33 protein-coding genes, 2 rRNA genes and 1 riboswitch (1 of these 36 only partly in view) are annotated in these 44,297 nt (G+C 67.9%); of the genes, 15 read left to right on the forward strand and 20 right to left on the reverse strand.

The window, feature by feature from the left end; translation table 11 throughout:
* From Uis4E_RS02200 to Uis4E_RS02215, 4 genes are all read right to left on the reverse strand, one after another.
* Nucleotides 1–342, reverse strand: partial view of an energy-coupling factor transporter transmembrane component T family protein gene (locus Uis4E_RS02200; RefSeq protein WP_243394275.1) — the 5' end (the start) only. 486 nt of this gene lie to the left of the window's left edge; only the first 342 of its 828 coding nucleotides appear in the window; it begins with the start codon at nt 340–342; the stop codon falls past the left edge of the window.
* Between the two features lie 238 nt (nt 343–580).
* On the reverse strand, nt 581–2,125 hold the full coding sequence (locus Uis4E_RS02205; RefSeq protein ID WP_165784808.1) for an ABC transporter ATP-binding protein: 1,545 nt from the start codon (nt 2,123–2,125) through the stop codon (nt 581–583).
* Complete coding sequence (locus tag Uis4E_RS02210) at nt 2,125–2,724, reverse strand: ECF transporter S component (RefSeq protein WP_034526515.1); 600 nt, start codon at nt 2,722–2,724, stop codon at nt 2,125–2,127. Before Uis4E_RS02210 ends, Uis4E_RS02205 begins: the two co-directional genes overlap by 1 nt.
* 177 nt (nt 2,725–2,901) lie before the next feature.
* Nucleotides 2,902–4,269: a dipeptidase gene (locus Uis4E_RS02215; protein WP_101621651.1), complete on the reverse strand. Its 1,368-nt coding sequence runs from the start codon at nt 4,267–4,269 to the stop codon at nt 2,902–2,904.
* Nucleotides 4,270–4,337: 68 nt separating this feature from the next.
* On the opposite strand from Uis4E_RS02215, the gene Uis4E_RS02220 reads away from it, so the two are divergent.
* From Uis4E_RS02220 to Uis4E_RS02255, 8 genes are all read left to right on the forward strand, one after another.
* The gene (locus Uis4E_RS02220; RefSeq protein WP_101621652.1) at nt 4,338–4,964 is read left to right on the forward strand and encodes a DUF3043 domain-containing protein; all 627 of its coding nucleotides are present in this window, start codon (nt 4,338–4,340) and stop codon (nt 4,962–4,964) included.
* A gap of 145 nt (nt 4,965–5,109) precedes the next feature.
* On the forward strand, nt 5,110–6,609 hold the full coding sequence (locus Uis4E_RS02225) for a dihydrolipoyl dehydrogenase family protein (RefSeq protein WP_101621684.1): 1,500 nt from the start codon (nt 5,110–5,112) through the stop codon (nt 6,607–6,609).
* Nucleotides 6,610–6,725: 116 nt separating this feature from the next.
* Nucleotides 6,726–7,514: a DUF4191 domain-containing protein gene (locus tag Uis4E_RS02230; RefSeq protein ID WP_101621653.1), complete on the forward strand. Its 789-nt coding sequence runs from the start codon at nt 6,726–6,728 to the stop codon at nt 7,512–7,514.
* Nucleotides 7,515–7,823: 309 nt separating this feature from the next.
* The gene (gene glnA, locus Uis4E_RS02235) at nt 7,824–9,272 is read left to right on the forward strand and encodes a type I glutamate--ammonia ligase (RefSeq protein WP_051922743.1); all 1,449 of its coding nucleotides are present in this window, start codon (nt 7,824–7,826) and stop codon (nt 9,270–9,272) included.
* A gap of 278 nt (nt 9,273–9,550) precedes the next feature.
* The gene (locus tag Uis4E_RS12045; RefSeq protein WP_207764531.1) at nt 9,551–10,081 is read left to right on the forward strand and encodes a hypothetical protein; all 531 of its coding nucleotides are present in this window, start codon (nt 9,551–9,553) and stop codon (nt 10,079–10,081) included.
* 172 nt (nt 10,082–10,253) lie between these two features.
* Nucleotides 10,254–11,237, forward strand: coding sequence for a cation diffusion facilitator family transporter (locus Uis4E_RS02245; RefSeq protein ID WP_243394276.1), 984 nt, complete (start codon nt 10,254–10,256; stop codon nt 11,235–11,237).
* Nucleotides 11,238–11,314: 77 nt separating this feature from the next.
* Nucleotides 11,315–14,017: an NAD-dependent DNA ligase LigA gene (gene ligA / locus Uis4E_RS02250; RefSeq protein ID WP_101621655.1), complete on the forward strand. Its 2,703-nt coding sequence runs from the start codon at nt 11,315–11,317 to the stop codon at nt 14,015–14,017.
* An 86-nt stretch (nt 14,018–14,103) separates the two neighbouring features.
* On the forward strand, nt 14,104–15,237 hold the full coding sequence (locus tag Uis4E_RS02255) for an Mrp/NBP35 family ATP-binding protein (RefSeq protein ID WP_101621656.1): 1,134 nt from the start codon (nt 14,104–14,106) through the stop codon (nt 15,235–15,237).
* Between the two features lie 80 nt (nt 15,238–15,317).
* Here Uis4E_RS02255 and Uis4E_RS02260 read toward each other — a convergent pair whose 3' ends face one another.
* The gene (locus Uis4E_RS02260) at nt 15,318–18,725 is read right to left on the reverse strand and encodes a tetratricopeptide repeat protein (protein ID WP_423734904.1); all 3,408 of its coding nucleotides are present in this window, start codon (nt 18,723–18,725) and stop codon (nt 15,318–15,320) included.
* Between the two features lie 134 nt (nt 18,726–18,859).
* On the opposite strand from Uis4E_RS02260, the gene Uis4E_RS02265 reads away from it, so the two are divergent.
* The 3 genes from Uis4E_RS02265 to Uis4E_RS02275 all read left to right on the forward strand — a co-directional run bounded on the left by Uis4E_RS02265 (nt 18,860) and on the right by Uis4E_RS02275 (nt 23,805).
* On the forward strand, nt 18,860–20,995 hold the full coding sequence (locus tag Uis4E_RS02265; protein ID WP_341476266.1) for a hypothetical protein: 2,136 nt from the start codon (nt 18,860–18,862) through the stop codon (nt 20,993–20,995).
* A gap of 130 nt (nt 20,996–21,125) precedes the next feature.
* On the forward strand, nt 21,126–22,793 hold the full coding sequence (locus Uis4E_RS02270; protein WP_101621658.1) for an aryl-sulfate sulfotransferase: 1,668 nt from the start codon (nt 21,126–21,128) through the stop codon (nt 22,791–22,793).
* A gap of 199 nt (nt 22,794–22,992) precedes the next feature.
* A complete protein-coding gene (locus Uis4E_RS02275) occupies nt 22,993–23,805 on the forward strand; it encodes an ATP-binding cassette domain-containing protein (RefSeq protein WP_101621659.1) in 813 nt (270 codons plus the stop codon).
* 57 nt (nt 23,806–23,862) lie between these two features.
* Here the strand turns inward: Uis4E_RS02275 and Uis4E_RS02280 are convergent, their stop codons facing one another.
* Both Uis4E_RS02280 and ppgK read right to left on the reverse strand, forming a co-directional pair.
* Nucleotides 23,863–25,026 carry a pyridoxal phosphate-dependent aminotransferase gene (locus tag Uis4E_RS02280; protein WP_101621660.1) on the reverse strand — a complete coding sequence of 388 codons (1,164 nt, stop codon included), beginning with the start codon at nt 25,024–25,026 and terminating at the stop codon, nt 23,863–23,865.
* Nucleotides 25,027–25,124: 98 nt separating this feature from the next.
* Nucleotides 25,125–25,892 carry a polyphosphate--glucose phosphotransferase gene (ppgK, locus tag Uis4E_RS02285; RefSeq protein WP_034528560.1) on the reverse strand — a complete coding sequence of 256 codons (768 nt, stop codon included), beginning with the start codon at nt 25,890–25,892 and terminating at the stop codon, nt 25,125–25,127.
* Between the two features lie 184 nt (nt 25,893–26,076).
* Here ppgK and Uis4E_RS02290 point away from each other — a divergent pair, with 184 nt between their 5' ends.
* The 3 genes from Uis4E_RS02290 to Uis4E_RS02300 all read left to right on the forward strand — a co-directional run bounded on the left by Uis4E_RS02290 (nt 26,077) and on the right by Uis4E_RS02300 (nt 30,433).
* Nucleotides 26,077–26,862 carry a nitroreductase family protein gene (locus Uis4E_RS02290; protein WP_101621661.1) on the forward strand — a complete coding sequence of 262 codons (786 nt, stop codon included), beginning with the start codon at nt 26,077–26,079 and terminating at the stop codon, nt 26,860–26,862.
* 160 nt (nt 26,863–27,022) lie between these two features.
* A riboswitch (FMN riboswitch) is annotated at nt 27,023–27,176 on the forward strand.
* Between the two features lie 7 nt (nt 27,177–27,183).
* Nucleotides 27,184–27,786, forward strand: coding sequence for an ECF transporter S component (locus tag Uis4E_RS02295; RefSeq protein ID WP_101621662.1), 603 nt, complete (start codon nt 27,184–27,186; stop codon nt 27,784–27,786).
* Nucleotides 27,787–27,991: 205 nt separating this feature from the next.
* On the forward strand, nt 27,992–30,433 hold the full coding sequence (locus Uis4E_RS02300) for an energy-coupling factor transporter ATPase (RefSeq protein ID WP_243394277.1): 2,442 nt from the start codon (nt 27,992–27,994) through the stop codon (nt 30,431–30,433).
* A 9-nt stretch (nt 30,434–30,442) separates the two neighbouring features.
* On the opposite strand, the gene Uis4E_RS02305 is transcribed toward Uis4E_RS02300, so the two are convergent.
* The 5 genes from Uis4E_RS02305 to glnA (Uis4E_RS02325) all read right to left on the reverse strand — a co-directional run bounded on the left by Uis4E_RS02305 (nt 30,443) and on the right by glnA (Uis4E_RS02325) (nt 36,112).
* Nucleotides 30,443–31,747 (reverse strand): ferric reductase-like transmembrane domain-containing protein, encoded by a 1,305-nt coding sequence (locus tag Uis4E_RS02305; RefSeq protein WP_101621664.1) that lies wholly within the window; start codon nt 31,745–31,747, stop codon nt 30,443–30,445.
* 51 nt (nt 31,748–31,798) lie between these two features.
* Nucleotides 31,799–32,626 (reverse strand): FAD:protein FMN transferase, encoded by an 828-nt coding sequence (locus Uis4E_RS02310; RefSeq protein ID WP_101621665.1) that lies wholly within the window; start codon nt 32,624–32,626, stop codon nt 31,799–31,801.
* Between the two features lies 1 nt (nt 32,627).
* Entirely contained in the window at nt 32,628–33,200 is a 573-nt protein-coding gene (locus Uis4E_RS02315; protein ID WP_133125379.1) for an FMN-binding protein, read from the reverse strand.
* Between the two features lie 158 nt (nt 33,201–33,358).
* On the reverse strand, nt 33,359–34,603 hold the full coding sequence (locus Uis4E_RS02320) for an MFS transporter (protein ID WP_101621667.1): 1,245 nt from the start codon (nt 34,601–34,603) through the stop codon (nt 33,359–33,361).
* A gap of 171 nt (nt 34,604–34,774) precedes the next feature.
* Nucleotides 34,775–36,112: a type I glutamate--ammonia ligase gene (gene glnA, locus Uis4E_RS02325; protein ID WP_101621668.1), complete on the reverse strand. Its 1,338-nt coding sequence runs from the start codon at nt 36,110–36,112 to the stop codon at nt 34,775–34,777.
* Nucleotides 36,113–36,182: 70 nt separating this feature from the next.
* Between glnA (Uis4E_RS02325) and Uis4E_RS02330 the strand changes: the two genes are divergently transcribed.
* On the forward strand, nt 36,183–37,631 hold the full coding sequence (locus Uis4E_RS02330; RefSeq protein ID WP_101621669.1) for a DUF2252 domain-containing protein: 1,449 nt from the start codon (nt 36,183–36,185) through the stop codon (nt 37,629–37,631).
* A gap of 443 nt (nt 37,632–38,074) precedes the next feature.
* Here the strand turns inward: Uis4E_RS02330 and priA are convergent, their stop codons facing one another.
* The 8 genes from priA to Uis4E_RS02370 all read right to left on the reverse strand — a co-directional run.
* On the reverse strand, nt 38,075–38,800 hold the full coding sequence (gene priA, locus Uis4E_RS02335; protein ID WP_101621670.1) for a bifunctional 1-(5-phosphoribosyl)-5-((5-phosphoribosylamino)methylideneamino)imidazole-4-carboxamide isomerase/phosphoribosylanthranilate isomerase PriA: 726 nt from the start codon (nt 38,798–38,800) through the stop codon (nt 38,075–38,077).
* 103 nt (nt 38,801–38,903) lie between these two features.
* Nucleotides 38,904–39,548, reverse strand: a complete 645-nt coding sequence (hisH, locus tag Uis4E_RS02340; RefSeq protein ID WP_101621671.1) for an imidazole glycerol phosphate synthase subunit HisH — start codon at nt 39,546–39,548, stop codon at nt 38,904–38,906.
* 31 nt (nt 39,549–39,579) lie between these two features.
* On the reverse strand, nt 39,580–40,329 hold the full coding sequence (locus tag Uis4E_RS02345) for a hypothetical protein (RefSeq protein ID WP_101621672.1): 750 nt from the start codon (nt 40,327–40,329) through the stop codon (nt 39,580–39,582).
* Nucleotides 40,329–40,931, reverse strand: a complete 603-nt coding sequence (gene hisB, locus Uis4E_RS02350; protein WP_034528542.1) for an imidazoleglycerol-phosphate dehydratase HisB — start codon at nt 40,929–40,931, stop codon at nt 40,329–40,331. The genes Uis4E_RS02345 and hisB overlap by 1 nt, the downstream gene beginning before the upstream one ends.
* 73 nt (nt 40,932–41,004) lie before the next feature.
* Complete coding sequence (locus Uis4E_RS02355) at nt 41,005–42,165, reverse strand: histidinol-phosphate transaminase (RefSeq protein WP_101621673.1); 1,161 nt, start codon at nt 42,163–42,165, stop codon at nt 41,005–41,007.
* Nucleotides 42,162–43,559 carry a histidinol dehydrogenase gene (hisD, locus tag Uis4E_RS02360; RefSeq protein ID WP_165784809.1) on the reverse strand — a complete coding sequence of 466 codons (1,398 nt, stop codon included), beginning with the start codon at nt 43,557–43,559 and terminating at the stop codon, nt 42,162–42,164. Before hisD ends, Uis4E_RS02355 begins: the two co-directional genes overlap by 4 nt.
* Nucleotides 43,560–43,694: 135 nt before the next feature.
* A 5S ribosomal RNA gene (gene rrf, locus Uis4E_RS02365) occupies nt 43,695–43,811 on the reverse strand.
* Between the two features lie 175 nt (nt 43,812–43,986).
* Nucleotides 43,987–44,297, reverse strand: a 23S ribosomal RNA gene (locus Uis4E_RS02370); the annotation flags it as partial.

Consider the following 44,297-nt stretch of genomic DNA (forward strand, 5'->3'; position numbering starts at 1 on the left):
TTCGGACACGACGATCCATCCGGCGGTCAACAGGATCTCGCCGGACGTGCGTCCGTAGAGCAGCACGGAGATGAAGCCGCCGACCGCGGCGATCCACACCGGCCACGTGCTGCGGCAGATGCGGATCGGGTTCACGCCGCCGATCCACAGCAGCGCGACCTCGAGCCCAAGCGCCACGGACGCGGAGACCACGTCGAGGCTCACGAACATCGGGATGCACAGGAGCAGCGCGCCGATGATGCGCGTCACCGGGTTCACCTTCGCGATGAACCACGAGGGCGACGCGGGCCGCGCCGGCTCCCTGCGCGCGCTCGGCGACGTGACGATGACGTGGTCGACCACCCTCCGGCGCTCCGCGCCACCTCCCGCCAGCGGGAGGGAAACAGGAACCCGACAATCGTCCCCACCCGTCGACGGGAAGGAAGCAGGAACCCTGCAATCGTCCCCACCCGCCAGCGGGAGGGAAACAGGAACCCGACAATCGTCCCCGCCCGTCGGCGGGAGGGAAGCAGGAACCGGACAATCGTTTCCGCCCGTCGGCGGGAGGGAAGTAGCGGACGTGCTTGAATCGTTTCCCATATCACTCCCCTGCGAATCCGAACATGATGCGGCGTGCGTCGAGCGCCTTGACGAGCGCCTCGTCGTGCGTGACGATGATGACCGCGGACCCTTGGTCGCGCACCTTGGCGATGAGGTCGACCATCTCGGTCCACGTGGTGAAGTCCTGACCGAAGGTCGGTTCGTCCATGACGAGGATCTTCGGCGCGCCGGCCAGCATGGAGGCGACGGACAGGCGCCGCTTCTCGCCGCCGGACAGCGTGTACGGGTTGGCTTTGGCGAACCGCGAGAGGTTCATCCGTTCGAGCATCGCGTCGGCGATCGCGTATGCGCGCGTCTCGTCGGCGCCCATCGACTTCGGGCCGATGGCGACCTCGTCGCGCACGAGCGCCGCGGCGAACTGGTGTTCCGGCTCCTGGAAGACCATGCCGATGCGGCCGAGCAGTTCGCGGCTCCTCCACTTGTCCGGCTCGTCGCCGCGCGCGCCTTCGGCGATGTCGGCGCGCACGCGCACATGCCCGGCGAGCGGTTTCAGCAGTCCGGCGAGCGTCAGGGCGAGCGTGGATTTGCCGGCGCCGTTCGGCCCCATCAGGGCCGTCACCTCGCCGGCGAAGAATGCAAGGTCGATGTGCTCGCCGAGCGGGAATCCACGGCCGAAGCTCAGGTCCTCGGTGACGAGCGCGGGTTCGCGGCAGTCGTCACGCATTCCGGCGACCGCGTCCGTCTCTCCGACGGCATCGGCCGTTCCGGCCGCGTCGCCGTCCGCGCGTGCGCGCGCCGGCGCGCGGTCCGGGATCGCGCGTCCCGGCACCCATGCGCCGCCTTGCGCGAGCAGGTCGCCATACTCGCCGAACACCTCGCCCGGTTTTCCATCGGCGATGACGCCGCCCACGTGCGAATCCGGGTCGGGATGGCCGATGACGATGACACGGTCGATCAGGTCCATCCACACGTCGATGTGGTGTTCGACGACGACCATGGTCTGCCCGGTGCGCTCGAGCACGTCGCGCACCGCGTCGTGCACTTCGCGCACGCCTTCCGGGTCGAGGTTGGCGGTCGGCTCGTCGAGCAGCAGGAGTCCCGGCTGCATGGCGAGCACGCCGGCGAGCGCGAGGCGCTGCCGCTGCCCGCCGGACAGGTGACGCGTGGACCGGTCGAGGTCGATGTCCTTCAATCCGACCAGGTCGAGCGATTCGCGCACGCGCCGCCAGGTCTCGTCGCGCGGGACGGCGAGGTTCTCGCAGCCGAAGGCCGCGTCGTCGCCCACGCGTTCGAGGATGATCTGCGAATCCGGGTCCTGCAGCACGAGGCCGGCCTTGCCGCGGGCGATGCCGGCCTCGACGCCGTCGATGGTGAGCGAGCCTTCCTGCTCGCCCTCGTCGGATCCGCCGAGCACGCCGGCCAGTCCGGCCATGAGCGTGCTTTTGCCCGCCCCGGAGGCGCCAAGGAGCAGCACGTGCTCCCCGGGACGGATGTCGAAGTCAAGCCCGCGCAGGGCGAAGTCCTTGCGCGTGGCGTGACGCCATCCCCAATCCTTCGCCTCGACGCGGGCGGGCGTGATGCGCATCAGACGCGAGCCTCGGCGCGGCCGGAGGCGAAGCGGTCGAGCACGCCGGTGGCGGCGATCGCCTTGTGCAGCGCCCACATGAGCGCGCCGGCGATGATGACGCCGGAGATGATGGAGCCGACGAGGTACCAGCTGACGCGCATCGCGTTCCAGCCGGGGTTGGTCATCCAGTAGTAGGCCCAGCAGGCGACGCCGGCGAGCGCGCCGGACAGGATGGTGGTGCCGATGTTCCACTGCTTCCACGCGAAGATCGCGAAGGCGATCTCGGCGGCGAGGCCCTGCATGATGCCGACGATGAGCGAGCCGCCGACGCCCCACTGGTTGCCGAGCGTGAGCTCGAGGAACGCGGCGAGGGTCTCGGCGAAGAGGGCGGCGCCCGGCTTGCGCACGATGATGGCGGCGAGCGGACCGGCGAACAGCCAGAATCCGTTGAGCAGGCCTTCGAAGCCGGGGGTGACGGCTTCGAACAGGGCGAGCGGGGCGGCGCAGACGACGTCCCAGCCCCAGAAGATGACGCCGGATGCGACGGCGATGATGGCGGCGACGACGATGTCGACGACGCGCCACTTGTAGTTGGTCTTGGCGACGGTTTCGGCCATGGTGATGTGCCTTTCTCTCTTGCTTCCTTCGAAGGCACGGGTGGAGGACGTTCCGTGGTCGGCATTGCCCGTCCACGTTCCATCGGTCGGGACCCGTTGCGGTCCCCTCTCAGCCGCCTTCACGCGGCTCCCGTGTCAGCCCTCCACGATAAACGACCGAACCGACTTGCGCAAGACTTATCTGCCGAGCTTGTCGAGCAGGAGGGCTTCGGTGATGACGTTGTTCTTGAGGCCGGACAGCGAGATGGACTCGTTGGGGCTGTGCGCGTTGGCCTTCGGATCCTCCGGGCCGGTGACGAGCACCTGCGCCGAGGGGAAGATGCGCTGCAGTTCGGGGATGAACGGGATGGACCCGCCTTCGCCCTTGTTGATCGGGGCGACGCCGAACGCCTCCTCCATCGCCTCGAGCGCGTCCTTGGTGGCGACCGCGTCCGGGTCCATGCCCCAGCCCATGCCGTTCTCCAGCTTGGCCACCTCGACCTCGGCGCCGAACGGCGCGTGGGTTTCGAGGTACGCGGCGAGCGCGGCCTGCGCCTCTTCGGGACGCTGGTTCGGCGCGGTGCGCAGGGACAGGCGGAAGCGGGTCTCGGGGCTGATCACGTTGAACGAGCCGTCGACCGGGTGCGCGTCGAAGCCGATGACGGTCAGGCTCGGCTTGGTCCACAGGCGGGAGGCGAGCGAGCCGGTGCCGGCGAGCGTGTAGGAGTCGACGACGCCGGCGTCGGCGCGCACGGATGCCTCGTCGAGGTCGCGCTGGAGGCCGCCGATCGGCTCCTCGGCGGCGACGCCGGGCACGGCGAGGTCGCCGTTCGCGTCGTACAGGGAGGCGATGAGCATCGCGGCGAGCGTGTTCGAGTCGAGGATCGGGCCGCCGTACTGTCCGGAGTGGACCGGGTGCTTCAATCCGCGCACGGTCACGTCGACGCAGGTGTTGCCCCTGAGCGAGGTGGTCAGGGACGGGATGTCCGCCGACCAGTTGCCGGAGTCGGCGACGATGATCACGTCGGATTCGAACTCGGCCTGGTGCGCCTCGATGAACGGGATGAAGCTCGGGGAGCCCATCTCCTCCTCGCCTTCGATGAACACCTTGACGTTGACCTTGAGATCGTCCCCGAGCGCCTTCAACGCGCCGGAGTGGATGGCGATGCCGCCGCCGTCGTCCGCCGAGCCGCGGCCGTAGAGGCGGCCGTCGATCTCGGTGCCGACGAACGGGTCGGTGTTCCACGCGGACGCGTCCGGCACGGGCTGCACGTCGTGGTGCGCGTAGAGAAGCACGGTGGGCGCGGATTCGTCGACGATGCGGGAGCCGATGACCTCCCATGCGCCGGGCGTGCCGTCCGGGTTCGCGGACTGGACGACCTTCGCGTCGACGCCGACCTCGCGCAGCTGTTCGGCGACGAATTCGGCGGACCGCCTCATATGCTCGCCGGTGATGCCCTCCGCGGACACGGACTTCAGTGCGATCTTGCGGTTGAGGACGTCGACGATGCGCGTCCAGTCGGATTCCACGCGGGCGCGGACCTCGTCCACGGTGAGCTGGGCCATGTATTCTCCTTATATATAGTGCGTTCCTGCACTCCGAACGCGTCTAGACGTCACCGTAACCTGCAAGCATGACATGGAACCCGTTGAAGAAGGAATCCGCGCAGGAGCCGGTCGAGGAAGCGGCCGAACAGCCTGCGAAGCCGGTGAAGAAGGACCGTACGAAGAACGCGCCCACCCCGAAGATGAAGCAGGCGCAGGCCGCCGGCGTGCGTCCGCTGGTGCCGACCGACCGCAAGGCGAGCGCGAAGGCCGCGAAGGCGAAGATGCGCGAGCGTGAGAACGCCGAATACGAGGCGATGCAGAAGGGCGACATCAACCACATGCCGAAGGCGGAGCGTCTGCCGTGGCGCATCTACATCCGCGACTACGTGGACGCCCGTTTCAACATCGGCGAGTTCTTCATCCCGGTCGCGTTCATCATCCTCATCGGCTCGATGATCATCACCTCGGTCGCGCAGAACCAGACCGCCTCGATGATCATGATGCTGCTCATGTACGTGTATCTGGCGGCCGTGGTCATCGACGTGTGGCTCATGTGGCGCAAGCTCAAGAAGAAGCTCGTCGCCAAGTACGGCGAGCGCGCCGTGGCGAAGGGCTCGCGTTCCGCGTCCTATGCGTGGAGCCGCGCCATCCAGATGCGCCGCTGGAGGCTTCCGAAGCCGCGTGAGAAGAAGCGCGGCCACTTCCCGGAGTGATGCGGGGAGCCATCGTTGGAAACGACTGAGGGGTAGATGGGCGATCGGCCTGTCTGCCCCTCATTGTGTTGTCTACCCCTCAGTCAGCTTCGCTGACAGCTCCCCTGCAAGGGGAGCCGAAAGGCGTGTGTCTATCATGGGCACCATGACTGAACAATTTGACATCGCGATCATCGGCGCGGGGCCCGGAGGCTATGCGGCGGCGCTGCGCGCGGCGGAACTCGGCAGGTCCGTCGCCCTCATCGAACGGGACGCGACGCTCGGCGGCACGTGCCTCAACCGCGGGTGCATCCCGTCGAAGGCGCTCATCACCGCCACGCACACCATCGACACCGTGCACCGTGCGGCCGAGCTCGGCGTGCAGGCGCACGTGGACGGCATCGACTACGGCACGCTGCGCGACTACCGCAGGCACGTGGTCGAGACGATGACCGGGGGCCTCGCCGCCCTGCTCGCGCATCGCGGCGTCACCGTGTTCCACGGCGCGGCCACGGATCTGCGCGAGATCGCCGGAACCGCCGACGCCGAGACCGGCGCGAACCTCGCCGTGACCGTCACCGGGAATCCGGTCGAACGCTTCCGCAAAGCCCAGGCCGCCGAACCGTTGGACGCGAGCGTCGTCATCGAGGCGGGCGACGTGATCCTCGCGACCGGCGCCGAACCGCGCCCGCTGCCGGGCATCCCGTTCGCCGGCGCGCTCATCGACTCCACGCAGGCGCTGGAACTCGACGAGTTCCCCGCCTCCGCCGTGATCGTCGGCGCGGGTGCGGTCGCCGTCGAATTCGCGTCGATGTGGAACGCGGCCGGCGTGGACGTGACGCTCCTCATCCGCAAGGACCGCGTCCTGTCCGGCTGGAACCGGCGCACCGCCGCGACCCTGACGCGCGAGCTGACGCGTCAGGGCGTGAAGGTCGTCAAGGGCACCGCCGTCACACGCGTCGATACCGGCGCGAACCTCGGCGCGACCGTCCACTACACGCGCGACGGCGGCGACGAGCAACAGGTGTGGGGCGAGATCGTGCTCGCCGCGATCGGACGCGACCCGAACACCCGGTTCGACTGGCTCGCGCGCGCCGGCGTCACGCTCGACGACCACGGCTACGTCGCGTGCGACGCGCTCGGACGCACGCACGCGCCGCACGTGTGGGCGGTGGGCGACATCGTCGCCGGACACGCGCTCGCGCACCGCGCGTTCGAACAGGGCGTGACGGTCGCCGAGTCGATCGCCAGACTCGACCCGAAGCCGGTGGACGAGACCACCGTGCCGCAGATCGTGTTCTCCCACCCGGAGGCGGCGTGCGTGGGCCTGACCGGCCAGGAGGCGACCGCCGACCCGAATCTCAACGACGTCAAGGAGACCGCGTACCCGATGCTCGGCAACGCGCGCATGCTGATGAGCGGCGTCGGCGGCGCGATGACGGTCGTCAGCGGCGAACGCGCGGACCGTCCGGACGTGCCGGTCGTGCTCGGCGTGCACATCGTCGCGCCCGTCGCCTCGGACCTGATCGCCGAGGCGGAGCAGCTCGTCGGCAACCGGGTGCCGCTCGCCGAGGCGGCGCGGCTCATCCACCCGCACCCCACGTTCAGCGAGACGCTCGGCGAGGCGCTGCTCAAGGCGGACGGGCGCCCGCTGCACACGCGCTGACCACGCACCGGCCGCGCACCGACCACACGCCCCGGGAGCACGCCACGCCCCCGGGGCACGCATGCTGGTAGAATCAACGGCCAGTATGCGCAAATCCGACTCCAAGCGAGGGAAGAATGGCTGACAAGGACGAGAAGAAGCCCAAGAAGAACAGCACGATCAAGCAGATCATCCAGATCTTCAAGTTCACCTACAAGGACGACAAGCAGCTGCCGTGGCTGTGCGGCGGCGCGTTCGTCGCCCCGATCGTGCTGGCCGTGATCCTCGGCCTCGTGATGAAGTGGATGTGGCTCACCTGGATCCTCACCATCATCGCCGCCGTCATGCTCGGCATCCTGCTCGGCACGATGGTGCTCACCAACCGCGCGGACAAGGTCGGCTACAAGCAGCTGGAAGGCCGTCCGGGCGCGGCGGTCAGCGTGCTGAGCAACATGACGAAGGCCGGCTTCACCTTCCCGGAGCAGCCCGTGTGGGTGGACGCCCGCACCAAGGACGCCATCTGGCGCGGCACCGGCTACAACGGCATCTACCTGCTCGGCGAGGGCGGCCACGACCGTGTCAAGCGCCAGATGGACCGTCAGGAGCATGAGATCAAGGGCGTGACCGCCGGCTCCTCCATCCCCGTCTACCGCATCATCATGGGCGACGGCTCCAACGGCACCACGCGCCTCAGGGACCTGCGCAAGACCATCACCCGCAAGAAGAGCTACGTGCCGACCAACCACTCCAACAAGCTCATGGCTTCGATCCACCCGCGCCGCCGCTTCATCCTCACCAAGGAGGAGCTGTCCATCCTCAACGACCGTCTGCGCACGCTGCAGGCGAAGCGCGGCTACGGTATCCCGAAGGGCGTCGACCCGAACCGCATGCAGAAGGTCAGCCGTCGCGCCATGCGCGGACGCTGACGGCGGCGCGCGTCGCTTCCCGAGCCCCAAGGCCCCGGTCACCGGTCGATCCGGCGATCGGGGCCTTCGCGTATCCCGATGACCGCGGCCCCGTCGCATGCCGCCGGCCGCCCGTGGCCCGGCCGTCCGCGTTCCGGACAGGACGACGGCGCCCTCCTCTCCCCCGCATGCCCGGCGAACCGCGCCACCGCAACGGTCGCGACCATCCGTTACCGGTCACGAAACATTCTCGTAACCGAAGTTTCGAGCGCGTGAAACGCACGTTCCTATCCTTTAATCCTGTAAATCATTTCGATAAAAGGAGCGATCGTGGCTGAGAACAAGATCTTCGCCCATACGCCGGAAGAGGCCGAAGCCCTCATCAACAAGGAAGGCGTCGAGTACGTCTCCGTCCGTTTCACCGATCTGATCGGCGTGCAGCAGCACTTCACCGTTCCGGTCAGCGAGTTCCTGGACAACGCGTTCACCGACGGCATGCCGTTCGACGGCTCGTCCGTGCAGGGCTTCCAGGCCATCAACGAGTCCGACATGAAGCTGGTCCCGGATGTGACCACCGCCTTCATCGACCCGTTCCGCAAGCACAAGACCCTGGACGTCTCCTTCTCCATCGTCGACCCGCTGACCGATGAGCCGTACTCCCGCGACCCGCGTCAGGTCGCCGGCAAGGCCGAGGCCTACCTGAAGTCCACCGGCATCGCCGACACCGCGTCCTTCGCCCCGGAGGCCGAGTTCTTCATCTTCGACAAGGTCCGCTACGAGAACTCCGCCCAGCGCTCCTTCTACGAGGTGGACTCCATCGAGGCCCCGTGGAACACCGGCGTCGACACCGAAGAGGACGGCACCCCGAACATCGGCTTCAAGAACCGCGTCAAGCGCGGCTACTTCCCGGTCCCGCCGATCGACCACAACCAGGACCTGCGCGACGACATGGTCGCCAACCTGCAGAAGGTCGGCCTGCAGCTCGAGCGTTCCCACCACGAGGTGGCGGGCGCCGGCCAGCAGGAGATCAACTACCGCTTCAACACGCTGCAGCACGCCGGCGACGACCTGATGAAGTACAAGTACGTCGTCCACGAGACCGCCGCCCTCGCCGGCAAGTCCGTGACCTTCATGCCGAAGCCGATCGCCGGCGACAACGGCACCGGCATGCACTGCCACCAGTCCCTGTGGAAGGACGGCAAGCCGCTGTTCTACGACGAGCAGGGCTACGGCGGCCTGTCCGACATCGCCCGCTGGTACATCGGCGGCCTCATCAAGCACTCCTCCGCGGTCGTCGCGTTCACGAACCCGTCGCTGAACTCGTTCCACCGTCTGGTCCCGGGCTTCGAGGCCCCGGTCTCGCTGGTCTACTCGGCCCGCAACCGCTCCGCCGCCATCCGCATCCCGCTGGCCGGCACCTCCCCCGCCTCCAAGCGCATCGAGTTCCGCGCCCCGGATCCGTCCTGCAACCCGTTCCTGGCCTTCTCCGCCCAGATGATGGCCGGCCTCGACGGCATCCTGAACCACATCGAGCCGCCGGCTCCGGTCGACAAGGACCTCTACGAGCTGCCGCCGGAAGAGCACGCGAACATCAAGCAGGTGCCGAGCTCCCTCGGCGAGGCGCTCAACGCCCTTGAGGAGGACAACGACTTCCTCACCGCCGGCGACGTGTTCACCCCGGACCTCATCGAGACCTGGATCGAGCTGAAGCGCGACGAGATCGACCAGGCCCGCCTGGCCCCGACCCCGCTCGAGTACGAGCTCTACTACCACATCTGAGTTCCACTCGGAAACCGTGGTTTTCGGAAAGCCCCGCAAAGGATGCAAACGCCTTCGCGGGGCTTTCCCGTATCCATGCATGCCGTCATCCGCGCATGCCGTTCACATCCCGTTCGCCGGAATATACGTCCGGATATATGGGTGTACGTCGTTTTCGGCGGTACGATGGAGATGTACACGACCCGTGAGACGCATGGTGGCGTGTCAACGGGCACATGCCGGCTCCGCGGTCCGATACGAGGACGACGGACCGGAACCAAGCAGAAGGGAAATGACAGATGACCGACAACAACCAGGCTCCCCAGCCGCAAGCACCCTACGGACAACCTGAGTACGGCGCGCCCGCCCCGCAGACGCCGCAGTACGGAACCCCCGCCCCGGCACCCCAGTACGGCGCCCCCGCGTACGGCCAGCCAGCGCCGGCGGGCTACGGCGCGCCCCAGCAGAACCCGTACGCGCAGCCGGCCCCCGGCTACGGCGCCCCCCAGCAGCCCGCATACGGCCAGCCCGCTCCCGGCTACGGCTACGGCGCGCCCCAGCAGTCGCCGTACGCGCAGCCGGCCCCCGGCTACGGCTACGGCGCCCCGGTCGACGACAAGGGCTCGTTCGGCTGGGCCGTGCTCGGCTTCTTCTTCCCGCTCATCGGCCTCATCCTGTTCCTCGTGTGGAAGGACTCCAAGCCGGGCGACGCGAAGATGGCCGGCATGGGTGCGCTCGTCTCCGTGATCGCCAGCGTGGCCCTGTGGCTGCTGTTCATCATCATCGGCATCATCGCCGCCGCGGCCTCCAGTTTCGCCGTGCTGCTGTGACGCACTGATACGATCCATCCGCCAACCGACGCGTCGTGGGTGTGGGATGGTCCCCGAAGCGGGGGACCATCCCACACCCACGTTCCATATCACGGCATGTCCGCCATGGTGCGGGGCGCGCACCATCACGGCCACGGCGCGGCTACAATCGCTTCCGGAAGAGAGGATAACCGTGGCAGACACTGACAAGACCATCCAGAGCGGAACGACCAAGGCGGGCGCGGCGGTGAAGGCCGCGCTGGCGGCGAACATCGGCGTGGCGCTCGCGAAATTCGCGGCGGCCGCGTTCACCGGATCGTCGTCCATGTTCTCCGAATCCGTGCATTCGGTGGCGGACTGCGCGAACGAGATCGTGCTGATGATCGGCGACAGGACCTCCGACCACAAGTCGGACGGCGATCATCCGTTCGGTCTGCACCGCGTCAAGTATCTGGCGAGCTTCATCGTCGCGACGCTCCTGTTCTTCGTCGGCGGCGTGTTCGCCGTCTCCCAGGCCGCGTCCAAGCTCACCGGACTCCTCGACGGCTCCATCCCGCGCGAGGCCGAGCCGATCGAACTCGTCGCCGCGCTCGTCGTCGTGGGCGTCTCCGCCTGCCTGGAAGGCTACGGCCTGCACACGTCCGTGCATGAGGCGCGCGAGCGCATGACGCGCGTCAAGGTGGAAAGCGACTCGCTGGTCAAGTTCTGGCGTCGCACCAAATCCGCCGAACTCGCCTCCGTGATGATGGAGGACACGCTCGCCCTGATCGGCCTCGCGTTCGCAGGCCTCGGCATCGGCCTGTCCATCGCGACCGGCGACGAGCTCTACGATGCGATCGGCGGTCTCATGGTCGGTCTCGTGCTGGTGTGCGGTTCGGCGGCGCTCGCGTTCAAATCCGGTTCGCTGCTCATCGGCGAGGACATCGACCCGCGCACGCGCGAAATGCTCGTCGAGGCGGTCGAAGGCACGCAGGGCGTGAACCGGCTCATCAACATGCAGGCCATCCACATGGACGAGGACGCGGTGCTGCTGTGCCTCAAGGTCGAGACCGACAAGTTCGACCGCGACTACGACGTGCAGACCGTCGACAAGATCGAGACGAGCATTCGCACCGCCCTGCCGTGGTACGAGTGGGAGATCTACGTCGAACCGGACATCTGGCGCGCCCAGCACTAGGCCCCGCCCGTCATGGGCTCCGGACGCCTCCGGGTACAATCGATGCGGACACCATCGGACACGGCCAAGGCGGGGATATGACGGACGAGCAGCTTGCATGGGATTTCGACGCGATGGAGGCCGGCGACGGCGCATCCGACGCCGCGACGCCGGCCATCGTCGCCGACGAGGGCATCACGCATCTCGCGCCCGGAAGCGAGGCGTGGATCGCCGCCCTGACGCCCACCGACGCGGACGCGACCCGTCTCGACCGGCTCGACGTCGACACGCTGAACGCGGAAAACGCCGCACGCCTGTGGGCGCGCGTCGCCGCGTGGGTGGAATCCGACCAGATCGCCTACTACATCGACGACGCGCCGGTCTCCTCCGACGCCGCCTACGACGCGCGGCTGCGTTGCCTGCAACGATTGGAGGCGGCGTTCCCCGCGCTCGACAACCCGCAGAGTCCCACGCACCGGGTGGGCGGCACGTTCTCGAACGATTTCACGTCCGTGCGCCATCCCAGCCGCATGATGAGCCTCGACGACGTCTTCTCGATCGAGGAGCTGCGCGACTGGTACGATTCGGTCATCCGCGACCTCGACTGGCCAGAGGGCAAAAAGCTGCCGATGAGCTGCGAGGTGAAGATCGACGGTCTCGCGTTGAACCTCATCTACCGCAACGGCGTGCTGGAGCAGGGGCTCACGCGCGGCGACGGCGTGACCGGCGAGGACATCACCCTGAACGTGCGCACGATCGGCTCCATCCCCGCGAACCTGGGCGGCGAGAAGAGCGACATCCCCGAATTCGTGGAGATCCGCGGCGAGGTGTTCATGCGCTGGGACGACTTCCATGAGCTCAACCGCGAACAGGAGGACGCCGGCCGCGCCCCGTTCGCGAACCCGCGCAACGCGGCCGCCGGCTCGCTGCGCCAGAAGGACCCGCGCATCACCGCCACCCGCCGTCTGAGCTTCTACGCGCACGGTCTCGGCACGCTGCGCTGGGGCGCGAACGCCGCCGGCAGGCACGACCGGATCGACGACCAGTCGGAGGCCTACGCGCTGTACGAGAAGTGGGGCGTGCCGGTCTCGCCGCACAACCGCACCGTCACCTCGTTCGGCGAGATTCTCGCGATGATCGACTACTACGGCGAGCACCGCGGCGACATCGAGCATGCGCTCGACGGCATCGTCGTCAAGGTCGACGACCTCGCGCTGCAGCGCACGCTGGGCGCGACCTCGCGCGCCCCCCGCTGGGCCATCGCCTACAAGTACCCGCCGGAGGAGGTCAACACCGAACTGCTCGATATCACCGTGCAGGTGGGCCGCACCGGCCGCGTCACCCCGGTCGCGATCCTCAAACCCGTGTACGTGGCCGGTTCGACGGTCGCGCGCACCACGCTGCACAACCCGTCCGAGGTGAAGCGCAAGAACGTGCTCATCGGCGACACGGTCGTCGTGCGCAAGGCGGGCGACGTGATCCCCGAACTCGTAGGCCCCGTGCTGGAACGCCGCAAGGGCCGCGAAAGCGAGCTGCGCGAATTCGTCATGCCGGAGCATTGCCCCTCGTGCGGCGCGAAGCTCGCGCCCGCCAAGGAGGGCGACAAGGACATCCGCTGCCCGAACGTGGAGAGCTGCCCGGCGCAGCTGACCGAACGCGTGATCTCGCTCGCCTCGCGCAAGGCGTTCGACATCGAGCATCTGGGCGACCAGTCGGCGATCGCGCTCACGAACCCGGAGGAGAACCGCCCCGATTCGGTCGCCACCTACGCGCCGGACATCACGGAGATCCTTGTCAAGCCCGGCGAGGAGCCGGAACCGTACGAGCCGGTCGAGGGACTGCGGCTGCCGAAACGCCAGATGCCGGTACTGTCCAGCGAGGCGGGCCTGTTCGCGCTGACCGCCGCCGACCTGCGTGACGTGCGCGTGTGGCGCGAGGCCCCGATCATCGAGATCCACGAGACCGTCGGCGCGAACGGGCGGAAGAAGAAGACGCGCAAGCGCGTGGGCGGTTCCGGACTGTGGCATCAGGTGCCCGCGTTCTGGACGGCCCCCGCGCCCGCGAAGAAGCTCACCGCCAAGCAGCTGGCGGCACGCGCCGGCGCGGCGACGGCGGCCAATGACGTGGCCGTGACCGCCTACCCGGACTACGACGTGCCGGCGGACGCGGTCGTCGTGCGCGTGGACCATAAGAAGACGCGCGCCGGCGAGACCGACGTGCCGGTGGTCGTCCGCCCCGGCGAGAACACGCGCAAGATGTTCGACGAGATGGACAAGGCGCGTCACGCCGACCTGTGGCGCGTACTGGTCGCGCTGTCGATCCGCCGCCTCGGCCCGCCGACCGCGCGACTCATCGCCTCGTCGCTCGGCTCGCTCGACGCGATCGCCGACGCCACGGCCGACGAGCTCACGCAGATCGACGGCGTGGGCCCGGAGATCGCCGAATCGGTGGTGCACTGGTTCACGGCGGCGAAGGAGCCCGGCGACTGGCGCGGCGAGACGCTGCACGCGTGGCGTGCCGCCGGCGTGGGCGTCGCCGCGGCGGAGAAGAGCACGCTGCCGCAGACGCTCGCCGGCAAGACGGTCGTCGTCACCGGTTCGCTGGAAGGCTATTCACGGGACTCCGCGAAGGAGGCGATCCTCGAACGCGGCGGCAAGGCGGCCGGATCCGTCAGCAAGAAGACCGACTACGTGGTCGTCGGCGCGAACGCCGGTTCCAAGGCCACGAAGGCCGAGGAGCTCGGCATCCCGATGCTCGACGAGGCCCAGTTCGAGACGCTGCTGGAGACCGGCGAGGTCTGACTCTGGCATGGCGGGCGTTCGCACGCTAGGCTGGTACGCGGCATACGCGATATGAACAACCGATCGGCGACGAAGAGGAGGACGCGTTGACGGACAGCAGGCACATCGAGGCGGCGATCTACGAGAGGCTGAGCAAGGTCATCGACCCGGAACTCGGGCGTTCCGTCACCGATCTGGGCATGATCGCGGCGATCGACGCGACGCCCGCCGCCGGACGGGACGGCGGCGACGGCGCGCGCGACGCCTATGACGTGACCGTGCACGTCGAACTCACCGTGCCCGGCTGCCCGCTGAGCGAGACCATCACGAACCAGATCAACGGCGCGGTCGCCTCCTACCCGGACGCGGATCTCACGCCGCGCATCGAGGTCGGTTCGATGAGCCGCGACAAGCTCGACGACCTCGTCGCCGGGCTCAAGGCGGAACGCAAGCAGAACCCGTTCAACAAGCCGGGCGTCAAGACGCGCATCTTCGCGATCGCCTCCGGCAAGGGCGGCGTCGGCAAGTCGTCGGTCACCGCGAACCTGGCCGCCACGTTCGCCGCGCTCGGCTACGACACGGCCGCCATCGACGCGGACATCTACGGCTTCTCCCTGCCGCGCCTGTTCGGCGTGCACACGCAGCCCACGAACCTCAACGGCATGCTGATGCCCGTGACCGCGTGGGGCGTCAAACTCATCTCGATCGGCATGTTCGCCGGCGCGGACCGCGCGATCCTGTGGCGCGGTCCGAGGCTCCAGCGTTCGCTCGAACAGTTCCTGTCCGACGTGTGGTGGGGCGAGCCGGACGTGCTGCTGCTCGACCTCGCGCCCGGCACCGGCGACATGGCGATCTCGGTGGCGCAGGCGCTGCCCAACGCGGAGCTCGTGGTCGTGACCACGCCCCAGCCGAGCGCGTCCGACGTGGCCGTGCGCTCCGGGCTCGTCGCATTGCAGGTGCCGATGAAGGTGCGCGGCGTCGTGGAGAACATGAGCTACTACGAGCACAAGGGCGAGAAGCTGGAGATCTTCGGCCGCGGCGGCGGCGAGCGCGTGAGTTCGCAATTGTCCGAGGCGCTCGGCTACGACGTGCCGCTGATGGCGCAATTGCCGCTCGAGCCGGAGCTGCGCGAGACCGGCGAGGCGGGCCGCCCGGCCGTGCTGGACGCGGACGGCGCGTTGAGGACCGATGGCGTCGGCGCCGAATTCAAGGCGCTGGCCGAACGGCTGATGGCGGCGTAGGTTCCCGCGCGGGCTCCCACAGAGGTTCCCGGGGTGGTGGTTTCGCACCGGACGCGAAACCACCACCCCGCCCTGTTCCCTCACCCGTTGAGCGAGCGGATGAATTGCGCCTGCACCACGTCGATGCCGTTGGTCTCGTCGTCGTTCATGCGCGCGGACGCGACGGACAGCGTGCGCGCGGGCACGAACAGCCCCTCGTCCACGGTGACGCGCGCCGCGTCGCGCACGATGCCCGCCACCTCGGTGTGCGGCCAGACGGGCAGGTCGTGGGCGGCGAGCACGTGTGCCGCGTCGTCCACGCTTTCCGGCACGCGGATGCACTGCGAGTCGGCGCGCGCGACGAGCTCCTGCAGTTCGCCTTCCAGCGAGCCGATCTGGCCGGGCGCGATGTGGTCGCTCATCAGGTAGGCGGCCACGGCCGTCTCGAAACGGTCCTGCATCCATTCCGCGTAGGCGAGACGGTAGTAGGCGAACGCGGCGTCGTCGCGGTCGAGGGCGACGTTGAGCGCGTTGAGGCATGCGGCGCGCGCCGAATCCCAGTCCTCGCTGCGCGCCAGCTGCACGGCGAGCTTCAGATGCGTGAGCGGGTAGGCGGGCGCGTAGGAGACCATCGTGTTGAGATGCTTGAGCGACGCCTTCGCGCCCTTGATCTGGGCGAGCACGTCGGCGAGCTCCATGTGCGCGTAGAACAGGTTGTCGGGGATGAGCACGGTGCGCTCCCCCTGTGTGGCGAACAGCCGGTTGTAGATGACGCGTTCCGCATACGAGTTGAAGTAGCGGGGCACGCCGCCGCCGTTCGCGTAGAGCGCGTCGAGCCGGCCGATCGCCGCCTCCGCGGTGTCGAGCGCCTGGTCCACCTGTCCGCCGAACAGCAGGTCGCGCGCCTTGAGCCGCTCCTTGTCGAGCTCGTCGGCCAGGGCAATCGTGACGGGCGGGGTGTCGCGTCCGTCGATGAGCGCGCTGGTCACGTTCGGCGCCTGTTCGGCGAGTTCCGGATCGCCGATCATGTCGATGATGCGCATCGCCTCCCGCGCCTTCGCGACGGACGGCATCGTCTCGTCGGAGGCGAGACGATGGAAGTCGGATTCGGCGCGCTGCAGCAGGTCGACGCGTTGGATTGACAGTCCGACCGCGTCCGGCGTGCCGAGCACGCGCGCCGCGGCGGGCGTGAACGCATGGTCGGAGGATTCGGGCTGCTCCTGCGAGCCGGCGGGCGCGAACCGCTGGTCGCGCAGGTCGAATCCGGCGTCGACGGGTTTGAGAGCGCCGTCGCCGTCCACGTCCATGACCGCGTCGAACATGCGGTACGTGTCCATCGGATGGTCGAGCGCGTCCTCGTCGATGCGGGTGAGGAACGCGTCGCGCGTGAACGTGACGGTGGCGAGGTTGCGCACGGTCGGATTGCGTTTGAGCACGCTCATCGGATCGGCGTCATCGGCGTCGCCGTCATCGCCGTCGCCCGCGGCATCCGCGTCGTCGCCGCCGTCCGTCGAGGCGATGCCGAACGTGTCGCCGGATGCGGCGTCGTTCGCGTCGTCGCCGGGCATCGCGAACGCGGTCTCGTCGATGTCGACGCCCTGCATGAGGTCCTCGAACCGGCGTTCGATGCTGTCGTCGCCGTCCGTCGCCGTTCCCTCGTCGCCGGACGGCTGCGCGTCCGCGCCCGTCTGCGTGGGATCGGCGACCGGACGCACCGGCGTGTGCGTCGGATCGCCGTGGAAGTCGCCGTCCTTCGGCTCGGCCTTGCCGCGCACCGCGCCCATGCCGCCGGTGTGCATGCGTTCGAACGCGCTCAACGCCTCGCTCATCATCGTCTCGATGGCGGAATCCTGTTCGGCGACGGCCTCCTCCAGGCCGAGCGAGTCGACGTGCAGCGACACCTCGCGCACCCGGTCGCTCGCGGCGAAGCTCATCGCCGCCATGATCAGGCCGACGCGCAGGTTGTAGGCGGCGCTCATCTCGGCGCGTTCGCCTTCGCTCAACGACACCCACCGGCGCTCGGTCTCGTCGTAGCGGGTGGCGGGCATCATCGACACGCCCGCCGTGGTGAACCCGACCGCCACGCGTCCCGCCGCGAGGTTCGAGCGGAGCTCCACGTCGAACCGGTAGGGCAGTCGCAGCCGGCGCACGAGCAGCGCCATGCTCTGCCGGTACACCCATTCGGAACCGGTGTCGCCGCGTTCGCCCACATGCTCGCCGAGATGACGCGCGATGCGGTGCGCCTCGCGGATCAGCGAGCGCATCGCGTTGTGGTCGCCCTGCCGGTCCATGCGCGCGTCGCGTCCCGCGGCCGCGCCGTCGACGGCGTTGCGCGCGCCGGCCGCCGTGTCCGCGTCGCCGTCCGCGCCGTCGCCGTCGTCCGCGCCGAGCGCGATCAGCGCCGGATCGTCGAGCAGTTTCAGGTCGATGGTGGCGGCCTGGGCGCGCGTCACCGTCTCCTCGGTGGGTTCCAGGCCGAGACGCGCGTTGCGTTCCAGCCATACGCTCACCGACGCGAACCGGTTGAGGTTGCCTTCGATGGCGAGCGCGCGCAGCGCCGGAGCGAGCGACAGGGACGAATCCCAGGTGAAGAAGTAGGAGCCGGAGTAGCTGGACGTGTACAGGTGCAACGGTTCGGCGCCGTGCACGGCCTCGAGCCCGGGCGCCTCGTCGAGCGCGCCCGCCTCGTGCATGAGTTCGGCGAAGTGGTCTTCGAGCCCGGAGACGCGCATGCCGTGCGCGCGCACTTCGAGCATGTCGCGCACGGACCGGCGGATCGCGCCCATCGGCGCCTCGCGGTTGAGCCGGCGGAAGATGTTGCCCGCGCCGAATCCGACGAGCGCGCCGCGCATCTGCGGCAGCATGTAGCCGGCGAAGAACGCGATGGCGACGGCGTCGCGGTATTCGAGGCCCTCGCGCATGTCGCGGCGCAGCGGGTAGCGCATCTGTTCGAGCGTGTAGGTGCCGCTTTCGCGGTCGCGGCGCCATGCGGCGAGCCAGGTCATGCGGCCCGTGTCGTCGCGGCCGACGACGCCGCCGCCCACACGGTCGCGGCGCGGCTCGCGGGAGAGCATGAACCGCGGTTCCATGTTCTGCACGTCCATGCCGATCTCGGTGCCCACGTACACGCGGCCCTTGCCGTCCGCGTAGGCGATCTGCGAGAAGTGGTCGCGGTCGGCGAACACGCCGAGCGAGAAGCCCGCGCCCGCTCCCGGATTGGCCGCCCCTCCCCTGGCCGGCAGCTGCGCCCAGCCGAGCGTGAGCCTGCCGGGCACGTCGTCGAAGTCGAGCAGACGGCGTTTGACGAGCGGGCCGAGACGACGCGAATGGCTGGCGAGCTCCCGCGCCACGTCCATTTCGACCTTGGTGCCGGACGATTCCCGTGCGAATCCCGCGGCGGCCGTCTCCTGCGCCGCCTTGTCGATGGTCGCGCCGAACGGGTCGACCGATTCGAACGCCCCGCGTCCGGAACGCGTCAGCCGTTCCGCAAGCCCCCGTACCCGCCCCATCGCGGCCTTCCATGGATCCGAGGGGCGTTCGTGGCGGTGTGACTTGCGTACTGACATGCCTCACATTGTTCCAACGCAACCCGACATGGAGGCGGTCGTGAAGCCCTGAGAATAACTGACTATAGAATGGTCGGGTGCCTCATCTTCCCCATCCGTTCGCCAAGGGGTCGCGCCGTCGCGCGGCCGTCGCCGCACTCGTCGCCATGCTCGTCGTGCTCGCCGTGGAATGCGTGGGGTTCAACCTGCCGTTCTGGCGCACGCTGGGCGCGAGCACCGATTCCGCCGCCGCCGCGAACACGCTGGGACCCGGGCTCGGCCGCACGGACACGGGCGCGCTGCGCGTCACCGATCCGACGGGATCATGGCTTGAGGTGAAGGCGGACGGCACGTCCGATTACCTCAGGGTGGACACGTCGCAGCCGAAGCAGGACGCGCTGCGCGTCATCCACCTGCGCGTCGCGTCTCCGGACGGCGGCGACGGCACGGCGCGGACGGTGGCCGCGTCGTCGCCGCGATCGCATTTCCTCAAGGCGCACAGCGCCGGCGTGACGCGCGTATGGGTCGAGGAGGCGAAGGGCTCCGTCATCCCGATCGAGGCGGTCCGCGCGAACGTGCGCGTCCCGTTCTCGTTCAGTCCCGCACGCGTGGCGCTCATGCTGGGCGCGCTGCTGCTGGCCGCGTTGTGGCGGCCCGGATCGCGGCTGTGGCGTGTGGCGCTCGACCCGTCGGACCTCCGTCAGCGATTCGCGTTCGCGGGTCTGGTCGCGCCGTTCGCCGTGGCGACGGCGGCGAACGTGATCTGGCAGATGCGCTATGCGACGCCGTTGTCGTTCCACCAGCCCGGCGGCTACACGTACGACATCGACCAGTACGGGCATCTCGCCGACGCGCTGCTGCACGGCCGGCTCTCGCTCGATCTGATCGTCCCGGACGCGCTCGCCGCCGCCCCGGACCCGTACGATGTGACGACGCGCTCGCGGCTGCTCGCCGAGGGCGTCAGTCCGATCTACTGGGACTACGCGTATTACGACGGACACTGGTATTCGTATTTCGGCGTGGTGCCGGCGGCGATCCTGTTCGCCCCCTACCGGCTGCTCACGGGCCGTATGCTGTCGAGCGCGGCGACGGTCCACCTGTTCATGCTCGTCGCGCTCGTGTTCGCATGGCTGCTCACGATCCGTCTCGTCGTCCGGCTCGCGCCGCGCACGTCGCTCGCCGCCACGTCGATGATGCTGCTGTTCGTGCCGTTGGCCGCGAACATGCCGTATCTCGCCTACCGGACGAACTTCTATTCGGTGCCGTTCGCCGCCTCGCTCGCGTTCACGACGGCGGGACTGTGGCTGTGGCTGGGGGCGGCTACCCTGAAACGCCCGTTGAACCCGGCGGACCGGTGGCATATGGACGGCGCGCCGGCATTGTCGCTGCCGCGGCTGGGGCTCGGCGCGTTCCTCATCGCCGCGAACTTCGGGTGCCGTCCCACGTTCTGTCTGGCGGCGGTGCTCGGCATCCCCCTGTTCTGGCCGCAGATCCGCGCGATGGCAGCGAACCTCAAGGCGGGGCGCGTCGGCGTCGCGCGGGCGTTCGCCGCGCCGGCCGTCGTGCTCGCCGCGGCGCTCGTGCCGCTCGTGCCGCTCGCCTGGTACAACCATGCGCGGTTCGGGTCGTTCGTCGAGTTCGGCAACGACTACCAGTTCACGGTGACGGACATGACGGCGTTCCGGCAGCCTCCGGCCGACATCCCGGCGATGGTCGGCTACTATCTGGCGTTGCCTCCCAGAATCGTGCACGCGTTCCCGTTCGTCGCGCTCTCCCCCACGCCGCTGGCGCGATGGGCGTTCGCCGAACCGATGGTCGGCGGATTGCTCGTGCTGTGCCCGCCGCTGCTCGCCGCGCTCGCGCTGCCGTTCCTCCGGCGCCGGCTGCGGGGGTCGGGGCTCATGCCGCTGATGACGGCCGCGCTGACGCTCGGCCTGTTCGTCGTCGTGTTCGACGCGTCGAACGCCGGCCTGGGATGGCGGTACATGGGCGATTTCGGATGGCTGTTCGCCATGGCCGCGCTGCCCGGCCTGCTGCGCGCCGTGAACGGCGCCGGCGACGGATGCGCGCCGCCCGCCGCTCGGCTGAAGGCGGCCCGGATCGTCGTCCTCGTCCTGCTGGCCTTCTCCGTGCTGGTCAACGTGCTGTGCCTGTTCACGGTCGGCCGTCAGGACCAGATGGTCGCCACGAATCCGGCCCTGTTCCACGACGTGATGACCTGGTTCACGATGTGAACCGCGGCCGGCCGCCCTGATTCTCAGGCAAATCCCAGCGGAATCCTTGGAATTCCAAGGGGTCGGCCATAATACTGAATTGGTCAGTGAACAACAGCGTCCGCAGCCAGAAAGCCGGAAGACCTTCACAATGAAGCGAACAGCAAGCAGCAAGACCGTATTGAAGATCGTGGCGGCCATCGTCACTTTGGCCGTCGCATGCGGCCTGTGCCTGCTCACGCAGGACAACGTCGACGCGGCGATCAAGGAGCATCGCGTCGAACGGTTGAACGCGCGCATCGAGAACATCTACACCGCCGACTACCAGAAGATGGCCGACGAGAACCTCGCCGCCGCCCGCGGCAAGTCGGCCGCCACGCTCGACGACCCGTTCGTCGAGGAGAACCCGTACGGCACGAACACCACATCCCTGTACGTGTACTTCACGACCGACGAGAAGACCAGCGTCTCCTACACGGTGAGCGCCGCCGGCTACCCGGACTTCTCCGCCACCGCCGAACAGGGCGACGACTACGCGACCACGCACGAGTTCCTCGTGCTCGGCCTCATCCCGAACGTGAAGAACACGATCACGCTCACGTTGAAGGACTCGACGGGAGCGACCGTCGCCACCAAGCAGATCATCCACAAGGGCGCGAAGATCCTCGGCGAGGAGGAGGTGCGGCTCGAACAGCCGGTCGAGCCGACGAGCGAGGCCACGCAGGCGCTCGGCAACGGCCTGTACGCGATCCTCGGCAACGACTCCAACGACCAGGACTTCATGTACTACTACGATGTGAACGGCGTGCTGCGCGGCGAGGTGCCGGTGCTCTACTACCGTTCGCACCGTCTCCTGTTCGACGACGACGGCCTCATGTGGTTCTCCGCCTCGACGAAGCACTTCGTCGGCATGAACCGTCTCGGCAAGCTGGAGAAGATCATCGACCTCGGCGACCGGTTCATCCTCCACCACGACTACGCGCTCGACTCGGACGGGAACATCGTGTCGCTCGCCACCGACCTGACCCGCTCCGACCATGCGGTGCAGGACCAGGTCATCAAGGTGGACACGACCACCGGCAAGGTGACGCAGCTCATCGACTTCGGCGACATGTTCCCCGACTACAAGGCGTCCACCGACCATTCCGGCATCGACGAATCCGACCCGACCGCCACGAACCGCTGGGACTGGATCCACTTCAACACGATCCAGCTGCTGCCCGACGGCTCCGCGCTGTTCTCCGCGCGCGAGACCTCCACCATCATCAAGGTCGACGACATCGAGGGCACGCCGAAGCTCGACTGGATGGTCGGCGAGCCGACCGTGTGGGACGGCACCTCGTACCAGAAGTCGTTCCTCACCAAGGTGGGCGACTTCGGCGACACTGGCGGCCAGCACTCGATCACCTACGAGGAGGACCCGTCGCTGCCGGACGGCCAGTACTACATCTACATGTTCGACAACAACTTCGGCTACGCGATGACCCGCCCCGACTTCGACTGGACGACGATCAAGGGCATCTCCACCGCGCAGAGCTCGAAGGACGAGAACTCCCGCTCCCAGTTCCGCAAGTACCTGATCGACGAGAACGCCGGCACGTACACCGAGGTGCAGTCGTTCGACGTGCCGTACTCCCCGTACGTGAGCTCCTCGCAGGAGATCACCGACACGATCAACCTGGTGGACACGGGCATGCAGGGCGTGTTCGGCGTGTACGACGACGACGGCAACCTACAGGCGCAGTACAGGATGGGACTGTCGACCGGCTACATCTACCGCGTCTACCACTACGACTTCAAGGGCTTCTACTTCGCCTAACGGTCGGTTGTCTCCCTCGTCCGAGGGAGACAACCACGACTCCGCTTCACGGCTTCCCTCCGGTCCTGCAATCATGGACCGGCCTACGGCCGGACCCAATATCACCTCGCGGCTGCCGCCGCTCGGCCTCGCCTACGGACCGCCCACCGGGCGCTCCGCTTCACGGCTCGGCCCATGCCACTTACTACAGGTAGGGGGCATGGGCTTTTTCTTCTCCCGCAGACCCGCCGCGAAGCCGGCGTCGCTCACCTTCACGCTTTCGGGTGCCGGCCACGTCTACGATGACGGCCACACGGGCCTCAACCCCACGGACCTGACGATCGACGAGAAACGCGTCGCGATCATCGGTCTCAACGGCTCCGGCAAGTCCACGCTGCTCGGCCTGCTCGACGGCTCGCTCGCCCCGTCCGCCGGCACGGTCACGCTCGCCGGCGCGGGAACGGGCGGCGATCCGGCCTCACCTACGCTCGACACCTCGTCCAAACGCGACCTCAAGACGGTCGACGAGTGGGTGGGCAAGGTGCGCCGCGAGGAGATCCCGAACGCGTTCTACCGTGCGCAGGACATCACGCAGGCGGTCGACGAGTCGTTGAAGAAACACAAGATCGCGGACGCGGAGCGCGCGGCCCGCATCGGCAACCTGTTCGCGCATTTCGGCCTGCAGCGCCTGCGCAAGGCGAAGGCGGCCGAGCTCGATTCGGAGAAGCGCCACCTGCTCGCCATCGCCGCCGCGCTCGCGTTCGACCCGGCGGCGATCGTCGCGGACGAACCGTCGAAGGGGCTGGACGAAATCGGCACACGCCACGTGGCCGAGGCGTTGTTCACCTACGACAAGCAGGTGATCGTCGCCACGCATGACACGGACATGATCGTCCGCCCCGAATACGCGATCGACCGCACGCTCGTGCTCGACGCGCAACACGTCGTCTTCGACGGATCCCCGGCCGACGCGGTCGCCTTCTACACGGAGCTGATCCGCAAACGCTACGAAGCGGCGAAGGTGGCGGCCTGAGGTCGATCCGCAGCCGTCACGGCCGCCGCCGCAGCGTGCGCCGTCACACGTGCGCCGTCAGCCGAGGTCGAGCATCGCGGCGACCGTGTCGAGCACTGCCGTCACGTTCGCGCGGAACTCGTCCGCCTCGGGCAGCAGCGACAGCGCGAGATAGCCGTTCGTCGTCATGTCGAAGAAATAGCCGGGTTGTCCGGTGAGCCGGCGCGTCCCGATGAGCCGGAGCACGAGCTCGTTCTCGTCGATGACGGCCGGCACGCGCAGCAGCACGTTCCAGCCGCCTTCCGCGCGCAGCACGTCGACGAGCCCGTGCTCGTCGCGTGCGAGCAGCGTATGCAGCGTGGCGAGGTTGGCGCGCACGCGGTCGCGCACATGCGCCGTCTGGCGCGGCGCGACCGACAGCAGTCCGGGCAGACGGTCGGCGATGATGTCGCTCATCGGCAGGTAGTCGTCGGCGATGACGTCGAGTCGGCGCTGCGCCTCGCGCACGTCGTCCTCCGGTCCGGAGACGCGGATCCAGCCGACTTTGGCGTGCGGCGCGGCGAGCATCTTGGAGAAGCCGTCGAGTGCGAACGTGAGCGCACCGGTCTCCCCCGCGAGCCGAGCGTTGCCGTCGAACGGCTCCAGCGCATAGTCGTAGAACACCTCGTCGGCGATGATGGCGATGCCGCGCTCCCGGCACAGGCGCACGAGCGTGGCGCGTTCCTCGGGCTTCACGTAGGAGCCGGTCGGATTGTTCGGGTTGATGAGGACGAGCGCGCGGATGCGGTCGCCCTCCGGCGAGTAGAGCAGCTCCTCGATGGCGGCGGTGTCGATGTACCAGGAGCCGTCGAACTGGAGCTGGTATTCGATCGTGTCGACGCATTCGAGGCGCGCGATCGATTCGATGAGCGGATAGCCGGGCTTCGGGGCGAGCACCGCGTCGCCCGCGTCGCACAGCAGTTTGATGAGCCACGAATACGCCTGCGACGTGGAGCTCAGCAGATACAGCGAATCCGGATCGACGCCTCCGAGGAAGCGCGCCAGCGCCTCCCGCGCCGCGTGCGGCCCGCGAGGCTCCGCCGTGTACTCCCCCGGCACCTCGGCCGGGGCGAGCCCGTGCCGGGTCGGATTGGAGTCGTTGAGCTTGCCGAGCGTCACGCCCTGCGCGCGCGCCTTCGCTTCGGCGGCGGCGATCGGGTTGGGCGCGGAGATGTCCACGCGGGAGGAGAATCGAACGGTCATGCCTCCACTGTAGCGCGGGCGACGAAAAGGGCCGTCCGGAACGGATTCCGGACGGCCCTTCGTCATCCCGGGCGACGCGCGACGCGCTCAGGGCAGGCTCAGTGCTGCTTGGTGCTCGCGTAGTAGGCGGCGCCGACGATGCCGGCCTCGTTGCGCAGCGCGGCGGGCACGATCGGGGTCTTGATCTCGATGAACGGGAGGAACTTGTCCGCCTTGCGGCTCACTCCGCCGCCGACGACGAACAGGTCCGGGTTGAAGTACTTCTCCAGCAGACCGTAGTACTTGGTGAGGCGCTTCGCCCACTTCTTGTAGCCGAGCTCCTCCTGCTCGCGGATGGAGCTGGCCGCGTACTTCTCCGCGTCCGGATGCTTGTCGGAGAGGATGAGGTGGCCGAGCTCGGTGTTGGGCACGAGCACGCCGTCGATGATGAGCGCGGTGCCGATGCCGGTGCCGAGCGTCGTGGCGATGACGAGGCCGTCCTTGCCCTTGGCGGCGCCGAACTGCTGTTCGGCCAGGCCCGCGGCGTCCGCGTCATTGACGACGGTGACGGGACGACCCGCGGCCTCGGAGAAGACGGCGGTCACATCGACGCCGACCCACGACTGGTCGAGGTTGGCCATGAAGTCGAGCGGCTTGCCCGGCTTGATCGGCGCCGGGAACGCGATGCCGACCGGAGCGGATTCGGGCACTTCGAAGTGGTCGAGCTGCTGGCGGACGATCTTGGCGACCGCATCCGGGGTGGACACCTCGGGGGTGAGGATCTTGAGTCGGGGTTCGGCGAATTCGCCCTTCTCCAGGTTGACGGGCGCGGCCTTGATGCCGGAGCCGCCGATATCGATGCCGAACGCCTGCGCGGTTTCAATCATCGTCGATTCTCCTCCTTGTAGTGGATTTCCTAACCGTTACCTGCATCGTACCGCCCTCGCATCCCAAACCGTGGACGGATGCCCGCATGTCGTGCGCACGTTTGCATCCCGCCCGCCCGTCCGTGGCCCAGGTCACGTCCGGGAAGACGCCGACGCCGCACCGTGCGGTGCCATAATGGGAGGCATGGCAGAACACAACCAACTGATCGATGCGGTGAACATCCGCACCGCCATCCGCTCCTACGACGACGAACCGATCGACGACGACACGGCCCGCCAGCTCGACATGACCCTCGCCCCGCTGAACCTCCTCGGCGACCTGCACCTGCAGCTGGTGCGCGACCGACCCAAGGTGTTCGAGGAGGCGAACGCCTCCGGGCATCTGAAGAACGCGGCGAACTATCTGGCCATCGTCGGCCCGAAGGACGACGCGGAGGCCAAGGAGCGCGCCGGCTTCTACGCGGAACGCGCCGTGCTCGCCGCGACCTTGAGGGGACTGGGCACCCTGTGGGTGGCGGGCAGCTGGGACCGTGCGGAGGCGGCGAGGCACTGCCACATCCGCAACGGCGAGGAGCTGTATCTGGCCGTGGTCATCGGCCACCCGGAGCATCACGTGGAGCGCATGGCGAAATCGTACGAGGAGCTCGCCGAGTTCCAGCGCACGCACCGCCCCACGAAAACGTTCGAACAGTTCACGGACGGCATGTCCGACGAGGCGCGCGACGCGGCGCCGGCATGGTTCAGGGCGGGCGTCGAGGCGGCGATGAAGGCGCCGAGCGCGATGAACCGCCAGCCGGTCACGTTCACCTATGACGCCGACGACGACACGGCCGCCGCGCACATCGACCCCTCGGCGGGCGACGAGCATTGGGCGCTCAACGATCTGGGCATCGCGAAGCTGCACTTCCAGATCGGCGCCGGCCAAGGCCAGTGGGCGTGGGGCGACGGCGGCCTCTTCCTGCACAAGTAGGATCTATCGTCCATCGCCGTCAGGCACCGACGATTCGACGGTCCTCCGCATCGGCATATGCGTCATGCGGAGGGCCGTTCCGCATGTAACGTCCGGACGGATTTCCCGCACAGTGAAACGGGACTTGCGCGAAATCCACGGTCACGCGTATACAGTTGTCTGTCAGTTTCAGGGAAGGTGCAATTCCTTACTGGCGGTAACCCGGCCCCCGGGATTCATAACGGGAGGCGGCGGGAAGCCCGCGAACCGCGAAAGCGGCCGATCCGGTGCGAATCCGGAGCCAACGGTCATAGTCCGGATGGAAGAAACGGAGAGCTCAGCATGAGCGTATCTTCTGATAGCCATATCCAGTCCAAGCCGATCGACCACGCCACCGGGACGCACGCCACGGGCGTCGCCGACTCCGGTCGCTGGTCCACCCGCCGCATCGCCGTCTACGCGCTGTTCGTCGCATTGGCGATCGTCACCAGCTTCATCGAGCTGCCGATCTTCCCGGCGGCACCGTACCTCAAGTACGATCCGTCCGGCATCGTGAGCCTCATCGCCGGCTTCGCGTTCGGCCCGGCCGCCGCCGCCATCGTCTCCGTGCTCGGTTTCCTGCCGCACGCGTTCACCGACCCGTGGGGCGCCCTCATGGCGATCCTCGTCGCGCTCGCCCTGTCGCTACCCGCGTCCGTCATCTACCGTCGCAACCGCACGCGCAAGGGCGCGCTCATCGGCATCATCGTGGGCGCCGTCGTCGCGCTCGCCGCTGCCATCCTCGGCAACCTCGTCATCACGCCAATCTACGCGCACATGACCGTCGCGCAGGTCGCCGCCATGATCGTGCCGATCCTGCTGCCGTTCAACGTGCTCAAGTTCGCGATCCACGCGGTCGTCACCTTCGTCATCTACAAGCCGATCACCAAGCTGCTCGACAAGTAGTCCCGCCTCGCGGGCGCCCTTCGAGGCATCCGCCCGCGCCGACATCCGCTTCGGCGGTGTGCGTCGCAAGACATGTATCCCGGCAAGGCCGTGCCATGACGAAACCATGGCACGGCCGTCGCCGTTTTCGCATCCCTCGCGTCACCGCCCGCGGCCGACCGTCCCGACACGCTTCCGCTCCCTCACCCTCATAAGGACCATCGACGTGAATCTCGCCGAACTCGACCACATCCGCTTCAGCTATGACGGCGGCGCCACATGGGCGCTCGACGACGCGTCCCTGACCGTCCACGAAGGCGACTATCTGGCGCTCACCGGCGCGAACGGCTCCGGAAAATCGACGCTCGCCCGTCTCGTCGCCGGGCTCGCCGCCCCCGACGCGGGCACCGTGATCCTGCTCGGTCACACGGTCTTCTCCCCCGCCGGCCCCGACGCGGACGCCTACCGCGCGGCCCGCCGCGGCATCGGCGCCGTGTTCCAGAATCCCGAGGACCAGCTCGTCACCACCGTCCTCGAAGACGATGTGGCGTTCGGACCGGAGAATCTCGGCGTGCCGCGCGACGGCGACGACGGCAACGGGCGCGGCGGCATCGGCGAGCGCATCGCCGAATCATTGCACGCCGTGCGGTTGGACGACATGCGCCGCGCGAACCCGATCCGCATGAGCGGCGGGCAGCAGCAGCGTGCCGCCATCGCCGGCATGCTCGCCATGCGCCCGCGCCTGCTCGTGCTCGACGAGCCGACCGCCATGCTCGACCCGTTGGCGCGACGCGAGGTGATGGACGTGCTCGACGAGCTGCACGCCGCCGGCACGACCATCGTCCACGTGACCCATCATCCCGACGAGATCGCGCGGGCCGGTCGCATCGTGCGGCTCGAAGGTGGCCAAGTGACGGACGACTTCCCCACCGATGCCGCCGCACTTCCTTCGTCCCCGTCCACAGAGACTCCCTCTGATACGGACGCCCCCCTCTCGCCCCCGCCCACAGAGGCTCCCGCCGATACAGCCGCCCCTTTCTCGCCCCCGCCGGCGGGGGCTCCCGCGAAGCGGGTGGGGGTGGTCCCGCGACAGACGACGCCATCCCCCTCCGCCGACATCATGCTGTCCGTCTCCCACGTCTCCTACGCCTACGCCGGCGGCGACGGACCGATCCTCGACGACGTGTCGCTTGCCGTCCGCCGTGGCGAGACGGTCGCGCTGATGGGCGCGAACGGTTCCGGCAAGTCGACGCTGCTGCGTCTCGTCTGCGCGCTCGCCAAACCGGATTCCGGTTCGATCACGGTGGACGGCATCCGCGTCGAGAAGGCGAAACGGCGCGATCTGGCCGCGTTGCGGCGCACGGTGGGACTCGTCATGCAGCATCCGGAGCGCCAGCTGTTCGCCGACACGGTGCGCGATGACGTGGCGTACGGCCCCGCGAATCAGAGGCTGGCGCAGGCCGAGATCGATGCGCGCGTCGACGAGGCGCTGCGCGTCGCCCGCTTGGACGGTCTCGCCGACCGTTCCCCGTTCGACCTGTCGGGCGGGCAGCAGCGGCTCGCCGCCATCGCCGGCGTCATCGCATGCAGGCCGAAGCTGCTCGTCATGGACGAGCCGACCGCGGGTCTCGACGCGGACGCGCGCGAACGCATCTACCGTCTCGTCGACGAACTCAAGGCTCAGGGCGTGACCGTGCTCGTCGTCACGCACAGCCACACGGAGGCCCGTCGCGTGGCGGACCGCATCGTCGACATGGCGTCGTTGTCCGGCGCAGGCGGGACCGACACGCATGCCGCGCTCGGCATCCCCGGTGGCAGGAATGCTCCGGAAAACGTTTCACGAGACGTTTCACAACGCGTTTCACGGGATGTTTCACGCGGCGTCCCCCGTATGGCCGCGAAATCCTCACCCATCGCACGCCTCGACCCGCGCGTCAAGATGGTGGCGTTCCTCGTCGCCATGTTCTCCGCGTTCGCGATCGGGAACGCATGGCAGCTGGCGCTCGGCGCCCTGTTCACCGTGGGCGTGGCGGCGGGCGCACGCATCCGCCCCGTGCGGCTGCTCGGCTCCGTGCGGATGTTCCTCGGCCTGTTCGCGGTGATGGGTCTGCTCAACGTGTTCTTCGTGCGCACCGGTTCCACGCTGTTCTCCATCGGCCCCGTGCCGGTGACGGACGACGGCGTGGCCACGGCCGTGCTGTACGCGTGCCGTTTCGCATTGGTCATCATCCTGGGCGCGGTGTTCCTCGCGACGACCACGCCCACCGCGATCACCGACGCGTTCGCCTCGCTGCTCTCGCCGTTGCACCGGCTCGGCGTGCATACGCAGGAGATCGCGCTCGTCTTGAGCCTCGCCCTGCGGTTCATCCCCACGTTGGCCGTGGAGGCTCAGGCCGTGGCGGACGCGCAGGCGGCGCGCGGCGGCTCGATCGAGACCGGGTCGCTGCCCCAGCGGGTGAAGGCGATGACGGCGATCATCGTGCCGATCTTCGCCGGAGCGCTGCGTCATGCGGACAATCTCTCGCTCGCGCTGGACGCCCGCTGCTATGAGGAGGGCGTCCGTCGCACGCATTGGCGTGTGATGCGCGTCGCCGCGCGCGACGTGGCGTTCGTCGCCGTGCTTGTCCTCTATCTGTCCGCACTCGTCGCATTGGCCGTGCTGGTCTGACGACGACGATCACATCGCGAACGGCTCGTAGTAGATGTCGTCGGCAGCAACGCCCCGCTTGAGCAGGAACGTACGCCACGCCTTGAGCATCCCGTAGGGGCCGGCGATGAGGTAGAGCGCGCCCGGGCGCATGGCGTCGGCGACGTCCCGTTCCTCGAAGCGCCCGCCGGCACGCAAGGTGACGTGCACGTTGGCATGGTCGCGGTCCATCGCGCGAAGGTCGTCCGCGTGTACAAGATCCCGTTCGCCACGTGCGCCATACAGCAGGGTCACGCTTCTGCCGGTCGGCGCGTACGCCTCGATGAGCGACAGCAGCGGAGTGACGCCGATGCCACCGCCGAACATGACCAGCGGGGCTCCGGCCGCGTGTTCGTCGATGAAGCGGCGGTAGCGGCCGTAGCTCGGCTGCACGTGCGTCACCGCGCCGACGGGCAGTGCGGCGATGCGCCGCGTGAAATCGCCGTCGGCGCGGATGTCGAAGCGCATGGGCACGAATCCCCGTCTCGTCGGCGCCGCGGAGGACGTGTTGATCATCGAGAACGGATGGTATTCGCGCATGCCCTTCGTTTCGGGGAACCGGATGAACGTGAAGTCGCCGGGCTCCCAGCGCGCGTCCTTGGCGGGCACGTCGAGGGTGAGTTCGGTCACGCCCGGCGCGATCTGCCGCACGTCGGCCACGCGGGCGACGACGGCGCCGGCGCGCTGGCGGATCTTGGAGGCCACGTACCAGACGAACACGGCCGCGGTGGCGGCGTCGAACAGAATGATGAACGGCAGGTCGTCGCGGATGAACGCGATGGACTGCACGTGCAGGAAGATCAGCGCCACGGCCACGAGGTTGAGGCGGTGGATCCACACGCTCGCCTCGTGGCGGAACACGCGTTCCAGGGCGCGTTTGAGCGAGGCCACCCACCGCACGCGCGCCGACAGCCAGCCGGCCATGAACACCAGCGAGTAGACGGCGAGGAAGACGAACAGGTAGAGTCCGGCGCCGCCGAACAGCTTGGTCAGGCCTTCCGCCGGCAGCAGGTTGGCGTGCAGGAACGCGAGCGCGATGGCCAGCAGGCTGAGTACGCCGTGGATCATGGTCATGTGCGGCAGGCCCACCGTGCGGTCCACCCAGCGGGGGCGCCCGGCCAGATAGACGGCGGCGAGCATCCACACGTAGGCGACGACGCCGATGCCGATGCCGGCGGCCATGTCCGCGTAGAAGGAGGGCAGGCCGGCCCTCAGCGCGGCGAGGAACGGCAGGGGGATGACGAACAGCGCCACCACCCAGGTGAGGGCGGTGGATGTGGTGATGCGTCGCAGCATGGTTGCGATGTCCTTTCGCTATGCGGTTTGCGATGGTGGTGATCGGAATGTTCAGGCCACGGGAGCCGCCGCCGGGTGCGGCGCGACGACGTGCTTGGCCCCGTTCCTGTCGATGAGCAGTGCGGAGAACAGCGGATCGGATTCCCCGGCGACGAGCGTGCCGAAACGCTCGCGGCCGGCGGCGATGGCGGTGGTGGCCCACATGTCCGCGTCGGTCAGATGCGTGCCGACGACGGTGGCCTGGACGAGGTCGTCGTCGGTGCGGTCGATGTGTTCGCCGCGTTTCGACGTGCCGCTGGTCGCGACCGCGCCGTCGGCGAGACGCACGGTACCGGCGAGCATGCCGGCGTCGTGCGGGTCCTCGATGCCGACGCCCCAGACGAAACCGCTGCCGGAGGCGACGCCCAGCTGCATGTCGCCTCCGCCGCCGAGCGCCGCCGCCTCGGCGCGTCCGGCGGCGAGCAGCGGACGCAGGAAACGCGTGAACGCGCGTTCGATGGCCCAGCCTTTGACCAGGCCGACCGGATCGTAGCGTCCGTCGCGCATCGCGCGGAAGTGGCCGTGCGTGACGTCGGCCGCCAGCGCGGCGCGCGCGTAGACCTCGTGGAAGTCGGGATCGTCGAGCAGGCCGCGCCAATCGCCGCGGTTGGCGCGCGAGGTGAGCGAATCGTCGCGGAACGGCGAGAACGTGCGGTCCACGTGCGACAGAAGGTCACGGCATGATGCGGCGGCCTCGCGCAGGGTGGGTTCGTCGGCGTGACGCAGCCGCAGCGTGAACGGCATGGTCATGAGGTGGAAGACCGCGGTGCGCAGCACGCCGTCGTCCGTGGCGTGGCAGTCGATGGCGGTGTCGGCGACGTGTCTATCGGCGGACGTCATGTCATTTCGCCTGGTCGAGCGCGTCCTGCAGCGAGCCGATGAACCCGGTGGAGGTCTCGGTGGCGCCGGAGACCATCTGGATGTCGGCGCTCTGCGCCTGGACGGCCTCGTCGGACAGCTGCGGGATGGCCTTCTGGGCGATGCCGAGCGAACGCGGATTGTCGTTCGGGTATTTCACGGCGACGACCTGCGTGACTTTGCCGCCGGAGACCGTCACCTGCACCTGCACGTCGCCTTTGGATGTGGCGACGACCGCGCCGGTGTAGGTGCCGTCCTCGAACGCCCCGTCGGATGCCGTCGCGTCGTCGGAAGCCCCGGAGGCGCCGTCCGAGGATGCGTCCGAGGATGTGCCCGAACCGTCGGCGGAGGCCGAACCGTCGCCCGAGGCGGTGCCGGACGAGCCGCCGGACGCACCGCCGGACGCACCGGTGCCGCTCGACCCCAGCGGTGCGCCGGACGCGGCGGATGATGACGCCGTGCGGGCCGGACCGCCGGCGAACAGCAGCAGCATGTCCGCGGCCGCGGCGAACACGCCGATGACGGCCACTACGGCCGAGATGACTTTACGTCGCATGGATGCCCCTTCATACACACCACGATTCGTGGTATCGGTCTTGCGGGCACCACGATAGAAGAGGCCGGCGAAAAGCACACCCGGAAACCGCTGGGAAAACGCTGGAGAACCGCGCGGATGTGACGCAGTTCACGAAGCGCGACGCGCGGGCGGAGGGGTCACGCCTTCGCGGATGCGGGCATGTAGCGGCGCAGCAGCGTGGTGATGACGACGGCGAGCGCGGCGAACACGGCGCCGAACGGGCCGAGCCAGGTGAGCCCCAGATGGTCGTTGACGAGGCCGCCGACCGCGGAGCCGATGGCGATGCCGATGTTGAAGCTCATCGAGTTGAGCGAGGCGGCGAGGTTCATCGAGCCGGGGTGCGACTGGGCGGCGACGTCCATGTACAGCACCTGCGACGACGAATTGAAAAGGTACATCATCATGCCGAGCGCGACGAGCAGGATCGCGCCGTATACGGGCACGAGGGGCGCGAGGGCGAGCGAGGCGAGCAGTACGGTGTGCAGGCAGAAGACGGGGCGCGTGTGTACGAGCGGTTCGACGCCGCGGCCGCGCTCGGCGAGCTTGCCGCCGTACAGGTTGCTCCACAGGCAGGCGACGCCGTAGAGGACGAGGCCGACGCTCACGTATCGTTCGGGCACGCCGATCTCGTCGCGCATGATCGGCGTCAGATACGTGTAGAACACGTAGCTGGAGGCCGCGCCGCATACGACGGTGAGCACGCCGCCCCAGATGCGGTGGTCGAAGAAGAGGCGGAACTGGCGCAGGAAGCCGATGGTCACCGGATGCGAGTTGCGCGGCAGGACGAGGAACATCATCGTCATGAGCGCGGCGGTGGCGGCGGTGATGATGAGGAACGTGATGCGCCAGCTGAACGTGTTCGCCACCCACGTGCCGAACGGCACGCCGACGACGGAGGCGATGGAGAAGCCCGAGAACACCCATGCGATGAACTTGGTGCGGTATTTGTCGGTGGTGACGTCGGGCGCGTAGGTCATGGCGATGGCGACGAGCGTGCCGGAGACGAGCGCGATCATGATGCGCGCGACCAGCAGGACGGCGTAGTTTGGGGCAAGCGCGCACAGGAGGTTGCCGGCGAGGAAGACGCCCATGAGCGTCAGGTAGGTCGCGAATCGCGGGAAGCGCGCGGAGATGGCCGAGCCGAGCGGCGTGACCGGCGCGTAGACGAACGCGAACAGGGCGACGAGGTTGCCGACGGTCACCTCGGACACGTCGAGGCCCTGCGCGATGTCCGGCAGGATGCCGACGACCACGAACTCGCTCATGCCGAGCATGAAGCTCGCGAGGACGAGAATCGTGACCGGCAGGTTGAAGAAGCGGTCGGATTGGGGTGAAACCGGTTTCTTTTCAGGGGCCGCCGCGGGGCGTGGAGTGTTCGTCATGCGTCTGGTTCTTCCTCGTCGTGATGTTCCATGTGCATGCTATTGGCCCAGCCCTACAACAACGCGCCCATGACACGCAGAGGGGGTCTTCCGGACGGATGCCCGGAAGACCCCCTCCGTGAGGCCGGACGGCGGAACGGCGCGTGTCGCGGCGTCCCTCCCCCGCTGACGCTACAGCTTCGGCAGGTAGGTCTTGAGCTCGTACGCGGTGACCTGGCGGTTGTATTCCTCCCACTCCTGGCGCTTGTTGCGCAGGAAGTAGTTGAACGCGTGCTCGCCGAGCACGTCCGCCACGAAATCGGACTTCTCCATGATCTTCAGCGCGGTGCCGAGCGAACGCGGCAACGGTTCGATGCCCATGGACTGGCGTTCCTCGTCGGTGAGCTCCCACACGTCGTCGCTCGTCGGCTCGGCCAGCGTCATCTGCTTCTCGATGCCGTCGAGGCCGGCGGCCAGCAGCACCGAGTACGCGAGGTACGGGTTGGCGACCGGGTCGAGGCCTCGGAACTCCATGCGCGCCGAATTGCCCTTGCCGGGCTTGTACTGCGGGATGCGCAGCAGCGCGGAACGGTTGTTGTGGCCCCAGCAGATGTAGCTCGGAGCCTCGTTGCCGCCCCACAGACGCTTGTACGAGTTCACGTACTGGTCGGTGACCGCGCAGATCTCCGCCGCGTGGTGGAGGATGCCGGCGGCGAACTGGCGGGCGGTCAGGGACATGTTGAACTCCTGGCCGGCCTCGTAGAACGCGTTCGCGTCACCTTCGAACAGGCTCAGATGCGTGTGCATACCTGAGCCGGGGGCGTCGGCGAGGGGCTTCGGCATGAAGCTCGCGTGGATGCCGCGTTCCAGCGAGATCTCCTTGACCACGGTGCGGAACGTCATGATGTTGTCGGCCGTCGTGAGCGCGTCCGCGTACCGCAGGTCGATCTCGTTCTGGCCGGGGCCCGCCTCGTGGTGCGAGTACTCCACCGAGATGCCCATCTGTTCGAGCATGTTCACGGTGGCGCGGCGGAAGTCCATGCCGGGGCTGCGCGGCACGTGGTCGAAGTAGCCGCCCTCGTCGATCGGCGTCGGAGCCTTCGACCAGTCCTCCTGCTGCTCGAACAGGTAGAACTCCATCTCGGGATGCACGTAGAACGTGAAGCCTTTCTCCTTCGCCTTGGCGAGCGAACGCTTCAGCACGTGACGCGGGTCGCCGAGGCTCGGCTCGCCGTCCGGGGTGAGCACGTCGCAGAACATGCGGGCCGTCCCCTGCGGCCCGCCGCGCCACGGCAGGATCTGGAAGGTGGAGGGATCCGGCTTGACGATCATGTCATCCTCGGACACGCGCGTCATGCCCTCGATGGCCGAACCGTCGAATCCGAGCCCCTCCTCGAACGCAGCCTCCAGTTCCGCCGGCGCGATGGCCACGGACTTCAGCGTGCCGAGCACGTCCGTGAACCATAGACGAATGAAGCGCACGTCGCGTTCCTCGACGGTGCGCAGGGCGAACTCCTGTTGCTTATCCATAGTGCCCAATCCTCACACCCACGTGTTAGGGCTTTGTTACCTCGGCGCACGTCACGCTACAGTGGTGCCCATGAGCGAAGCTGCACAAGACCATCTCACCCCGCTGGACCATCCTCCCGTCGACGTCACGTCATGGCGTCAGGCCGACTCCCCCCGCGAGCGTTCGCGCGCCGGCATCGCCGCCCGGGCGAAGGCGCCGCTCGAATCGCACGCCGTCTGGCAGGTGCGTTCCGGCCGCCGCGAGGCGATCGCCCTGCTCGAGGAGCAATCCGCGATCCGCGTGCCCGATCTGATTCCGCTGCGCTACAAGCGCATGAGCGCCAGCCCGTTCACGTTCTACCGCGGCACCGTGCTCATCATGACGAACGATCTGGCGGCCACGCCGGTCACCGGCATCCCCGTGCAGTGCGTGGGCGACGCGCATATCGGCAATTTCGGCATCTTCCGTTCCCCCTCCGCGCGTCTCGTGTTCGACATCAACGACTTCGACGAGACGGCGACCGGACCATGGGAGTGGGATCTCAAGCGTCTCGCCGTGTCCGTGGAGATCTGCGGGCGCGCGAACAAGCTCAAGGAGAAGGACATCCGCGCCGCGGTGCTCCAGTGCACGCGCACCTACCGCGAGCGCATCAAATGGTTCTCCGAAATGGACTATCTCGACGCCTGGTACGAGCATCTCGACGTGGAGGAGACGCTCGACCGGTTCGAGACGACCGGGAGCGGCAAGCGCAACGGCACGCTGCACCAGGCCGCGATGAAGGCGCTGCTCAAGGACAACGACGCCGCCGCCGCGAAACTGTGCCGATTCAAAGACGGCAAGCTCAGGTTCAAGTCGAACCCGCCCGAACTCGTGCCGATCAACGAGCTCAGCGGCTATGCGGATCTCGACGCGCTGCAGGCCCGCCTCGACACGCTGTTCGCAAACTACCGCCACTCGCTGTACGAGGATCGACGCTGGGTGTTCGACCACTTCCGCTACCAGGACGCGGCGCGCAAGGTCGTGGGCGTCGGCTCGGTGGGCCAGCGTGCCTGGGCGAGCGTGTGGATCGCGCGCGACATCGACGATCCGATGATGATCCAGATGAAGGAGGCCACGTATTCGGTGCTCGAGCACTACTGCGGCGCCTCCCCGTACTTGACGCACGGCGAACGCGTGGTGCAGGGCCAGAAGCTCATCCAATCCACGGCGGACGTGCTGCTCGGCTGGACGAGCTTCCTCGCCGAGGACGGCAGGAAGCGCGACTACTACGTGCGCCAGCTGTGGAACGGCAAGGGGTCGATCGACATCGACAACCTCAATGCGACGGCGCTGTCCGATCTGGCGCGCATGTGCGCCTGGTGTCTCGCGCACGCGCACGCGCGCACCGGCGATTCGATCGCGATCGCGAACTATCTGGGCGGCTCCGACGAGTTCGACCAGGCGATCGCCTCGTTCGCCGTGAGCTACGCCGAGCAGAACGACGAGGACTACGCCGTCTTCAAGAAGATGATCAAAAAGGGCCAGCTCCCCTGCGCGTAACGGAACGCTCCCGCCGACAGAATCCGATTCGCTCCATCCGACGAAATCCGATTCGCTCCCGCCGACAGAATCCGATTCGCTCCCGCCGGCGGGAGCTGGCTCGCGAAGCGGGACTGAGGGTGGTCAAGGTCACCCCGAACCACCCTCTCTCGGCACAATTATTCCCGGAAATCATCCCCGTCTTCCGGGAATAATTGCACTGAGACGACATCAGCACAAGAAATCCCGGACAATAAGCACCATTCCCGGGAATAATCGCACTGAAACATCGTCAGCACAAGAAATCCCGGACAATAAGCACCATTCCCGGGAATAATCGCACTGAAACATCATCAGCACAAGAAATCCCGGAAGACTTGCGTGTCTTCCGGGATTTCTCGCGCCGGTTCATCGAGCGTCATCCTTCGGACGACATCCGGCACCTGCATGGTCTATTCCGATGACTACCGGGCGACCTCAAGCGCCTCTTCGAGCGTGAACGCGCGCGCGTAGAGCGACTTGCCGAGAATCGCGGAGTCGACGCCGAGGTCGGCGAGCTTGCGGATGTTCCTCAGATCGTCGAGCTTGGAGATGCCGCCGGAGGCGGTCACCTTCGCGTCGGTGCGCTCGGCGACCTCGCGCAGCAGGTCGAGGTTCGGCCCGCTCATCATGCCGTCGCGCGCGACGTCGGTGACGACGTAGCGCGAACATCCGGCATCGTCGAGCATCTTCATCGTTTCGAACAGGTCGCCGCCTTCGCGCGTCCAGCCGCGCGCGGCGAGCGTGTGCCCACGCACGTCGAGGCCGACGGCCACGCGGTCGCCGTATTTCGCGATCGCCTTGCGGGTCCATTCCGGGTTCTCGAGCGCGGCGGTGCCGATGTTCACGCGGGCGGCGCCGGCCTCGAGCGCGGCATCGAGCGACGCGTCGTCACGCACGCCGCCGGACATCTCGATGTTGACGCGATTGCCGAGCTCGTGGACGATCTCGCGCAGCTGGGCGCGGTTGTCGCCGGTGCCGAACGCGGCGTCGAGGTCGACCAGGTGGATCCATTCCGCGCCGGATTCGACCCACGTGCGCGCCGCCTCGAGCGGTGAGCCGTAGTCGGTTTCGGAGCCGGATTCGCCTTGGCGCAGGCGCACGGCCTTGCCGTCGCGCACGTCGACGGCGGGAAGCAGGGTGAGAGACATGATGGAAGCCTTTCTCGGGGATTGATACGGTTGACGAGATGGACGCTACGGCGGACCTACCTCGACGGCGGGCCGACCGGCGACGGCGACCGGCGACGACCGGTCAGAACGTGGCGATCCAGTTCTCCAGGAGCTGGGCGCCCGCGTCGCCGGACTTCTCCGGATGGAACTGCGTGGCGGACAGCGGCCCGCGCTCGTAGGCGGCGACGAAGCGGCTGCGGCCGTATGTGCACCAGGTGACGTGGCTGTCGTCCGTGATCTCGATCTGGAGCCCGGACAGGTCCTTCGCCGTCGCCTCGTGCGCGGCGTAGGAGTGGACGAAGTAGAAGCGTTCGCTTTCCACGCCCTTGAGCAGCGTGGAGCCTTCCGCGCCTTCGACCGTGTCCCAGCCCATGTGCGGCACGACGTCCGCGTCGAGCGGGTCGACGGAGCCGCCGATCAGTCCGACGCCGGCGGCGTTCTCGCCATGCTCGTGACCGGTCTCGAACATCACCTGCTCGCCGACGCACACGCCGAGCACGGGGCGTCCGGCACGCAGGCGGTCGACGATCACGCGATCGCCCTGCACGTGGCGCAGGCCCTCCATGCAGGCGGCGAACGCGCCGACGCCCGGCACGACGAGACCGTCGGCCTCGAGCGCCTGCCGGTAATCGGAGGTGAGCGTGGTGTCGACGCCGAGTCGGGCGAGCGCGCGCACCATGGAGCGCACGTTGCCGAAACCATAATCGAATACGACCGCGGTGGTCATGGTTCGTTCTCCTTCACTGCTGTTGCGGCGGTCAGTCGATGCTGGAGCCGCGGGTGGATCCGCCGCGCCCCATGCGCGTATGGTCGGCGATCACCTTCATCGCCTGATCGTGGTCCATGCTCCCCGAGTCGACCACTTCGAAGCCCTTCGTCTCCAACTGCGCGACGGTGGTGATGCCGAGCATGAGATCCTCCACGAACCGCGGCGTCGAGTTGAACAGGATGGGCGGGGCGAGCGTGGAGCCGGCCTGTCCGCCCGCGTACAAGGTGACTTCGAGCTTGTCGGCGCGGTTGACGCCGAGCACGACGCTCATCCCGCCGACGACGGTGGTGATGTCGCGTGCCGCGGCCTCGGGGGCGTCGCCGTCGAGGTTGCGCAGCACGGCGACGGCGCCCTGATTGGAGCCGATGCAGTCGGCGGAGACGTCGGACAGCTGGCAGAACGCGGCGAGCAACTGCGCCGACGCAATCCGCGTGACGAGCGCCGCCATCTTCGCCTTGTTGCCGAGCAGGCCCTGCAACGCGTCCTCGAAGCCCGTGGACGGGTCGATCGAGGAGGCGTCGTCGGGGATGTCGATGCCGTCGATGTCCGGCAGGTCGCCGTCGGATGCGACGCCGTCGCCGGAAACGGCGGAATCGCCGGCGCCGCTCTCCTGCGCGAACTCCTTCTCGAAGCCCTCCATCGCCTTGGCGATGTCGTCGTCGGAAAGATGACCGTCGTCCGAATCGAAACCGTCGAAACCGTCGGCACCGTGGTTCTTGTCGTCGTCCCAGCCGGACATCACAGCGATCCCTTCGTGCTCGGGATCAGACCCTCGATGCGCGGATCGGGTTCGACGGCGAACCGCAGCGCACGCGCGAACGCCTTGAACTCGGCTTCGGCGATATGGTGCGGGTCGCGGCCGGCGAGCACCTGCAGATGCAGACAGATGCCGGCGTGCAATGCGATCGACTCCATGACGTGACGCACGAGCGAACCGGTGAAGTGGCCGCCCATCATGCAGTACTCGTAGCCTTCCGGCTCGCCGGTGCACACCACGTACGGGCGGCCGGAGATGTCGACGACGGCCTTGGCGAGCGCCTCGTCGAGCGGCACGGTGGCGTCGGCGAAGCGGCGGATGCCGCGCTTGTCGCCGAGCGCCTGCTTCAACGCCTCGCCGAACACGATGGCCGTGTCCTCCACGGTGTGGTGCACGTCGATGTCGGTGTCGCCGTGCGCGTGGATCTTCAGATCGATGAGCGAATGCTTGCCGAGCGCGTTCATCATGTGGTTGTAGAACGGCACGGAGGTGTCGATGTCGGTCTGGCCGGTGCCGTCGAGGTTCAGTTCGAGGTCGATGTGCGACTCGCTGGTCTCACGGACGATGTGCGCGGTGCGCGCCATGGTGTTGCTCCTTCGGAAAGTTGCTGGAAAGTCTGCGTTGCTGCGACGTCGGTCGGGATGTGGCCGTATGGCGTCATTCGGCTTCCACGCTGCGCAGGGTCTCGCGGAGCGCCTCGCGGAAGCGGGCCATCTCCTCGTCGGTGCCCATGCACACGCGCAGCCAGCCGTCCGGGCCGACGACGCGGATGAGCACGCCGCGCTTCAACAGTTCGTCGAAGATCGCGTCGCGCTTGTCGAAGCGTCCGCCGAACAGCAGGAAGTTCGAACCGGATTCGGCGACCTCGAGATTGACGCCCTTGTAGGTCTGCTCCTTCAGCCATGCGGCGGTCGCCTCGCGGGTCTCGCGCAGGTGACCGACACGGCTCAGCTGCTCGTCGGTGTGTTCGAACGCGGCGAGGGCGGCGGCCTGCGTGACGGCGGACAGGTGGTACGGCATGCGCACGATGCGCACGCAGTCGATGATGCCCTTGGACGCGGCGAGGTAGCCGACGCGGGCGCCTGCGAACGCGAACGCCTTGCTCATCGTACGGCTGACGGCCAGGTTCGGATGGTCCTTGATGAGGCTGACGGCGCTCGGCGTGCCGGGGTTGCGGAACTCCACATACGCCTCGTCGATGACGAGGATCGGGTGCACGCCTTCGCCGGCACCCTCCACCTCGGCGGTCTCGCAGGCGGCGAGGATGCGTTCGATGTCCTCCATCGGCAGCGGCGTGCCGGTCGGGTTGTTCGGGCTGGTGAGCAGCACCATGGACGGCTTGACCTCGTGGATCGCCTCGATGGTCTTCTCCACGTTCAGGGTGAAGTCCTCGTTGCGGTGGGCGAGCTTCCATCCGGTGAACGTGTCGCGCGCGTACTCCGGGTACATGGAGTACGTGGGGTCGGCGCCGAGCGCGGTACGGCCCGGGCCGCCGAACGCCTGGAACAGCTGGAGCATGATCTCGTTGGATCCGTTCGCGCCCCACAGCTCGTCCACGTCGAGACGCGTGCCGGATTCACGCGCGAGATAGTCGCTGAACGCCTTGCGCAGTTCGATGTGCTCGCGGTCCGGGTAGCGGTTCAGCGTGGGCGCGATCTCGCGCACGCGACGGGCGATCGTGTCGCAGACGGCCGGATCGGGCGCGTACGGGTTCTCGTTGACGTTGAGGCAGACGGGCACGTCGAGCTGCGGCGCGCCGTACGGCTCCTCGCCGATCAGATCGTTGCGCAAGGGCAGGTTCGAGGGGATGGCACTCACAGCAGACCGGCTTCCTTCTCCTGCTCGCGCAGGGTCTCCTTATCGTACGGGTCCTTGACGAAGCGGGACAGCACGCACTCGCCGTGGGCGGGCAGATCCTCGGACACGGCGAACGCGTTGATGCGCGCGGCGAGGGCCTTCAGTCCCTCCTCGTCGTATTCGATGACCTCGACGGGCTTCATGAACGTGTGCACGCCGAGGCCGGCGGCGAAGCGGGCGGTGCCGCCGGTGGGCAGCACGTGGTTGGAGCCGGACATGTAGTCGCCGAGCGGCACCGGCGAGTAGGGGCCGCGGAAGATGGCGCCCGCGTTCTTGATGCGCTTGACGACCTCGTCCGCGTTCGCGGTCTGGATCTCGAGGTGTTCGGCCGCGTAGGCGTTGGCCGCGTCGATGGACTGGTCGAGACCGTCGGTCAGGACGATGGCGGACTGCGTGCCGGAGAGGGACGTGTGGACGCGGTCGGCGTGCTCGGTGCGCGGCACGCGGTAGTTCAGGTTCTCCTGCACCTTCTCGGCAAGCTCCGGGGAGTCGGTGAACAGCACGGAGCCGGCGAGCTCGTCGTGCTCGGCCTGGCCGATGAGGTCGGCGGCGAGCAGGCTCGGGTTCGCGTCCTTGTCGGCGATGATGCCGATCTCGGTGGGGCCGGCGACCGCGTCGATGCCGACGAACGCAGAGACGAGGGACTTGGCGGTGGCGACGAAGATGTTGCCCGGGCCGGTGATCTTGTCGACCGGATCGCACAGCACGGCGCCGTCCTGCGGTTCGGAGCCCTTCGCGCCGTAGGCGAACATGGCGATGGCCTGGGCGCCGCCCACCGCGTACACCTCCTTGACGCCGAGGATGGCGCAGGTGGCGAGGATGGTCTTGTTCGGCAGGCCCTTGTCGTTGTCGCGGGCCGGCGGGGTCGCGATGGCGAGGGATTCAACGCCGGCGGCCTGCGCGGGCACGGAGTTCATGATGACGGAGCTCGGGTACACGGCCTTGCCGCCGGGCACATACAGGCCGACGCGCTGAATCGGAATCCAGCGTTCGGCGACGCGGGCGCCGGGCGCGAGATCGGTGTGGAAGTCCTTCGGCACCTGGTTGGCGGCGACGGCACGGGCGCGGCGCACGGATTCCTCGATGGCGGCGCGCACCTCCGGGTCGAGCGTGGTGAGCGCATCCTGGATGGCCTCTTCGGGCACGCGCAGGTGCTCGGGGCGCACGTGGTCGAACTTCTCCTCGAAGTCTCGCAGGGCGGCCGCGCCGCGCTCCTTGACGTCGTCGAGGATGGGGCGGACGAGGTCGGTGGCCTCGGAGGTGCCCATGGCGGCACGCGGCATCGCGGCCAGCAATTCGGCACGGGACAGGACTTGACCGCGAAGGTCGATGATTCGCATGATGTTCTCGCTCATAACAGCCCATCGTAACAACGGCGATGGTTGGAATGACGCGGAATGTCCACTTTTCACCCGTATGGTGAGACATGTGCGGGTATGCGTGGACCCCCGGGAGCCGTGTGGCTCGACCGGGGGTCCGTTTCACGTGTGGTGCGGCGGCGTGCTACTCTCCCACATCCTCTCGGGTGCAGTACCATCGCCGTGCCAGGTCTTAGCTTCCGGGTTCGGAATGGGACCGGGCGTCTCTCCTGGGCTATGACCGCCGCAAATCTTCAATTGTGGGGCGAGGTGCTCCCGCTTCCTCGTATATCCCCTCGGGCTGGTGGTTTGGGGACCGGATGGTGGACGCCTGTGTTGATTGTCTTGTCGTGTCGTCACGGTTGCTCCGTGTCGTTCATGATTCGCAGAAGAGGTTGATGCCGTCCCAACCAGGGGTTGGGATGTGTGTGTCGCGCTTCCCCGTTAGTACCGGTCGGCTCCACCCCTCGCGGGGCTTCCACGTCCGGCCTATCGACCACGTGTTCTTCATGGGGGGTCTCGGACCCGAGGGTCCGGGGAATACTTATCTTGGAGCGGGCTTCCCGCTTAGATGCTTTCAGCGGTTATCCCTTCCGAACGCAGCCAACCGGCGGTGCCACTGGCGTGACAACCGGCGTACCGGAGGTTCGTCCACCCAGGTCCTCTCGTACTATGGGCAGGTCTCCTCAGTATTCCGACGAGCGCAGAGGATAGAGACCAAACTGTCTCACGACG

Origin of the sequence: Bifidobacterium parmae (genome assembly GCF_002860365.1) — a bacterium.
Lineage (GTDB): Bacteria > Actinomycetota > Actinomycetes > Actinomycetales > Bifidobacteriaceae > Bifidobacterium > Bifidobacterium parmae.

Coding starts and splice junctions, on each gene's coding strand:
- Uis4E_RS02310 (WP_101621665.1), bottom strand. CDS start 32,626: ATGACGTCCGCCGATAGACACGTCGCCGACACCGCCATCGACTGCCAC.
- Uis4E_RS02215 (WP_101621651.1), bottom strand. CDS start 4,269: ATGGCCCAGCTCACCGTGGACGAGGTCCGCGCCCGCGTGGAATCCGAC.
- glnA (WP_101621668.1), bottom strand. CDS start 36,112: ATGGATAAGCAACAGGAGTTCGCCCTGCGCACCGTCGAGGAACGCGAC.
- Uis4E_RS02305 (WP_101621664.1), bottom strand. CDS start 31,747: ATGCTGCGACGCATCACCACATCCACCGCCCTCACCTGGGTGGTGGCG.
- Uis4E_RS02345 (WP_101621672.1), bottom strand. CDS start 40,329: ATGTCCGGCTGGGACGACGACAAGAACCACGGTGCCGACGGTTTCGAC.
- Uis4E_RS02230 (WP_101621653.1), top strand. CDS start 6,726: ATGGCTGACAAGGACGAGAAGAAGCCCAAGAAGAACAGCACGATCAAG.
- hisD (WP_165784809.1), bottom strand. CDS start 43,559: ATGAGCGAGAACATCATGCGAATCATCGACCTTCGCGGTCAAGTCCTG.
- ppgK (WP_034528560.1), bottom strand. CDS start 25,892: ATGATTGAAACCGCGCAGGCGTTCGGCATCGATATCGGCGGCTCCGGC.
- Uis4E_RS02205 (WP_165784808.1), bottom strand. CDS start 2,125: ATGCGCATCACGCCCGCCCGCGTCGAGGCGAAGGATTGGGGATGGCGT.
- Uis4E_RS02260 (WP_423734904.1), bottom strand. CDS start 18,725: ATGGGGCGGGTACGGGGGCTTGCGGAACGGCTGACGCGTTCCGGACGC.
- hisB (WP_034528542.1), bottom strand. CDS start 40,931: ATGGCGCGCACCGCGCACATCGTCCGTGAGACCAGCGAGTCGCACATC.
- Uis4E_RS02275 (WP_101621659.1), top strand. CDS start 22,993: ATGGGCTTTTTCTTCTCCCGCAGACCCGCCGCGAAGCCGGCGTCGCTC.
- Uis4E_RS02210 (WP_034526515.1), bottom strand. CDS start 2,724: ATGGCCGAAACCGTCGCCAAGACCAACTACAAGTGGCGCGTCGTCGAC.
- Uis4E_RS12045 (WP_207764531.1), top strand. CDS start 9,551: ATGACCGACAACAACCAGGCTCCCCAGCCGCAAGCACCCTACGGACAA.
- Uis4E_RS02295 (WP_101621662.1), top strand. CDS start 27,184: ATGAGCGTATCTTCTGATAGCCATATCCAGTCCAAGCCGATCGACCAC.
- ligA (WP_101621655.1), top strand. CDS start 11,315: ATGACGGACGAGCAGCTTGCATGGGATTTCGACGCGATGGAGGCCGGC.
- Uis4E_RS02330 (WP_101621669.1), top strand. CDS start 36,183: ATGAGCGAAGCTGCACAAGACCATCTCACCCCGCTGGACCATCCTCCC.
- hisH (WP_101621671.1), bottom strand. CDS start 39,548: ATGACCACCGCGGTCGTATTCGATTATGGTTTCGGCAACGTGCGCTCC.
- Uis4E_RS02290 (WP_101621661.1), top strand. CDS start 26,077: ATGGCAGAACACAACCAACTGATCGATGCGGTGAACATCCGCACCGCC.
- Uis4E_RS02225 (WP_101621684.1), top strand. CDS start 5,110: ATGACTGAACAATTTGACATCGCGATCATCGGCGCGGGGCCCGGAGGC.
- Uis4E_RS02270 (WP_101621658.1), top strand. CDS start 21,126: ATGAAGCGAACAGCAAGCAGCAAGACCGTATTGAAGATCGTGGCGGCC.
- Uis4E_RS02315 (WP_133125379.1), bottom strand. CDS start 33,200: ATGCGACGTAAAGTCATCTCGGCCGTAGTGGCCGTCATCGGCGTGTTC.
- priA (WP_101621670.1), bottom strand. CDS start 38,800: ATGTCTCTCACCCTGCTTCCCGCCGTCGACGTGCGCGACGGCAAGGCC.
- Uis4E_RS02320 (WP_101621667.1), bottom strand. CDS start 34,603: ATGACGAACACTCCACGCCCCGCGGCGGCCCCTGAAAAGAAACCGGTT.
- Uis4E_RS02220 (WP_101621652.1), top strand. CDS start 4,338: ATGACATGGAACCCGTTGAAGAAGGAATCCGCGCAGGAGCCGGTCGAG.
- Uis4E_RS02280 (WP_101621660.1), bottom strand. CDS start 25,026: ATGACCGTTCGATTCTCCTCCCGCGTGGACATCTCCGCGCCCAACCCG.